The 57,671-nt window shown below is 46.9% G+C and carries 38 protein-coding genes, 3 pseudogenes and 1 riboswitch (2 of these 42 running past the window's edge); of the genes and pseudogenes, 36 read left to right on the top strand and 5 right to left on the bottom strand.

The window, feature by feature from the left end:
- The 5 genes from BJP58_RS19495 to BJP58_RS19475 all read left to right on the top strand — a co-directional run.
- Window positions 1-269: the 3' portion of a VOC family protein gene (locus BJP58_RS19495; protein ID WP_194540244.1), read on the top strand. The gene continues 136 nt to the left of window position 1, outside the view; 269 of the gene's 405 nt are visible here — the last part of the coding sequence; its start codon lies off the left edge, out of view; its stop codon occupies window positions 267-269.
- A 440-nt stretch (window positions 270-709) separates the two neighbouring features.
- A complete protein-coding gene (locus BJP58_RS19490) occupies window positions 710-1,288 on the top strand; it encodes an RNA polymerase sigma factor (protein WP_194540243.1) in 579 nt (192 codons plus the stop codon).
- The gene (locus BJP58_RS19485) at window positions 1,272-2,333 is read left to right on the top strand and encodes a hypothetical protein (protein ID WP_194540242.1); all 1,062 of its coding nucleotides are present in this window, start codon (window positions 1,272-1,274) and stop codon (window positions 2,331-2,333) included. The genes BJP58_RS19490 and BJP58_RS19485 overlap by 17 nt, the downstream gene beginning before the upstream one ends.
- A 115-nt stretch (window positions 2,334-2,448) precedes the next feature.
- On the top strand, window positions 2,449-3,522 hold the full coding sequence (locus tag BJP58_RS19480; protein WP_194540241.1) for a hypothetical protein: 1,074 nt from the start codon (window positions 2,449-2,451) through the stop codon (window positions 3,520-3,522).
- A 79-nt stretch (window positions 3,523-3,601) separates the two neighbouring features.
- A complete protein-coding gene (locus BJP58_RS19475) occupies window positions 3,602-4,672 on the top strand; it encodes a hypothetical protein (protein ID WP_194540240.1) in 1,071 nt (356 codons plus the stop codon).
- Between the two features lie 116 nt (window positions 4,673-4,788).
- On the opposite strand, the gene BJP58_RS19470 is transcribed toward BJP58_RS19475, so the two are convergent.
- Window positions 4,789-5,898: a PRK06851 family protein gene (locus BJP58_RS19470; protein WP_194540238.1), complete on the bottom strand. Its 1,110-nt coding sequence runs from the start codon at window positions 5,896-5,898 to the stop codon at window positions 4,789-4,791.
- A gap of 312 nt (window positions 5,899-6,210) precedes the next feature.
- Here BJP58_RS19470 and pnuC point away from each other — a divergent pair, with 312 nt between their 5' ends.
- The 5 genes from pnuC (at window position 6,211) to BJP58_RS19445 (ending at window position 10,477) form a co-directional block, all read left to right on the top strand.
- A complete protein-coding gene (gene pnuC, locus BJP58_RS19465) occupies window positions 6,211-6,888 on the top strand; it encodes a nicotinamide riboside transporter PnuC (protein WP_194540237.1) in 678 nt (225 codons plus the stop codon).
- The gene (locus BJP58_RS19460; RefSeq protein WP_194540236.1) at window positions 6,885-7,919 is read left to right on the top strand and encodes an AAA family ATPase; all 1,035 of its coding nucleotides are present in this window, start codon (window positions 6,885-6,887) and stop codon (window positions 7,917-7,919) included. Before pnuC ends, BJP58_RS19460 begins: the two co-directional genes overlap by 4 nt.
- A 54-nt stretch (window positions 7,920-7,973) precedes the next feature.
- Window positions 7,974-8,858 (top strand): NUDIX hydrolase, encoded by an 885-nt coding sequence (locus BJP58_RS19455; RefSeq protein WP_194540235.1) that lies wholly within the window; start codon window positions 7,974-7,976, stop codon window positions 8,856-8,858.
- 2 nt (window positions 8,859-8,860) lie between these two features.
- On the top strand, window positions 8,861-9,412 hold the full coding sequence (locus tag BJP58_RS19450) for a riboflavin biosynthesis intermediates N-glycosidase (protein ID WP_194540234.1): 552 nt from the start codon (window positions 8,861-8,863) through the stop codon (window positions 9,410-9,412).
- Between the two features lie 261 nt (window positions 9,413-9,673).
- On the top strand, window positions 9,674-10,477 hold the full coding sequence (locus tag BJP58_RS19445; RefSeq protein ID WP_194540233.1) for a hypothetical protein: 804 nt from the start codon (window positions 9,674-9,676) through the stop codon (window positions 10,475-10,477).
- 154 nt (window positions 10,478-10,631) lie between these two features.
- Here the strand turns inward: BJP58_RS19445 and BJP58_RS19440 are convergent, their stop codons facing one another.
- Entirely contained in the window at window positions 10,632-11,777 is a 1,146-nt protein-coding gene (locus BJP58_RS19440) for an ROK family transcriptional regulator (RefSeq protein ID WP_233354698.1), read from the bottom strand.
- A 359-nt stretch (window positions 11,778-12,136) separates the two neighbouring features.
- On the opposite strand from BJP58_RS19440, the gene BJP58_RS19435 reads away from it, so the two are divergent.
- The 15 genes from BJP58_RS19435 (at window position 12,137) to BJP58_RS19365 (ending at window position 45,700) form a co-directional block, all read left to right on the top strand.
- Window positions 12,137-12,721, top strand: a complete 585-nt coding sequence (locus BJP58_RS19435) for a YdcF family protein (protein WP_194540231.1) — start codon at window positions 12,137-12,139, stop codon at window positions 12,719-12,721.
- A 188-nt stretch (window positions 12,722-12,909) separates the two neighbouring features.
- Window positions 12,910-14,385 carry an ABC transporter substrate-binding protein gene (locus BJP58_RS19430; protein ID WP_194540230.1) on the top strand — a complete coding sequence of 492 codons (1,476 nt, stop codon included), beginning with the start codon at window positions 12,910-12,912 and terminating at the stop codon, window positions 14,383-14,385.
- 299 nt (window positions 14,386-14,684) lie between these two features.
- Window positions 14,685-15,635, top strand: coding sequence for a carbohydrate ABC transporter permease (locus BJP58_RS19425; protein WP_071219380.1), 951 nt, complete (start codon window positions 14,685-14,687; stop codon window positions 15,633-15,635).
- A gap of 29 nt (window positions 15,636-15,664) precedes the next feature.
- On the top strand, window positions 15,665-16,501 hold the full coding sequence (locus BJP58_RS19420; RefSeq protein WP_071219381.1) for a carbohydrate ABC transporter permease: 837 nt from the start codon (window positions 15,665-15,667) through the stop codon (window positions 16,499-16,501).
- The gene (locus BJP58_RS19415) at window positions 16,498-17,259 is read left to right on the top strand and encodes a Cof-type HAD-IIB family hydrolase (RefSeq protein WP_194540228.1); all 762 of its coding nucleotides are present in this window, start codon (window positions 16,498-16,500) and stop codon (window positions 17,257-17,259) included. Before BJP58_RS19420 ends, BJP58_RS19415 begins: the two co-directional genes overlap by 4 nt.
- Window positions 17,260-17,273: 14 nt before the next feature.
- Window positions 17,274-18,380, top strand: a complete 1,107-nt coding sequence (locus tag BJP58_RS19410) for an SGNH/GDSL hydrolase family protein (protein ID WP_194540227.1) — start codon at window positions 17,274-17,276, stop codon at window positions 18,378-18,380.
- Between the two features lie 114 nt (window positions 18,381-18,494).
- The gene (locus BJP58_RS19405) at window positions 18,495-24,569 is read left to right on the top strand and encodes a CehA/McbA family metallohydrolase (RefSeq protein WP_194540226.1); all 6,075 of its coding nucleotides are present in this window, start codon (window positions 18,495-18,497) and stop codon (window positions 24,567-24,569) included.
- Window positions 24,570-25,183: 614 nt separating this feature from the next.
- Window positions 25,184-25,271, top strand: a riboswitch (cyclic di-GMP riboswitch).
- A 242-nt stretch (window positions 25,272-25,513) separates the two neighbouring features.
- Window positions 25,514-32,284: a DUF8202 domain-containing protein gene (locus tag BJP58_RS19400; RefSeq protein WP_194540225.1), complete on the top strand. Its 6,771-nt coding sequence runs from the start codon at window positions 25,514-25,516 to the stop codon at window positions 32,282-32,284.
- 372 nt (window positions 32,285-32,656) lie between these two features.
- On the top strand, window positions 32,657-33,403 hold the full coding sequence (locus BJP58_RS19395; RefSeq protein ID WP_233354697.1) for a LytTR family transcriptional regulator DNA-binding domain-containing protein: 747 nt from the start codon (window positions 32,657-32,659) through the stop codon (window positions 33,401-33,403).
- A 137-nt stretch (window positions 33,404-33,540) separates the two neighbouring features.
- On the top strand, window positions 33,541-34,386 hold the full coding sequence (locus tag BJP58_RS19390) for an ABC transporter ATP-binding protein (RefSeq protein ID WP_194540223.1): 846 nt from the start codon (window positions 33,541-33,543) through the stop codon (window positions 34,384-34,386).
- On the top strand, window positions 34,383-35,099 hold the full coding sequence (locus BJP58_RS19385; protein ID WP_194540222.1) for an ABC transporter permease subunit: 717 nt from the start codon (window positions 34,383-34,385) through the stop codon (window positions 35,097-35,099). The genes BJP58_RS19390 and BJP58_RS19385 overlap by 4 nt, the downstream gene beginning before the upstream one ends.
- 25 nt (window positions 35,100-35,124) lie before the next feature.
- Window positions 35,125-37,419 carry a preprotein translocase subunit SecA gene (locus tag BJP58_RS19380; RefSeq protein ID WP_194540221.1) on the top strand — a complete coding sequence of 765 codons (2,295 nt, stop codon included), beginning with the start codon at window positions 35,125-35,127 and terminating at the stop codon, window positions 37,417-37,419.
- 779 nt (window positions 37,420-38,198) lie between these two features.
- Window positions 38,199-44,600: a DUF7601 domain-containing protein gene (locus BJP58_RS33950; RefSeq protein WP_442953971.1), complete on the top strand. Its 6,402-nt coding sequence runs from the start codon at window positions 38,199-38,201 to the stop codon at window positions 44,598-44,600.
- 22 nt (window positions 44,601-44,622) lie between these two features.
- Window positions 44,623-45,402 carry a class B sortase gene (gene srtB / locus BJP58_RS19370; protein ID WP_194540219.1) on the top strand — a complete coding sequence of 260 codons (780 nt, stop codon included), beginning with the start codon at window positions 44,623-44,625 and terminating at the stop codon, window positions 45,400-45,402.
- Window positions 45,403-45,535: 133 nt separating this feature from the next.
- Window positions 45,536-45,700 (top strand): hypothetical protein, encoded by a 165-nt coding sequence (locus BJP58_RS19365; RefSeq protein WP_194540218.1) that lies wholly within the window; start codon window positions 45,536-45,538, stop codon window positions 45,698-45,700.
- A 49-nt stretch (window positions 45,701-45,749) separates the two neighbouring features.
- Here BJP58_RS19365 and BJP58_RS19360 read toward each other — a convergent pair whose 3' ends face one another.
- From BJP58_RS19360 to BJP58_RS19350, 3 genes are all read right to left on the bottom strand, one after another.
- The gene (locus BJP58_RS19360; protein ID WP_194544995.1) at window positions 45,750-46,703 is read right to left on the bottom strand and encodes an aldo/keto reductase; all 954 of its coding nucleotides are present in this window, start codon (window positions 46,701-46,703) and stop codon (window positions 45,750-45,752) included.
- 101 nt (window positions 46,704-46,804) lie between these two features.
- A complete protein-coding gene (locus tag BJP58_RS19355) occupies window positions 46,805-47,623 on the bottom strand; it encodes a helix-turn-helix transcriptional regulator (RefSeq protein WP_194540217.1) in 819 nt (272 codons plus the stop codon).
- 261 nt (window positions 47,624-47,884) lie between these two features.
- The gene (locus BJP58_RS19350; protein WP_194540216.1) at window positions 47,885-48,355 is read right to left on the bottom strand and encodes a MarR family winged helix-turn-helix transcriptional regulator; all 471 of its coding nucleotides are present in this window, start codon (window positions 48,353-48,355) and stop codon (window positions 47,885-47,887) included.
- 159 nt (window positions 48,356-48,514) lie between these two features.
- Between BJP58_RS19350 and BJP58_RS19345 the strand changes: the two are divergent.
- The 11 genes and pseudogenes from BJP58_RS19345 to BJP58_RS19295 all read left to right on the top strand — a co-directional run.
- Window positions 48,515-49,434 (top strand): annotated as a pseudogene (locus BJP58_RS19345) (alpha/beta hydrolase family protein).
- A gap of 189 nt (window positions 49,435-49,623) precedes the next feature.
- Window positions 49,624-49,719: pseudogene (locus BJP58_RS19340) on the top strand (MerR family DNA-binding transcriptional regulator); the annotation flags it as partial.
- Between the two features lie 27 nt (window positions 49,720-49,746).
- A pseudogene (locus BJP58_RS19335) lies at window positions 49,747-49,836 on the top strand (polyketide cyclase); the annotation flags it as partial.
- Window positions 49,837-49,855: 19 nt separating this feature from the next.
- A complete protein-coding gene (locus BJP58_RS19330; protein WP_194540215.1) occupies window positions 49,856-50,308 on the top strand; it encodes an SRPBCC domain-containing protein in 453 nt (150 codons plus the stop codon).
- A 140-nt stretch (window positions 50,309-50,448) separates the two neighbouring features.
- Complete coding sequence (locus tag BJP58_RS19325) at window positions 50,449-51,120, top strand: response regulator transcription factor (protein WP_194540214.1); 672 nt, start codon at window positions 50,449-50,451, stop codon at window positions 51,118-51,120.
- On the top strand, window positions 51,108-52,214 hold the full coding sequence (locus BJP58_RS19320; RefSeq protein ID WP_194540213.1) for a HAMP domain-containing sensor histidine kinase: 1,107 nt from the start codon (window positions 51,108-51,110) through the stop codon (window positions 52,212-52,214). Before BJP58_RS19325 ends, BJP58_RS19320 begins: the two co-directional genes overlap by 13 nt.
- Before the next feature lie 51 nt (window positions 52,215-52,265).
- Entirely contained in the window at window positions 52,266-53,783 is a 1,518-nt protein-coding gene (locus BJP58_RS19315; RefSeq protein WP_194540212.1) for a serine hydrolase domain-containing protein, read from the top strand.
- Window positions 53,784-53,959: 176 nt separating this feature from the next.
- Window positions 53,960-54,538 carry a TMEM175 family protein gene (locus BJP58_RS19310; protein ID WP_194540211.1) on the top strand — a complete coding sequence of 193 codons (579 nt, stop codon included), beginning with the start codon at window positions 53,960-53,962 and terminating at the stop codon, window positions 54,536-54,538.
- Window positions 54,539-55,037: 499 nt separating this feature from the next.
- Window positions 55,038-55,379, top strand: a complete 342-nt coding sequence (locus tag BJP58_RS19305) for a helix-turn-helix domain-containing protein (protein WP_194540210.1) — start codon at window positions 55,038-55,040, stop codon at window positions 55,377-55,379.
- 401 nt (window positions 55,380-55,780) lie between these two features.
- Window positions 55,781-56,878, top strand: a complete 1,098-nt coding sequence (locus tag BJP58_RS19300) for a glycosyl hydrolase (RefSeq protein WP_233354696.1) — start codon at window positions 55,781-55,783, stop codon at window positions 56,876-56,878.
- Window positions 56,868-57,671, top strand: the 5' portion of a protein-coding gene (locus BJP58_RS19295; RefSeq protein ID WP_194540208.1) for a GGDEF domain-containing protein. The gene runs 72 nt beyond the window's last position; only the first 804 of its 876 coding nucleotides appear in the window; its start codon is at window positions 56,868-56,870; the stop codon falls past the right edge of the window. The genes BJP58_RS19300 and BJP58_RS19295 overlap by 11 nt, the downstream gene beginning before the upstream one ends.

Below are 57,671 nucleotides of genomic sequence, written 5' to 3'. Positions count from 1 at the left end.
CAATCGGCCACTCCCAGACGGCGCAGCTATTCGGCGTCGGTTCCGTAGTGGGGGGCTATAATCGCACGGTCATTATTGAGTTCCGCGTCGACGATGTCGAAGCCGAATATGTGCGCTTGAAGCCATTTGTCGATCATTGGGTAAAGGAACCGACCATGATGCCGTGGGGGAACCGTTCTATGCTATTCCGCGATCCCGATGGCAACCTTCTTAACCTCTTCGAGCCGGTGACCGAGGACGCGATTAAACGGTTTAGAGGTAGACATTGAATCCACTGCAAGGGCGACTTCAACAGCTTTCCTGAAACCCCCTGACGGAGGTAGATATGGAACTACACTAAGAGATACAGGATGAAATTATGGGAAGATTAGAGACAACCTTTCAAGGGTTCCCCTAATCCGCTTTGTTTGGTTCCTTCAATTTAAAACTAAGGGGGAAACCTCAGTAAATAAAATGATCAAAAAATACAAAGGGGCATGTTGCGGCATGCTCCTTTCGCATTTTTCGCCGATAAAGACGGTAAGCTGAACCGTATCGCAAGTAGTTTAAATTCACTTAAAAATAATTCCTAAGAGATACCTTATACCAGTAAATACTTTTTCTTTTATATCATTTCAAGGTCGATGATTTCCAAATTGTTTTTGATGCAACTGTCACAAAATGAGCTGCATTGGTGTTTTAAGAGTGTAGGCAGGAGGGGGTAAGATTTTTGGACAGACATTACGGAGAGTCTAAATCAAACTCGGAAGAAATCGAGATGCTGGTTGAAAGGACTAAGCTTGGTGATAAGGAAGCTTTTGCTTCCATTATAAGAAACTTTGAAAAACCAATGTATATCTATTGTTATCATATGCTCAAAAACAAGGAAGAAGCCGAGGATGCTCTACAAGAAATATTTATCAAAGTGTATGAACAGATACATAAGTATCGTCCAAATATGATTTTCTCGGCATGGCTGTACAAAATTGCCTACAATTACAGTCTGAATCAAATCAGGAGCAAAAAAAGGTGGTTTCGTTTTATAGATCGTTATAAATATGATCAGCCTGAAACCTCAACTCAGCAAATAGACAGTCAAGCTACACTGAAGGATTTTCTAAATTTACTGACTGCCGAAGAGAGACACATATTAGTTCTCCGTGCGATTCAGCGATACAACTTTAACGAGATTAGTGAAATCATGAATATGAAGCCAGCAACCGTGCGCAAAAAGTATGAACGCCTTCGCAAAAAACTGCAGACGAAGGAAGTTAATGAAGGAGGGACAGTGAATGCGTCGATCACCTAATCCATCTAAAACCGTAAATATTCACCAAGTGGAGCAAATGATTCGGGACACGGAGACGCCAGAGCACAGCATGAGTCAACAGATTGTAGAAAAGCTCGAATCCAAAAGCGTGTCAAGACAAAAGCCATTCTTTACAAGAAGAGTGGGAGTCATCGCAGCGGCATCGGTTGCTCTTTGTGTGTCTCTAACTCCTGTCATGGCTCAAGCCATAGAGCGGCTATCATTACTTGAATATATTAATCCGTTTGCCAAAGAAATGAAAGTAAATCCAAATGAGACGGCGGATACACTTTATGTACAAGGCTCGGATGGGAATAAGAAATTTCATTCGGGGATGATTCGCTTTGATGACATTGAGGACCAAGAGTTTAAAAGCCAGCTGCAAAGGGTTTGGAATGAGATTTTCCCTCAGGGAGAAGCAATTAATGAAGTAATTATGTACGAATATAAACCAAACACATTTCACATCGAGGCGCGAAACGAAAACAGATCCATCGAATTTGACGAAGGTAACTGGTATTATGCGACACAACCGATTGGAGAGAATCAGGTTCCAGATGCTGCAAAAGATGCAGCGGATCAAATTTTTAATAAAGTTGGGGATTTTAAACAAAGTAAACGGTCAGTGAGTCGAATGATCCTAAGACCCAATCAAAACCCCGTATATAAGTTCGTCTACAACACAGACAAGGGTTCTATCCTCATTGATGTACAAAAAAATACGAATCAGATCACAAGGGTTGTAGCCTTTCCGTTGTCGGATCAACTCAATAAAGTGGATGATAAAAATAAATATCGTGACTTGGTTGAGAAAACAAAAGCAATTGAGCTGCACAAGATTCGTGAGGAAGCCGTGAAACAAGCTAAAGTTTGGATGAATCTGGACTTGGCTGATTATAACGTATCCAAACTTGAATACCGGTTCGATACATTAACGTTCACCAAAGCGGGTTCTCCAGACGTGACTGCGCTGTTCACCTCTAAAGGAACGATCTATTCTATTAAAATTGAGCTAAAGCAGTTATCTGAGAAAGGAATGGACTAATCAATGCAATGAGAGGGGGTGATGGCTGCTGATTTCATAGATTTATTTCAACGTGGCTGAAGCATTCCATTACAAACTGTAGGTAAGTAAATAAAAGATAAAGGAGTTTATTCGTATGAACAAAAAAATAATTTTTCCTATCGTCGGAGCAGCCTTATTATCAGGGAGTTTGCTTGGATTTGATACACCGAATCAATTCAATGCGTATAACAACGTAAATTCAAACATTGAACAAGGTGCTAAATCAGAGCAAACCCCTATGCAAAAGGCTCAGGATAAGCTTAAAGAATTGACAGGAAATACGTATACGTTAATTCAAGGAACCACTACGAAAGATACTATCCATTTTAAAAGAGAGAAAATCAAGGACGATATTATTGCTTATAACGCGAATGGAAAGCTCGAAACGATCAGTATTAAAATCAATTATGAAGATCTAAATGGTGGCAAATATCAAACCAAACTGAAAGAAACGTGGGAAGCTTTATTCCCGGGGGAAGAACCGAAATATGTGAATATCTCAGAGTCAATCTACTATGAGGGTACAATCTCATCGAATGCTATGCAAAATAAACAAATGTATATGCAGGAGAATGGAAGTATTTATGGCGTGAATTATGCTCCTGACGAAGCCCCGGCAAGCGTACAGAAGAAGGCTGCTCAGGTATTCTCCAAGCTTACTGATGGAAAAGTCAAGCAAGGTGCTGAGTTGGATCGGATGTATGTCCGCGATGGTAAACCGAATGTGTATCAATATAAGTATAAATCAATAACGATGGATGTAATCTTTTCCATTGAAGAACAGACGCTGGAGCTGCTCCAAGCTGATGTATATCATAAGGATGGTAAAGGTGTAGATAATTATGAAGAATTCCAGAAACGAGAAAAAGAAATAAGTGCAAAGATGAAGAAGTTGACGTTAGACACTTTAATGAAGAACGCAATGAAAGACGCAAAAAATATGCTGGATCTGGATTTGAAAGGATATAAGGGAGCAAGAGGTACAAATGCATGGGATGAGGATCATATGACGTTCACCAAAGAAGGGGCGCCTTCAGTTACTGCCAGATTTAATAAAGACGGATCGTTTAGCAGCTTTACCATTGATAAGTATAATCAGACAATCGATTTTTCCGGAATGACCATCGCAGGTCCCCCAAATGAAGAACTCAAATTGTTAATTGACTGATATGTATTGAAAAGCAGCTTGGAGATGCACTTATATTTCAATATAACCATGAGGTAGCAAAAGAAAGGAATTCATTGACATGAACAAAAAGAAAATTTTCCCTATACTCGGGGTAGCTTTATTATCAGGAAGTTTGCTGGGATGCCAAACTCCTGTTCGGGCAGATTCGCCCAACAAAGTAAATATCAATGCTTCACAGAATGTTAAAGCGGATCAGAAGCTTATGCAGCAGGCTCAGGATAAACTGAAAGAGCTAACAGGAAATACGTATAAGTTAATTCAGGGAACTGCCATGAAAGACTTTGTGAATTTTAAAAGAGAGAACTTCAAATATGATACTATTTCTTATAAAAAGAATGGAAAGCTAAATGATATCGGTATCAACATCAATTATGAAGATTTAAACGGTGGGAAATATCAAAGCAAACTGAAGGAAACATGGGAAACGTTATTCCCAGGGGAAGAACCAAAATACGTGAGTATCTCCGAGTCTATCTACCGTGTGGGTACAATCTCATCGAATGCCAAACAAAATAAACAAGTTTATACGGAGGATAACGGAAGTATACATGGCGTAAATTATGCACCTGACGATGCCCCGGCAAGCGTGCAGAAGCAGGCTGCTCAGGTATTATCCAAGCTTACCAATGGTAAGGTCAAGAAAGGAGAAAAGTTGGATCGTGTGTTTGTCCTTGATGGCAAACCGAATGTGTACCAATATAAGTATAAATCAAAAACGATCGATGTGAGCTTTGCAATTGAGGATCAAACGCTGGAACTGCTCCAAGCAAGTGTCCAAAGCAATGGTAAAGGTGTAGACAATTACAAAGAATTCCAGAAGAAAGAAAAAGTAAAAGATGCAAAGCTCAAGAAGCTGACGTTGGATGCATTAACGAAGAACGCAGTGAAAGATGCGAAAGCGATGATAAATTTTGATTTGAAAGGATATAAGGGAGCAAGAGGAACAAATGCATGGGATAAGGATCAAATGACGTTCACCAAAAAAGGGGCTCCTACAGTCACTGCTACAGTGGATGCAGATGGATCGTTTAACAGCTTTATCGTAGAGAAGTATGGTCAGCATCTCAGTTTCGGCGGAAACACAATCGTAGGGCCTGCAAATGAGGAGCCAAAAATATTAATCAACTGATTCTAAATGTGGAAATCTCCTATATAACTTGCGGAAGCAGATTCAATCTCAAACGGAGCTCAGCTTGCATTAGACTGCTGGGCCCCGCCTGAAATATAACGCCTTTGGGTGTTATCTTATTTTGAAGGCTGAATGGAGCTCATCAGTGCATTCAATTCGGACTGTAATTGCAAATGGAGTTTCTCTACGATCGAAAAATCGGTGGCCGCAACATAGTAGGCCTTAATCTGAGAATCGATGGCTTCGGCTTCCGCCAGATGGGAGGTAGCCTCTTTCATTTTTGCCGAATAGCGCGCCTTGATACCGGCTATTTCGTCAGCATAGGCTTCATCGGTACCAGGGGCTATCGTCCGTGTGTACATATCTAGGATCTCATCCCCGTCCCGATCGGGGAAGTATTCATGCGGAGCGGTACTGTCGAAGATCGCTGTTTGAAGCTCCGGGAATATCAGCATATCCAGACTGTTCGGGTCAAAGCCGCAATGAAACACTTGAACGTCGATTCCTTTCTGTTCGGCAGCGGAGGCAAGCTTTTTCAGCAGCGTCGATTTGCCGGATCCCGCCCTTCCTTTGATGAAAATCCGTCTTTCCAGCTGAGCGGTCAAGCTTTGAATAAAATCGAATGCTCCCCTTGGAGTCGCAGCCCCGAAAAATAAGTGACGCGAAGCAGTTGGCGTATCGCTTTCATGACCGGCGTATAATTCTTGAACCAATTCCAGCGCAATCTGGTCGGCCTTCGCAAAATCCATGTTATCGATATAAAATTTTTCCCACTCGTCATGAATCCGTAGGGCCGTTGCGAATGTTTCATACACATTTGAATAGGCGTTCTCAAGCTTGCCGCTAAGATCTTCTATCGTGATGAAGTCTCCCGGTGAAATAAGGCTGTTATCGAACGCTTCCCCAAAATCGATAAAGACGATGTCACCGGCCCCGCTATCCGAAATCCCCTTACAGACTCGCCCGTCGACAATACCAACCTTCAATTCCGTAAAAATAATGCCATCCAGTTCGTCGGGACGGAGAGGGGAGTGGAAACATTGCACATGGAAGCCTTTATCCAGCAGGCTATCCACCAAGCTTTGCATGGCCGTCGATTTCCCCGTGCCTTGGGGCCCCGTAAGGACAAATATCTTGTTCAACCCATCAAATGCGGATTTATACAAGAAATGAGCCCCGCGCGCAGTGTTGCCGTGGGCAAAATAGTGAGATGATGTTAGTACCAACCTAAACCCTCCTTTGTGCCTATTCCGATTCGCAAAGTTTACAGAATAAGCATGATTGGGATAAGTGCCTATTCATTTGTATATTCCGCGTTGTAACAAGTGGTGTTCGTCCTCTCCTATGATTTTCGCTAATTGTTGAAGGGACTACAGAAGGTAAAAGATCAAGCCTGCGACAAATGGGGAGATTTCACTTGCCCTACGCAGGATTTTCTGTTATTTTTGATAGTAATAAATTGTTATTAACAAAACGATACTAAGTGTGTTGGGTGTTTTCCTTCTATAAATCAGTGGAGAAAGCTGAGGGGATGAATTGTGAAAAAGGTTGCGAGTGGCTGGAACCTGTTCGAAATAGCATGGTTGGTGCTGTTCACCTCGATTGCTGTGGGGTTTACGGTGATTTCTAAGGACTCTTTATTCGGTTTTACCGTTTTTATTACTGGGGTGCTATGCGTGGTGCTTGCGGCGAAGGGCAATCTGATGAGCTATGTTTTCGGCATGTACAATACCGTCGGTTACGCTTATCTGGCCTATATTAACGGGTTGTTTGGAGAGGTCATGCTGAATCTGTTATTCTTCGTTCCGATGAACGTCATTGGCTTCTACATGTGGAAAAATCACCGCCAAGACGGCAAGCTGATCATGCGCCAAATGGAACTTAAAGGTCTGCTTCTCATTGGGACAGTCTGCTTTCTAGGCTGTTTGCTGCTGGGATTTGGGCTTTCGTTCATCCCGGGACAGAACTCGCCTTACATCGACGCTACTACGACGGTGCTGTCCGTTGTGGCCACCTTTTTAATGGTCCGCAGATTCAAGGAACAATGGCTGGTCTATATTGTGTTGAATTTGTTTACGGTGCTGCTGTGGGCGATTCGATTGCTGGAGGGCAGCAGCGAAGGCATGCTGATGATCGTCATGTGGAGCGCGTATTTGGTTAATGCGGTATACGGCTATTACAATTGGAATAAAGGGGCCAAGGAGGTGGCGGCATGAAAACGCTCGGATTAACGCTGGGGAAGTTTGCCCCGCTGCATAAAGGGCATCAGTTCATGATCGAAACGGCGCTGCAGGAGGTCGATGAGTTAATCGTGGTCATTTACGAGACGACGGTCACGCCGATCCCGCTTCATATCCGGGCGAATTGGATTCGACGGCTGTACCCGGCAGTCCGGGTCATCGAAGCTTGGGACGGTCCTGACGGGTATTCGGATGACAGAGAGCACGAGATTCGGGAAGAACAGTATATCCTCCGTTTACTGAACGGCGAGCAAGTAACGCATTTTTACTCGAGTGAGTTTTACGGCAGGCATATGAGTCTTGCTTTGGGCTCGGTCGACCGGCGGGTCGATGAAGCCCGCGAGCGGGTTCCGATCTCTGCAACGATGATCCGTTCCGACCCATATAAGTACAGGGAGTTCATAAGTGATATCGTGTACCGGGACTTAATCACGAAGGTGGTATTTGTTGGGGCGATGTCGACGGGCAAGTCGACCATCACTGAAGCGCTGGCACGGCGGTATAACACGACCTACGCGAGCGAATACGGACGCGATTATTGGACCGAGCATCAGGTGGACCGCAGAATCGGCCTGGAGGCGTTTGATGAAATCGCTGTGGGTCATATCGAGCGCGAAGAGCAGGCTTTGCTCGCGGCGAACCGATTTCTCTTCGTCGATACCAATGCGATTACGACGTATATGTTCGCCATGGATTACCACGGCCGGGCGCCAGAGCGATTAACACGGATTGCCCTGGAGAATGCGCAGCGCTACGATCTGTTCTTCTTGTGCGACGACGATATTCCTTACGATGATACGTGGGATCGAAGCGGGGATCAGAAGCGGCATGTTTTTCATAAACAGATCATCGCGGATTTGAAGGAGCGGCGCATTCCCTACATTATGCTTCGGGGAAGCTTGGAAGAGCGCATGCGCAAGGTAGACGAGGTGCTGGCGAAGTTCGAGCCCTATCGAAACTATTTCGGGGAGCTAAAACGGTTAGAATTAGATGCAGACAGGGAGTAAAATGAACCCATAACCACAACCCATTTAGAATCAAAAAACAAGGAGGCGCCCCCATTGGACTTGTTGGATCGGGACGGACTTACGGAACGCGAATTTTTGGAGAAGTACCGGGCAGGAGATTATGAGCGGCCTTCGGTGGCAGCCGATATGGTGATCTTCACGGTTACGGACGAGGCGGCTGACAGCTATCGGAAGTTACCCGAAAAAGAGCTCCGCATCCTGCTTATTCGCCGGGGAGGTCACCCCTTCCTGGGTAAATGGGCGCTGCCTGGCGGCTTTGTCCAGCCGAGCGAGACGACTGAGCAGGCTGCGGCAAGGGAACTGCGCGAGGAAACCGGCGTGGACGACGTTTATTTGGAGCAGTTGTATACGTTCAGTGATATCGGGCGAGATCCCCGAACCTGGGTGATGAGCTGCAGCTACATGGCTCTGATCAACAGCGATAAATTGGAGCTTCAGGCGGGAGACGATGCGGCCGACGCCGCTTGGTTCAAGGTCTCCTATCGGCTGCTGCGGGAGCAGAAAGAGCTGATGGAGGACGGATACGTCAAGACGCTGGAGTATGAACTCAAGCTAAGTGGTGAAGAGGAGCTTTCGGCGATCGTGGCCAGGACGTTGACCGTGAAGACGACATCCACCAGCACGGAATATAAGATCGTATCGAATAACGGTTTGGCCTTCGACCACGCGAAGATTATAGCGTGCGCGATCGAGCGGCTGCGGGGAAAAGTGAACTATACCGATATTGCGCTGCACTTAATGCCAGAGCTTTTTACATTGACGGAGCTGCAGCAGGTTTATGAGGTCATTATGGATAAAGAGCTATTGAAGGCGGCCTTCCGGCGGAAGGTGGCCGATCTCGTGGCGGAGACTGATCATTACACCGAAAATGCGGGACACAGGCCATCCCGCTTGTATCGGAGAAAACTGGAGGACTAACGATGATTTACAATCTCGATGAGCTAAGAAAAGCATATAACGAAGGGAGAACGTTCAAGTTTGTATTCTTTTGGGGCCATACGCCGCCTAAGGACGGGAGCGTCGACAAAAGCTGCTTCAGCCAGTGGTGGATGTGCCCGTTCACGGTAGAAGGGACGGAGTATTCCTGTGCCGAGCAGTTTATGATGGCCGAGAAGGCAAGACTGTTCGGCGACCATGAAATGCTGGAGTCGATCCTTACAGCTAAGCATCCTAAGGAGATGAAGGCTTATGGGCGCGCGGTCCGAAATTTTGACAAGGATACTTGGGACAAGGAATGTTACGACATCGTTAAAAGAGCCAGCTTGGCCAAGTTTTCGCAGAATCCGGAGCTTGGCGAATATCTCAAGTCGACGAAGAACCGCATCCTCGTCGAGGCCAGCCCGCGGGACCGCATATGGGGGATCGGCATGGGCCAGTCCAATCCGGATGCGGAGAATCCCGTGAAATGGCGGGGCCGAAACCTGCTGGGGTTCGTGCTGACCGAAGCGCGGGACGAGTTGCTGCAGAGATAGTTTTTTGGCAGGATCACAGAATTAGGGATCGTACTACTTCAGCGTAATCGTATGCGCCGCAACAAGCTCCTTCTTATATTCCGTCGATAGACCCGTTAAGCTGAATCTTATCATAAGTGACGTCAAGTCTTTCGATTGACAGCAACAAGTATACGTGATAATTTCACGGTAGGATAATAAAGGCAATGTAACCTTCGGGTTCAACCTCGCTGAGAAGTGGGTTGGACCCTTTTTGCATTCCAAAACAAGGGAGGATTCGTAATGTTGAGAACAGAATCGCTGTTACAGCGGCTGGGCGAGATCGGCAAGTCGCTCGAACGCAAGGGGGGAGCTCTTTTATTATTGGGAGTTGGTTCCGTTGGGGTCGAGACAGACCGGTTGGATGAATATTCGGATTTAGATTTCTTTGTCATTGTAAATCCCGGGGAGAAAAACAGATATATAGACCGGTTGGATTGGCTCGAGGACGTACACCCTCTTGCCTATTCATTTAAGAATTCGGGTGTTGGTTACAAAGTCCTGTTCGAGGACGGTATTTTCGGGGAATATGCTGTATTCGAGGAATGGGAGCTGGCGAACGCCACCTATACGGAAGGTCGGGTCATTTGGAAGGACCCTATGTATGCCAATACGGCAATCGCCAAACCTTCCAACCCGATCCCCAGCCTAAAAGTGGATTCCTTGGACTTTCCTTTGAATGAAGCCTTAACCAATCTGTACGTGGGGCTTGGTCGCTATGCTAGGGGAGAGCGTCTATCCGCGACGAGGTTTGTTCAAGGATACGCAGTAGACAGGATTCTATCCGTGCTCCATCTGCTGGAGCAAGAGGTGGACTACTATCCCGACCCATTCGGCAATGAGAGGCGTTTAGAGCGGAGATACCCCCGTTTTGCGGAAATCATAGGAGAGATGATACAGGGTTACGATCATGTTCCCGAATCGGCACTTCGCATTTTAAATTTCATAGAAGAAGTGTATCCGGTCAATCGAAGGTTAAGCGATGAGATACGGCGACTGGCTAATCTAACTTGCCGAGTTGATACGCAAACGGAATCGACGCACTAGCGCACAATAGCGTCTACTAGGGGTATACCAGCGTACTGACGATATGGGCGAAGGATATGGATTACAAAGAAAGAACTCTCCGAGTATGGAGAGTTCTGTTTATTGCGTACATCGATTTATCCATTTTGGGAATGACATCCAAAAACGGGGTCAATTAAAGAGATAAAGTATCCAGCGGTATTTCAAATGCGCGTTTAATAACTAACCCGGCAGCAAGCTTGGTTTCATCCGGTTTGTTATGAAGGTAGATCAATTGTACGTTATTAACTGTCACAGGCAACTGGTGCATCACCCTGGCTCTAATCTCGTTGAACATTTCGGGGCTGATGGTATGAATGACTCGGCCCGTTATAAGCAGACTGTCTGGATTTATAAATGTAATGATATTGGTAACGGCGATCGCGATGCCATCGACAATTTTTTCGTATAAGCTAAGGAACTTAGGATCTCCTGTTCTTATGCCTTCTGCGAACTCCTCTAGTGTGCATTTGATGGAAACACTAAGTCCGCTGCTGGAAGCCAGCGTTGTTAAGCATCCGGATCTGCCGCAATGGCATGGATAGGCATCTTCTCCATAGAAGCCTTTATAATGCCCGAATTCACCTGCAACAAAGCTTGATCCCGCTATAATTTGTTTATCATGGACGATCGCGCCGCCTGTACCGTAATCAAACTTGATGGTGATATTGTTATTAGAATCCTTCAAGCAGCCGTTCATATTCTCGTTGACAGAGAGAAGATTGACATCGTTCTCAATATACACGGGGATGTTATATTGGTCTTCAAGCAGCTGCTTGAGCGGCAGGCGATGAACGCCTATGCCGGGTGTTCGCAGAACGATGCCATGCTGAGAATCTACCAGGCCCTGCATACTGATTCCGATCCCTTTTACTTTGGAGGAGTTGGGTACCTGGGTGAGCAGCTCGTCGATAACTTCATGCAACAGCTGCATCAGCACATCGATAGAACCATATTTGTTGCTCGTGCGTTCTGCGGATGCGACAGCTTCTTGACGCAGGTTGAACACTTTTCCGCGAATGTATTTGCCGGCGAGCTCAAGCCCGATGGCATAAAAATGGCCGCTGTTGATATGAAGGCCGACTCTTTTCCTTCCGCTGCCTGCCTCCAAGTCGATAAGCTCCCCTGTCACGATTATTTTTTCCTTCAACAGGCGATTCACGATATTGGTTACCGTTTGTCTGCTTAGTCCAGTCTTTTCCGCAAGCTCTACGCGAGAGATCGGCCCCTCTGAATAAATGAGAAAAAGAACCTTCTGCTGATTAATTGATTTTAATAACATATGGCTAGTTTGTTTAACCGAATCACTCACAATATGCATCCTCTTTCCAACAACGTTTTATATAATATAGATTCAAAACATTTGACAAATTAGGAACATACTTTGCTTCAAGTGTAGCATTAATACGAGGCGAATAAAAGTTGCAAGTTCGTTTAATTCAACGAGCATATCATTTAAATTTTCATAAAAACGACGATAGATGGCGGTATTATGCAGCAGAACACAATCAATGCGAGAAATTATATTCCAAAAATACTTAAAAAACGAAACAGATTGTATTGACATTGTTATAAAAAAAGATATTATATTTGTAAACTGATTTGATTAAATACAGAAAATGACGCCTAGAGGAGTAAGTAATGGTATGGATCGGATGGATAATTGCAATCGCAGCGATGACGGTGTTGGCTTACATATGCTGGCTGCATGCAGTTATATTACAACCTGGTAAAGCAGATGCGATTATTGTACTTGGCTATGTATCTAAAGACGGCCGAATACACCCTTTGCTTAAGGAAAGACTGGATGAGGCTTACAAACGATTTCAGCAGTATGGGCACAAATACATCATTGTATCGGGGGGAGCCGTTGGTTCACGTCGCTCGGAGGCAGAGCTAATGAAGAAGTATCTGGTTGAGAAAGGCGTTCCGGCGAAAAGAGTATTAAAAGAAGACAAGTCACACAACACCGTTCAGAATTTAATCTTTAGCAAGCAATTGATGGAGCAGTACCAGCTAAAATCTTTTATGATCATAACCAATTTATTTCATGTCCGCCGCACGAAGTATATTATGCATCGTCTTGGCATGAATGGCGGTTTCAGCGCTAATCGAAGCCTTAGAAGCATTGTGGGATTCCAGCTCAAATTAACATTTTTGGAAATTCGGGCGTTTCGATTAACGCTCCCCATTATCAGGCGGGAAATCAATGATCAAAACAATTGACAAAATGGTTGACAACTGGCCGACAAGTGATTAGAGCGTTTACAGAATATATGGGAGGTGAGGATTAAGTGGCTATAAGCCAAAAGTTGTTTACAAATTATTTACCCGGATTTGATTGGTAATTAACAAATCATAGTTATGCTTAAATAGTTAATCCAATTTATTTATTAATTAACGGGGGCGAAATAATGTTTAATGGAAAAATGAAACGATTCATGAGCACGGGTGTTGCAGCGGCATTATCCTTAGCTATGCTGGCTGGTTGCGGTGGAAACAGCGGGAAGAACGAGGCTAGCCCAAGTACAACTCCTGCTGGGTCGAATAAGCCAGGTGTATCTGCAGAGGTAGAGACTTACGAGAATGGATTGCCGAAGAATGAGGAAGTAACGCTAAAGGTAGGCTTCTTTGTAGGAGGATACGGCCGGGAGTGGTTCGATTATGCAGTTGAATCGTTCACAGCCAAGTATCCAAATGTCAAAATAGACATCACGGCTTCAGCCGATATGAAGACGATTCTTTCTACAAAAATCTCTGCAGGCAATGATAATGACATGTTTGATCTATTTAATACGGATCCAGCGGGAGGTATCGTGGGGCTTGCTGAAGCCGGCAAGCTTGAACCAATGGATGACATTTGGGAATACCCTCTTCCAGACGTGCCGGACAAAAAGGTCAAGGATCTTATGATGCCGGGTATGTACGAGTCAACGCAGCTGATCAATGGAAAAAGGTATGAATTCACGACGGCGAGCAGCTTTGGCGGGTTGTTTTTTAACAAAAAGCTATTCGAAGAGCATGGCTGGAACCAAAACCCGAACACATGGGATGAATTTAAAGCGCTTCTAGCAGATATTAAAGCGGACGGCATTGCTCCCATAACGTTCCCGGGTATTCATCCAAGCTACCATAACTGGGCTTTCGGAACAGCCAAAAATTTTGAGCTGGCTGATATCAATGGCCATGTCGACGAATTTATCGAAAATTATAGAACCTATGGTCTGCCGCAATACACAAATCCGGAGACGGTTGAAACTTGGACGCGCATCTACGAGCTTGGCCAACAAGGATATTTTGCAGAAGGACTTCCGGCATTGAACCATACGCAATCGCAAATGCAGGTTATTCAGGGGCAAGCGGCGATGGTATCGACAGGGACTCATGTCGAGAATGAGATGAAGGAAGCAACACCTGAGGATTTCGATTGGGGCTTCATGGCTGTTCCTTTCAGAGATGACACCAATCAAACGCTTTGGATTCGAAGCGGAACTTCAAACTTCAACTATATCTGGGCAGCAAAGCCGGAGCTTAACAAAAAGTGGGCCAAAGAATTGATCACATGGATGGTTACGCTTGAAAATCAACAATTCGCTGCTGAAAAAGCAGGCGCTTTGCCAATGCGCAAGGATTTGACGGAAGACCCTGCCAGAACAGCTAATCTTTCCAGCTCCGCCCAATCTGTTCTGAAATACATTGCGGATAATAATGCTCAAACTTATAAAGCAAGCCGGTCTATCAGTATTTCGGATCCGAATCTTGCTCAAGCGGAAAAATTATTAAATGAGAATATTGTTAAATTTGCTATGGGTATGCAGGATCCGAAACCGATTCTGGAGCAAGCTGAAGAGCTGCTGAAGAAAGCAGTAGAGGCTGAAAAGAAAAAATAAGACGTGATGGAGCGGGGAGGATTCATCTCCGCTCTTCCGTTTTAACTTCTGCGACCCATGGGCTTCACGCTGAAAATGTCTAATAGTGTAAGTTCAAAAAGTCGGATTTTCAGCACCGAGAAGGTTGGATGAAGCTAGGGACTGAGGAGCGGAGCGTACGTTTTGGGTACGTGAGCACCGGAAGGCCCGGCTGAATTCAAGATTCGATGCCGAGTTACTTCTTGACTCACTTCGTGATCAAAAGGCGATTTTTTGAACAACCTCTTATAAACGTCTAGTAAGATAGGAGTTGACCTCTCGTGTCTGATTCAACCGTTGTGACGACACCAAAAGCCCCTATGCGCAAGCGTATGGGTCTAGATAAAGCGAATACGCAGAAGTGGATATTTCTGTTCATAGCCATCGTGCCTCCCTTTGGCGGATATTTGCTTTTTACGTTGTTTCCGAACATTTTATCCGTTTATTATGCGCTGCTCAATTGGGACGGGTTTACGGATGCAACGTTTGTGGGGCTGTCCAATTTCGTCACCGCATTTCAAGATAAATACGTGTGGCGCGCGCTTACCCACAACTTGATTTTAATGATAACGGTGCCCTTCTTTGTTATTATCATCTCTTTGATACTTGCCTATTTAATTACAAATAAATCGTATAAAGAAAATAAGTTTTTGAAGATATTGTTTTTCTTTCCGAATGTGTTATCTACGGTCGTAGTCGCGCTCCTCTGGGCTTTTATTTATGACGGATCGTACGGTTTGCTGAATGGGCTTCTAAAGTTCATTGGCATTGATACCGGTAATTTCTATTGGCTGGGCAATGAAAACACGGCGCTTGCAGCGATTATCCCGGCATGGGTATGGGGCGGCGTCGGCTTGTACGTCATTATCTTTGCCAATGCGATGCTGGCGATTCCAAAGTCATTGTACGAGGCGGCGATTCTTGAAGGGGCCGGACATATGTCGCGCTTGTTTAAAATTACAATGCCGCTTGTTACGCCAATTATTCGGGTCAGCGCTTTGTTTCTGATCGTTGGCACGATGAAGGGCTTTGAAATCATCCTCATTATGACAAATGGGGGCCCATTCGGGTCGACGGATGTCATCGGCCTCTACATGTTTAACTTGGCTTTTGGCGTAGAGTATCGGAATTACGGCTACGCTTCCGCAGTCGGTATGATCCTGTTCGTCATATTAGTAACGGCAAAGCTGTTAATCGATAAATTTGTGCCGAACAAAGGCTACGAGTATTAGTTTCCATATGAAGTTCGGAGGGATAAAGTTTGAAGGAAAAACGAACGTTTATGGACGTTGTGTGGCGTGTGCTGCTTTATGCTTGGTCGTTGACCATATTATTTCCTTTAGTCTGGGTTATCTATGAATCGTTAAAAAGCAATCCTGAGTTTTTTAAAGATATATGGGCGCTGCCTTCGGAACCAAGATGGCAGAATTATTCGAAGGCTTGGAATCAATACGGTTTTGGGCAATCACTCTTAAATACCCTTTATTATGTCGGCGGAAGTCTGGTGCTTGGGCTTTTCTTTACGACAATTAACGCCTATGCGCTTACTCGAATGCAGTTCAAAGGTAGAAAATTGATTTGGGGCTTGATTATGTTGTCCCTGTTCCTGCCTGGCATCAATGCGCTTGTACCCCAGTATGTAGTGATGAGGGAACTGAATTTAACCAATAGTTTGACGGGATTAATTCTCCTGTCCAGTCTGGGGGAAAGCGTGTTCTACCTTATGCTGCTCGGAGGGTTTATGAGCTCTTTGCCGATGGAGCTTGAGGAGAGCGCAACGATGGATGGTGCTACATTATTCCAAAAGTTTTGGCGTGTTATTGTTCCTTTGTCTACACCGGGAATTGTAACCGTTGGCGTATTCAAGTTCCTAGGGTTCTATAACAATTTCTTAGCGCCGTTTATCTATTTGAGCGATCCCAAGAAGTATCCCATTGCGGTGCAAATGTATTCTGCGAATAAGCAAATGGAGTTTACTGCGGATTGGGTAACTTTGTTTGCCGGTGTAACCATTGCGATGGTACCGTCCATTATTATTTATATCTTATTCCAAAAGCTTCTGATGGAAGGCGCGACCATGGGAGCGGTGAAGGGATGAATACGGTGCAGCAAGTGAAGGCGAAATATAAGCTGATTGCCTTGGATCTGGATGGGACTCTTCTGACGGATGAAAAGTGCATTACGGAAGAGACCAAAAAGTGGCTTCAATATGCCGTAGGTCAGGGCGTTAAAGTGATGTTCTCCACCGGAAGAGGCTTGCAAACGGCACAGGTCTTCTGGGATGAGCTGGGGCTTGATTCCCCGATGGTGCTGCTCAATGGCGCGGAAATTTGGGAGGGGCCGGGCAGGCTTAAGAAGCGAGTCTTCCTCCCCCGGGATACGGTCCGCCATATGCACGCCATTGCTGCCGAACGGGCCGAATGGTACTGGGGCTACAGCGTGGAGAGCTTGACGGGCGACAAGGATTGGACGCCTGAGATGTTCGAGAGGGATTGGATGAAATTCGGGATCGGCAGCCATGATCAACAGAAGCTCGCGGAAATTAAGGAGGAGCTGCTCCGATGGGGGACGCTTGAAGTTACCCGTTCGGCCCCTACGAATATGGAGATATCAGTTAAAGGAACTACCAAGGAAAGTGGAGTGCGTGAGGTTTGCCAGATGCTGGGCTTCTCGATGTCCGATGTCATTGCGATGGGAGACAGTGATAATGACGCGAAGCTGCTGAAGGCGGCAGGTCTCGGTGTGGCGATGGCCAACGGTGAAGAGCATATCAAATCGATAGCGGACGTTATGACGGCTACCAACAACGAGGACGGCGTTGCTCAGGCGATTCGGAAATATGTATTCCAAATGTGAGGGAGTAGAAATAGATGACCGTTCAATCGAAAGAGATAAACTTAGATCAACTGGGCGGAACGATATACCCAAAGACAACCAATGGCGAGCAGTTGAGATGGCATTCTCCGCTTGAAGCGCCCTTTCACATCGCGGGCTTCCCTTGGCTTGCGCAGGATGGGATATACAGACGCCTGCCCTTGGCTTCAGGGGCTGTCTTGCCGCCTCCGGTTGATACGCTTGCTTATTGTACGGCAGGTGGGCAAATTCGCTTTCGCACCAATTCTTCAAGGCTGGTCATAAGGGTGCGTCTTGCCGGACCGGCCAATATGTATCATATGCCGCCTACAGGGCAGTGCGGGGTTGACTGCTATCTTGGAGAGCCGGGAGAGCAGAGCTTTATCACCACGGCTAGATTCAAACCAACGGAAAGTGAATATGAATCCCAGCTTTATCAGTGGGATACAAAAAAAGAGGTGGCCGTCACCTTAAACTTGCCGCTCTACCAAGGGGTAGAAGAGGTATGGATCGGTGTAGATAAGGATGCTGTCATAAGCGATGCACCTGCCTATGCAAGCAGTAAACCCGTCATTATATATGGAACTTCGATTACGCAAGGAGGATGCGCCTCCCGGCCGGGTATGGCTTATTCTAATATTCTTAGCCGTATGATTCCGGTGGAGTTCGTAAATCTAGGCTTTTCCGGGAGTGGAAAGGGCGAGCCGGAGCTCGCGCAGATCATGTCGGAAATCGATGATCCGGCGTTATTCATTCTTGATTATGAAGGGAATACGGGCGAGGCTGGAAACATCGCACGAACGCTGCCTGCCTTCATCCAAATTTTAAGAGATCGGCATCCCCAAGTTCCTATACTAGTAGTCTCAAGGATTAGCACTGCCGAGGACCAGTTCTATATGGAGAGGAGGGAGCTTAATGATCGCCGCAGGCTGATCCAAATTGAAAATGTGGAACAGAGACGGACAGAAGGAGACCGTAATATTCATTTCGTTGACGGCTTGAAGCTGCTGGGCGATGACTTCGTCAATGATTGTACGGTAGATGGAACACATCCAACGGACCTCGGATTTTTGCGCATGGCACAGTCGCTTGCACCTATCATTAAGCCATTGCTGCGACTGTGATGAACAAGATAGATGTTATGAACAGCCTTCAGACTGCATTTTTTGGTTAGGGGCTGTTTGTCTATCAGTCAGACACCTGTATTACCATTAAGCCGAAAAAGGAGAGGATTTTGATTGAAGTCCCAAAGAAGAAGTCTGCCTTTTATTGTGATGGCTTGTTTTATAGCGGGGGTTATTAGTCTTTGTTACGGCATTAATGTATCCGCGTCTTCAGATAAAGAAGAAGGTGTTTCTCAAAAAGAGAGGGCTAAGTACTCAGGAGCTTCACTCTTCAAAGGTCACATGCATTCCCATACATCTCTCAGTGATGGGATATTGTTGCCCAATGATGCTTACGATTTTGTGAAGGCTAATACAGACTTTGATTTTTTTGCAGTGACTGAACACGACGTGACTTATGACATCAGTACGGGCAGTGATTTTATTACGAATGTTCAAGACTCTTATTCAAAAGAATACAAGCTGCTGCATGAGCAATCCGATGCTCACAATCGTGATAACGAATTTATTACGCTGCCTGGTACGGAGGTGACCTGGTATGATGAATCGGGTCATATCAACCTATTTAATGCCCCATGGTTTGCAAGAACACATGGAGTAGGCGCGGATGGCACTTGGGGCTGGAGCGACATCAAATATGATTTGCCAACCTTTTACGCAAGACTTGCCCAAGATCCTCATGCGATTGCTCAGTTTAATCATCCACGCTTGTCAGGCAATTGGAGTTTCAATGAATTTAAACATTATAACCGAGACGTTGACAGAAACCTTAATATGATCGAATACAAATCCTCCAATGATTTTGCAGTCTATACCAAGGCATTAGATCAAGGCTGGCATGTTTCTCCTGTGTTTGGCGGAGACGAGCACAAAGGAAATTGGGGGATGGTTCAGCCCCATGTGACCGGTATGTGGGGAGATAACCTTACAAGAGAAGGTCTTTACGAGGCGATGCGAAACCATCGCACCTATGTATCATTTGATCGGAACCTAGAAATGGCAGTTTCCGCAAAAGGTCAGATGATGGGGGCGATCCTTCCGGCCGATACAAAAGAAATCAATCTTTTCGTACGCATGAATGACCCTGATGCTAACGATGTTTTGGATAAAGTCGTTATTTACAAAAACAGCGGAGAAGTTCTCAAGGAGTACCGCAGCATTGCCAGTAATAAATTTGAAAAGGAAGTAACCTTAGCAACTAAAGATGGGGATTATTTCATCGTTAGAGCTTTTCAAGCAGACGGTGAAGAAGCTGTAAGTGCCCCAATTTGGATTGGTGATGAAACGAGGGGCACGGTGCACGCGCCTGAAATTACGGTACATGGGCAATATCCGGACACCATTAAGCTTGGGGACCAAGTAGAAGTGCTGGGCGCTTCGGCGACGGATCATCGCGGTCAATCTTTATCGGTGGAAGCCATCGTTTTAAATGATAAAGGAGAAGTAGCCGTTCTAAATCAGCATTTCAAGGTCGATATGTATGGAGACTATTTCATTAAGTATGTAGCGACCGACGCTCAAGGAAATACGCGTGTTGAACTTATTCGATTGCTTGTTGATCAACAAAATCTGGACGCTGATAACATTTTAAATGAATTCCAACCCATTGTTAATGTTGGTGAGAATGAACGTGAAGTAGGAGTAAATCTAGTAACGGATAAGGCGTTAGAAACGTCGTATGTTCAGTATAAACCGGAGTCAGTGGCAACATGGGACGATGCTGAAGTGGTACAAGCGGAAGTCTCTTATTTTCAAGCCGCCTATGGTGATACGTATGACAAGAGTAACTATCGCGTTCTTGCAGCCCATGAAGCGAAGGTAACTGATCTCGACTTAGGGACTACGTATGACTATCGGTATGGGATGTCACCGACTGGACCTTGGAGCAGCAGTTATAGCTTCAGGACCGCGCCAGCTTCAGAGGAAGCCGTTATGTATGTGATGGGGGATCTTGGAGTTCCGGATCGAAATCCGGAAAGCTTCCAGCTCTTTAAAAATATGCTAGACGTTTTGCAGGAGAAAAATTCAAACGGACAGACGGTGATCCAAGTAGGAGACTTGGTCGAGAACGGCGGCAATATGTATGCTTGGGATGATGTGTTTAACCATATTTACAACCATGATATGGGGCTGGTTTCTGCTCACATTGTCGGGGACCGTGAACGTGCGACAGAGCGGAAGCTCGTGCCGTTCTCCGGGTTTTTCAACCTGCCGAAGAACGGTGAAGGCAGTTACCGGGAAACGAATTATTCGTTTGATTATGGCGATATGCACGTCGCTGTTCTGAATTCCGTGCTGGATTTTGACAAGCAGCTGTCATGGCTGGAAAAAGATTTGCGGGCAACGGACAAGAAGTGGAAAATCGTTATGGGGCATTATCCTTATTATGGCGGTCAATCCGGCGATGAGACCGGTATGGACATGATGAGAGTGAAATTGTCTCAAGCATTTGAACGCCTTGGCGTTAGTTTGTATATTGGTGGTCATGATCATGTGTATAAACGGACAACCATACGAGATGGTGTAAAGGATATATCGGAAGAAGCGATGAATTTAGGAACAACTTTTGTGACCGTTGGTTCATCAGGTCCAACGTTCTTTGATAACAAATCATTTGACTGGGATCATATCGTTTATGATGAAAATAAGCAGACGGGTGTTATTTTAGAATCAAACGATCAATCGCTCACCTTGAAAGCTTACAACAGCGACGGTGTTGAGATTGATTCATTTACGATTAAACAACCTGCTAATTATTTGGAATTAACGAGCGCAATTGTGGAAAATAACGTCTTGAAGGGCGTTGGGGTCTTGAATTACCCGAGCTCGCGTGAACGTGTCACCGTGATCGGGGAAAAGCGGGATCATACAGGTGAACAGCTGTTGGAAACAGTTATTCAAGAAGCAACGCTAGAACATCTCGGACGAGAACAAATCATCTTATTTGATAACCCTCTTGCATTTGGCGATGAACATACGATCGTCGTAAGATTGGTTAATAATCCAATCGATCAAGAGCCGTTAACAGACCCGTTCATAGCGAAAGAAGGAATGCTGGGCGATGGTTCGGAAGGCAATCCATATCAAATCAAAAGTGCCAGTGGACTTTATAAAATGCATGAATTCCCGGACAAACATTTTATTTTAGACCGGGACATTGATGGGAAGGGCGTGTTTTTCGAAGCGATTGGCGCAAATGGCGCTCCATTTACGGGTACGTTTGATGGGCAAGGGCATACGATTACAGACGTTATGATCTCCTCAGGCGGCGCAGGTCTCTTTGCCATTAATGAAGGAATTATTCGAAATGTAGGAATCATCCATGCAGACATTGATGTTCGCCGGAGCAATGTTGGAATCCTGGTGGATCAGAATGATGGAATCGTGGAATATGCCTACAGTACCGGAGCTATTCGAGGCAATTCTACAGTTGGCGGTCTTGTGGGCTACTCAAACGGTATCGTTAGAAACAGTTATTCAACAGCTCGAGTTAATGCACGGGGCAAGCAAGCCGGCGGCATGATCGGGATTACGAATCGGGGGAGTATAACCGAACAGGTCTATGCCATGGGAGCCGTAATAGCAGAAGAATCCAATGCTGGCGGCATCAGCGGATACGGTTATAACAATACGGTCATTCAAAATAGTATGGCATTAAATCCATCGATTGTTACAGGTACGGCATCGAATCGAATTGTCGGCAGAGTGTTAGCTGGGGATAAGGCAACTTTAGTCAATAATTACGCCGATGAAAATATGTTTGTTAGCAGTGAGAACGTTACGGTCCCTGATCCAAACAATGAAAAAGGACAGGGGGTGGGTGCAGAAGCATTCACGAAGCCAGCTTTTTTCATGGAGACCCTTGGTTGGGACTTTGATTCGATCTGGATCTGGAATGAAGATGCCAAGCGTCCATTACTGCAAAGTAATTTGGAACAAATTAACGAAAACCATATTCCAAAGCCGAAGCTTGATCGGAATGAAGATGGGTACTACATCATCCGTTCGGTTAGTGAATTAAAGACCATTTCAGAATTTCCAAATGAAAATTATATATTGGAAAACGATCTTGATTTTGAAGGGCAGCTTTTTGATCCCCTATTTAAGGGGACGCCTTTCCTTGGCATATTTGATGGAAATAATAAATCCTTAACCAATTTCAAATCAGAAAATGGCGGCTTATTTCATCTCAATGGCGGAACGATTAAAAACATAGCCATGGTTAATGCACGCGTTACTGGCGGAAGTAATATCGGTATACTCGTTAACACGAACAACGGAACGGTAGAGAATAGTTATGTAACGGGCTCAATCGAAGGCTCCAGCACCGTGGGCGGTCTGGCGGGCTATTCCAATGGCATCGTGCGAAACAGCTATTCTACAGCAGATGTAACGGCCCAGTTGAACCAGGCTGGCGGCTTGATCGGCATTACAAACTCAGGCAGTTTAACGGAAAACGTGTATGCATCTGGAGCCGTTCGGGCGCTTAGAAGTAATGCAGGCGGAGTGACTGGCTACGGCTATAATGATACGGTTGTTAAAAACGTGATTGCTCTCAATCCTTCAGTCGTAACGCCGACGATGGCGAACCGTGTGGTGGGACGAGTGCTTGCGGGGCATACCGCAACGCTTGAGAATAATTATGCGTTTGATGGCATGATGGTGGATGTAGAAGGCGAAAGTATTGCCGCTGCTGACAACAGAAAAGGTTTAGGGCTATCCCAGCAACAGGTTGAAGATTCCAATACGTATATCCATATATTGAAATGGGATTTTGAGTCGGTTTGGATGTGGAATGATGCTTTAAAGCGTCCGGTTTTGAACAGTAATCCCGAAGAGGCAAGCGAGCCTGTCGTGCCTTTAGAAAGAAATGAAGCAGGTTATTACAGAATCAAATCCATTGCTGATTTGAACGTTATGGAAAACTTCCCGGCGGAAAAGTATATGTTGGACCATGATATGGATTACGCCGGACAACCGGCTGAGTCGCTTTTTAAAGTGGTTTCGTTCACCGGTGTTTTGGATGGCGACGGGAAGAAAATAGTTAATTTTCATTCTTCGAGCGGCGGCTTATTCCATCTTAATGGCGGAGTGATTAAAAATATAGCCATGATCGATGCCAGCGTCACTGGCGGAAGCAGAATAGGCATACTCGTCAACACGAACAATGGCGAGGTAGAGAATAGCCTCTCAACAGGCTCTATTACAGGCTCCAGCACAGTCGGCGGTCTAGTAGGCTATTCTAATGGTATCGTAAGAAACAGCTATTCAACCGCGGATGTAACCGCTCAGGTAAGTCAGGCCGGCGGCCTAATCGGAATTACGAACTCGGGCAGCCTAACAGAAAACGTGTATGCGTCTGGAACCGTTCGAGCGATGACGAGCAATGCGGGCGGAGTGACTGGATACGGATACAATGATACAGTCGTCAGAAATGTCATTGCCCTGGGCCCTTCGGTTACGGCGCCAACGATGGCAAACCGGGTGATGGGACGAGTTCTTGCGGGACACACCGCTACGCTCGAAAATAATTATGCATTTGACGGCATGATAGTGAATAAAGAAGGTGTAGCTGAAGGAGCATTAACAACCCTTAAAGGATTAGGCCTATCTGAAACTGAAATAAAGACTCCATCTACCTATACAGACAGATTAGGGTGGGACTTTAACACGATTTGGAGATGGGACGGTATGGCTAAACGACCTGTATTACAATCGGTATCAGCAGGCGACAATGACGAACCGGTTACACTGACTGAGATTGAGCTCGAGGGGCCGGTTGTACTGGTCGTTGGAGAGAATGCCCAAACGGTGACTACCGCAGTGTACAGCGATGGAAGCCGTGAAAAGGTGGAGGCAAACGTCATCTATACAAGCAGTGATCCAACTATAGCGGAGATCAGCGCTAGCGGTGTAGTAACGGTGAAATCGGAAGGAACCGTACTCATCAAGGCAGAGTATGAGGGCTTGATTGCATCCTATGAGCTAACCTTGACTCAGAAGCAAATCGAGATGGAGGGGGTCACCCAAGGCGTGGATGCAGAAGCCGCGCTTCCGTTCACATCTTCGGCCTTTGTCGGAATGGGGGAGTGGTGGATTGCGAACCGGATGCCGCACCCTCCTGGACGCCCTGAAGGGGCGGTCGTTTCAAGCGATAACGAGCTTCTCGTATCCGTGTCGAAGACATAATGAAATAGAGGCTGCTCCACCTGTGAAGTGACCCTAAATGGTTAGATATCATAGGTATTGGGCAGTTTAATGAAATGAGTCCGGTAATTATGCCGGGCTCATTTTCTTTATATGTCCGCAAGTGATTTATATTGGTCGATAAACCTGGCCGGTTCCGGTTCCAACCGTATTTATGGTGTTGGATCAGAACCCTGCTATAAGTAAAGAAAAGTTTGTCGGTCGCTTACATTTAAAGAAATTTTATCGGAATAGCTGCCCCTTTTATACCACAGAAAAGGGTCAGTCTACTGGCATTACAGCTTCATTTTGTTAGTATTCATCTTTCAAGTCCCTGGCTTGTAAAGTTTTTGTATAGAAGTGAATGATACAATTCGCGAGGGTAGAGAACCCTCAGGTGAAGATACTTTTTGCATACTTAAGACTCTATCTATAACAAGCATATTCAGGATATGTTCAGAATTGCCACATATAATGTCAAAAGAAGCTACCAAAGCACTATATTAGACATAATTTGATAAAATACAACAAACATAAGACCTGAGTACCTTGTATTTTTATGAAAAAAGAATCAAAATTTAAGTAGTTTTGTTACCAAGTATTACATAATAAAGCTCGTACGATAAGAGCAAACCTGTTGAAAAGCGGGGACGCAAAGCTATAGGGGCTAATGGTTCTATTGACCTATGCCAGCCAGCTGCCGAAAACGACGGAAACCTCCGTCTATTGGCGTTCGCCTTTGGAAGGAGTTTTTTTATTTTAGTCATTCTATTGAAGGAGTCCGATGCTGTGAACGACTGGCAGTAAGCCTCTTACAGGTTTTCTGAGTCGAATACTAGCTCTTATGACCCTGACATAGCAGTTGAAAAAGTAGTGAAAAAGAGGTGGAAATGGGCCGTCACTACGGTGAAAATGGAAAACTTCACACAAGAAAGGAATGGATCTAAATGCTAAGCAACAACATTAATTTGCGGAAAATTGGAGTTATGTTTCTGATTTTTACCCTTGTCTTCACGGGACTTGGGGTAAGCTCAGGAATGCCAGTCAGCTATGCTGCTTCTTCGGAAGTTTATGTATCCAGCGGTGGTGATGACCAAAACGATGGAATAACTGAGTCGACTCCGTTCGCTTCCCTGCAGAAAGCCTATAAAGAGGTTAATGACGGGGGAACGATATACCTCCTGGACGACGTTATACTGAAGGATGGCGTTGATGTAATTGTTGCAATAAATGAAGCCAAGCATGTTACGATTGCCACTGCCCCTAATGCCAATAACACCGTGATGATTAAACGTGGCAAGCCAAGCGGCAAAGTACTCTTTCAACTAACTAATATGAGCCAGATAACATTAAGTAATATTATCATTGACGGCAACTCCGAGGAAATGGGAGGGGCGATCGATGGAAGATTATTTAATGTCTATGGTGGTTCAAAACTGATTATTGGAGAAGGTGCTGTTTTACAAAACAGTTTTTCACAACATCAAGGAAGTGCGATATACACCAGAGACGCCGGTTCTATTGTAGAAATGAATGATGGAGAAATTAAAGGCAATAAACGTTCTTTGATTGGTGCGGCAATTTTTGTCGATCCTGGAGCACAATTTATTATGACCGGTGGCCACATTACAAATAATATCGGCGGAGGCGTTGAGTCTCGCGGCGGTGAGATCGTCCTTTCGGGTGAAGCCAATATCACCGGGAATACATTTAACGGAAAAGAAGTAAACGTTAACCTGGCAAATTATAAAGCTCTAATTCTAAACGGTGCATTTACGGGGAAGGCAGGCGTTACCACCCAGAGCATGACATCGGGAACACAATTTGGACGTGTAACAGAAGAAGGTATGGGCAGTGTCGAGAATTTGATTGCCGACTCTGGCTCTCTTCTTGCAAGTTATGATGCAAATAAGAATTTGGTATGGCGAGCATTCAAGAATGACTTGAGCAAACCGAGTACCGACGGCGAGGTAATGGGGAAAAAGCCGACGCTGACCGGGGTAACAGAACCTTTTGCGAATGTAAAGATTGAAATCGTTAGTGCAGCAGACCAGTCTATCATCGTTTCTGAAGAGGTAACCGCTGATGAGAACGGGAACTGGGAGTTTCCAGTTGCTAATGCCTTGACTATAGGTGCATATACGATCAATGTTACAGCTAATAAAAATAATACACAGTCGGGGACTGTGACTAGACAATTTGAAGTTTTATCGGATGTTTACGTATCCAGTGGAGGCAGTGACACCTCAGGTGATGGAACCCGAAACCATCCTTACGCAACATTGTACAAAGCCTATCAAGAGGTGAATGACGGGGGAACGATATATGTCTTGGACAATATCGATTTGTCGGTCGATGGCAACTTAAAGTACCTTCATCTTAATGAAGAAAAGAGTGTTACGATCTCTACGGCTTCTGGCGTAAATACCGCTGTGATTCAGCGTGGCTCGACAAAGGGTGCGGCAACCGGTGAGCCGGGAGCAGATAAAGACACACTTATTTATCTTGAGAAGGGCCAGCTTACATTAAATAATATTATCATTGATGCCAAGGGTAATGTAGGTTCCTTCACTGGAAGAATAATGAATGTCTACAATAATTCAAAGCTGATTATTGAAGAAGGGACTATTTTACGTAACAGTTATTCCGAATTTGGAGGAAGCGCAATATATATCAGACATAATACCGTAGGATCGAAACCGGTTGTAGAAATGAAAGGTGGAGAAATTCGCGGTAATAAATTGACTAAAGACTCAGGTACGGTATTGATTGCTGAAGATGCGACGTTCACTATGACTGGAGGTACAATCACTGACAATAGTGGTGGTGGAGTTAGTACCAACACGAATACGTCTAAGTTCAATCTTTCTGGTACAGCACAGATAACGGGGAATAGAGGAGTGAACCAACAAACTGAGCTAAACGTTAATTTACAAGGTAGTACGTTCCTTACTCTATCCGATGATTTTACCGGAGAAGCGGGTATTACCGCGGTAGCACGTATGAATGTAGGAAATAAGTTTGGGGAAGCAGCGAGAGCTGGCTTGACAGGGTTGGAGAATCTCTATTCCGATAACGGCCAACTTTTTGCAAGTTATGGTGTAGGTAATAATAACTTGGTATGGAAAGAGAAAGCGGTAACTACAACTGCTCCTGGCGGGGTGGGAGTAAATGATGGATTGATATCATGGGTAGATGTAGGCAAGAGCGCTAAGCCTGAGAATGGCCAGGTTACCGAGTTACAAGATTTGGCCATTAATGAAATATGGGACCGAAATGAAACCGACAGAATTATTCCATATAGCGCTAATGCTGTGAACTATAATCCCGCTATTCAGGTGACTTCGGCTACTACCTATTTCAAAAAAGCTTCTGTAGGTACTACACAGGACACAGAACGGGAAGTGTTCTCAGTTCAAGCAAGTAGCAATTTTGGTGGATTTCCTTGGGACTTAGGCGGTAAATATGGCGCGTCTTCTGCATATGGGAATGGAACCGGGAATCTGATTCGCACCTATTTTGGATCCGATTCGTCTAAAGAAATTGATGTCACAGGATATGACTTGAAGAAGACACGAGTTATGAATATATGGAGTGCAGTAGACTCTGGGAATCCTAATAAAGATCAATGGTCTTTTGCTTTAGATGGAAAACAGTTATATCCAATTAACGGTACTGGAGATGAACATAAAGTTAATTTTACTCTTGCTGCTGGTGGTAAAGTATACATCGGTGCAGGTCACTATAGCCGGTTTAACGGCTCCATCTCCGAAGTAATTGTATTCAACAAAAAATTAAGTGAGACTGAGCGCCATAAGGTTAACAGCTACCTCGCCTTAAAGTATGGTCTGACTTTGAAAGATGCAAATGGCCAACTGATCGATTATGTCACGAGTAATCATGATGCAGGGCAAACATCTACGATGTGGACTGCAGCTAATAATCAAGGCTATGGTAACCGTATCACCGGAATCGGGCGTGACGATATGGGGGCATTGAATCAGAAACAATCGAAGTCTCAAGATAACGGCGCCAACGTAACGATTTCATTAGGAGATACGGTAGCAAATTCTAATGAAGAGAATGCCGGAAAAATTGCTAACGACAAATCATTTTTTGTTTTTAGCGATAATGGGGCTGGGACGGAGTTCATTAGTCCAATCGATAAAGGCAATGAAAGTCTAAAGCATACTGCGCGCATTCACAAAGTGGAGAAGACCAACTGGGCAGACAAAGAGGCAGTAACAGGGTTACCTGTTCAGATTACATTGCAAGTAGATAAAGTAGAAACAGCTGAACAATGGCCTTTATATTTAGTTGTCAGTGCAGACAATCAATTCGATTATCAAGACAAGTTCTACGAGTTAGTTGACGGTAAAGCAACGCTTAGCAGTGAAGATTTTAATAATGGATCATACTTCACGATTGCAGCGCCAGCCCCACAACTGATAAGTGCTAAACTTGATCAAGCTACAGCAGATAGTAATCAAATTGTCTTCACTTTTGATCAAGATGTAGTGCTAACCGATTCAACTGGTTTCTTAATTGAAATGGATGGTGCAGTGGTACCGATTGATCAGGTTAGTATTAAAGTTGATCCGGTTGACACCACAAAACTGATTATTACATTACCATCCGGAACAGACATTGCTGGCAAAAAGGTAACTGTATCCTATAGCGGAAACGGGAACTTGAAGGGGACTAACGGAGTTCCTGTAGATGCTTTTGACAAGGAAATAACAAAGCTAGCGAAGCCTAATGCTCAATTGAATGGGGATATGCTATCCTGGGCCCCTATAGACCATGCAGATGAGTATGAAGTAACGGTGAAGTTAAGTGACGGCACCATTATTACTACCGAAGCCGTAAATGGAACTGAGCTCGATTTGTCGACATTGGGACTGCAACCCGGCAGCTATGATGTAACGGTAACGGCGAAGTCGAATAACGATGCCTATGTGGATTCGGAAGCGTCAGATTCAGTAACATATACCGTATCGACAAAGGTTAATACAACAGAATTACAGAACAAAATTAACGAAGCCGGCACGCTCGACGAGAAAGATTACACCCCTGAAAGTTGGGCTAATCTGGAGCATGAGCTTACCGAAGCCAACAACGTTCTGAACGATCCAAATGCTACACAGGATCAAGTAGATGCAGCTGTTACAAAGTTGACCGAGGCGATAAATAATCTGGAGAAGATTAAGGTCGACAAAACTGCTCTTGAAGATAAAGTAAACGAAGCCGGCACGCTCGACGAGAAAGATTATACCCCTGAAAGCTGGGCTAATCTGGAGCGCGAGCTTACCGAAGCCAACAACGTTCTGAACGATCCAAATGCTACGCAGGATCAAGTAGATGCAGCTGTTAGAAAGTTGACCGAAGCGCTAGATAATCTGGAGAAGATTAAGGTCGACAAAACTGCTCTAGAAGCGAAGGTAACCGAATCAGGTAAGCTTGACGAGAAAGATTACACCCCTGAAAGCTGGGCTAATCTGGAGCGCGAGCTTACCGAAGCCACCAACGTTCTGAACGATCCAAGTGCAACTCAAGACCAAGTAGATGCAGCTGTTAGAAAGTTGACCGAGGCAATAGATAATCTGGAGAATATTAAGGTCGACAAAACTGCTCTTGAAGCGAAGATAACCGAAGCAGGCACGCTTGATGGGAAAGATTACACCCCTGAAAGCTGGGCTAATCTGGAGCGCGAGCTTACCGAAGCCAACAACGTTCTGAACGATCCAAATGCTACGCAGGATCAAGTAGATGCAGCTGTTAGAAAGTTGACCGAAGCGCTAGATAATCTGGAGAAGATTAAGGTCGACAAAACTGCTCTTGAAGCGAAGATAACCGAAGCAGGCACGCTTGATGGGAAAGATTACACCCCTGAAAGCTGGGCTAATCTGGAGCGCGAGCTTACCGAAGCCAACAACGTTCTGAACGATCCAAATGCTACGCAGGATCAAGTAGATCAGGCGCTGGCCGAGTTACAAAAGGCGCTAGATGATCTCGTTGTAACGAACGGAGAACTAGAGGAACTGAACCTCGTTGGTTTAACAAATGGCGGCAATCGGGATATCGAGTTAACTCCACCATTTGACCCGAACCAAAACAAAACCTATTACGGAACGGTAACGAATGACGTATACGGCATCAGCCTGAATCCAGTGGCGAAGTATCCGGACGATACTCAGGTTAAAATCATTGTGAACGATATAGAGTATCCTGCCGATCAGTGGAATAAGCTGCCGCTTAAAGAAGGTGAGAATAAGATCAAAGTCGGCGTCTATGACAAAGCTGGTAAGCTGATCAACGAGTATACCTATATCATCGATCGTGAGAAAGCTTCCGGTAACGACAACTCCGGCGGTGGCAACAATGGTGGTAGCAATAATGGTGGCGGTAACTCTGACCCAGTTAGTCCAACAACTTCACCGACTCCACCAACAACGGACAACACGGCGAAACCGGGGAACATCGTAATAACCATTAACGGTTCAAATGTATCGTTCGCTTCGGGCACGGTAAACGGTGGTCAAGCGACGGTTACGATCGATAAGGACAAACTGTCCGGTATTCTTGCAGACGGTAAAGGACATAAACTCGGCATTAGCGTACCGGGTAACGGCGATGTTGAAGTTCGAGGATTGACGGTTGAAGATCTGAAGAAGCTTTCTGATACCGGCTCCAGCTTGGATATTGAAGATGTGCTGGCGATTTATCCGGTTCCTGCAGGACAGCTCGATGTGAACGCGATTAGCAAGCAGTTCGGCAATGCTCCGATCAGCGACATTGCGGCAAACATCAAGATCAAACGTTCTAGCGATGAGTTGGCTAAGTTTGCCCGCGAGAAGGCAGCTCAAGGCGGTTATGAACTGCTTGTGCATCCGGTCGACCTCGATTTGGCCTTTGTGCATGACGGAAAAACGGATAGAACGGGATTATTGAACGGCTATGCGCCAAAATACATCGCAATTCCGGAAGGCGTAGATCCGAACCGGATTACGACAGGCGTTATCGTTAATCCGGACGGCAGCGTATTCCATGTACCGACGGTCGTAACAAAGGTCAATAACCGTTACTTCGCACTCATCAATGATCTTCGCAGCAGCGGCACTTACTCGGTCATCTGGAATCCTCAGGATTTCGAGGATGTAAAATCCCATTGGGGCAAACAGGATGTCAACAACATTGCCGCAAGACTGAGTCTGAAAGGCAACGGTAATAATACATTCTCGCCGAATCGTTATGTCACGCGCTCGGAATTTGCTGAGATTGTCGTGTTGGGCCTAGGCTTAATGCGTCAGGATGCATCGCAGGCTAAATTCTCTGATGTACCGGCCTCAATATGGTATAAGGACGCTGTATCCATTGCGAATGAATTTGATATCGTTCGTGGTTATAATGACAGCAATTTCAAAGGCGGTCTGCAAATTACGAGAGAGCAAGGTTTTGCTATGATTGCTCGTGCATATCGTTTGATTCAATCCGAAGATGTGCCAAATCAGGAGCAGATTGCTACTACGCTGGCACAATATACGGATGGGGCCAATGTAGCGCCTTGGGCAAAGGCAGATGTAACCCAATTGATCGATGCGGGAATTATTCAAGGCAACGGACCGGAAGCTCTTAGTCCGAAAGCGCAAATGACACGTGCCGAGGTAACCGCACTGATCGCAAGAATGCTGAAAGTGACCAACCTGATCGATAAATAATGGAGTAACGTATAAACAACCATTGATGACGTGGAGTCGTCGATGGTTGTTTTTTCATTTATTTTTAATTATGCATATTGGACCTCAGGTGGTTGCCTATGCATGGTTGATATCTATGACAAAAAAGTGTCCTAACATTATAATTGTTATATATCCTATTACGGTACTGACCGGGAGGGCGGCATGCAATTTCAACCAATCTATGATGATGGGAAATTACTTCTACCGAAGATCGAATTAAATATGACATCGAACCAATCGATCGGCATTATAACGGACTTGAAGCGAAAGCAACTTTTGATGAATCAATTGACGCATCATTCCCAATATTATTTGTTTGGAGCTGGGCAAAACGAGTATGCTCGTTTAACGGTGGAAGAGCTGATCGCTTTTTTAATCCGTGTAACGGAGAGGAATGACCGTGTCGTTCTGTTAATGGATTATTTTGCTTTAAAAGAAGAGCGGAAGGTAAAAATCAAGGATTTAAGCTCATCGAAAAGGATGTACGTGACATTGCTGCGTGTCTTTTTTGCGCATCAGCCTACGATTGTATTGGAGGAACCTTACTTTTACTTGGAAGAAGAAGATCGTCGTCATTTTAAACGAATTTTGGATGACCTGTCGAAAGAGAAGCAGATTTTGATTTTAACTTCGAATTTAGAGGATGCCATGATTTCCTGTGACGCCATTTATCGATTGAACGAGCTCGGATTTCATCCATTGGATATTCGGGACTCGGAAGATGATAAGCAGGAAGCACAGGAACAAGATCGGGCCAATATCACCTTGCAGAAGATTTATACGAAAAAAAATGACAAGGTGATTTTATTTGATCCTCCTGAAGTCGATTACATAGAAAGTATGGATGGTTCGATCCTTGTGCATGTAGGTGGAGAAAATTATGTCTGTGCTTTGACGCTAACCGAGCTCGAGCAGAGATTGTTAAATTTCGGATTTTTTAGATGTCATCGATCCTACATCGTTAATCTGCAAAAAGTAAGAGAGATTATCACATGGACGAAGAATAGCTACAGCTTGCGTTTAAATACGGGTCAAGATGCCGTAGTCCCGTTATCTCGTTCAAAGTTGCAAGAGTTAAAAGCGCTTCTCAACATTTAGTTTCAGGGAAAATGGCGAACCATTCAAGCATTAAGCGGTACAATTCAGGCGTTAACAGCTACATTTCGGCGGATCTTGATGGCTGGAGATATGAGATCCCTATATACTTAAGCGAACAACTTAAGGATGTGGTGTGAATGGCTGTTATCCAGGTCGAACATATTCGAAAAAGATTTGGAAATAAGGATGCGTTAGCAGACGTGTCCTTTTCTATTCCGAAAGGTGAAATTTTTGGTTTCTTAGGTCCGAGTGGTTCAGGAAAAACGACATTAATCAAGATTTTAACGGCGCAATTAAATCCGACAAGTGGACAGGCAAACGTATTTAACAAACCAGCGGAGAGGATGCATCAGCCTGCTCAGAAGATGCGCTTTGGCATTTTGACGGATAATAGTGGTTTATATGAGAGATTATCGATTGAGGAAAATCTGGAGCTGTATCGCCAATTATATGATCTCCCCGGATCTTCGATCGATAAGGTGCTGCAGTTTGTAAGCTTAAGTGGAGAGCGCAAAAAGAAAGTCAATCTCTTATCCAAAGGGATGCGTCAGCGTGTCATGTTGGCATGCGCGGTCGTCCATGAGCCAGAACTATTATTTTTAGATGAACCTACTTCGGCTTTAGACCCAGTAAACTCAGCACATATTCATAAAGGTTTGCGCTACTTAAATGAGAAAGGAACAACGATCTTCTTAACTACGCATGATATGGCCGAGGCAGAGTTGATATGTAATCGTGTAGCGATTTTGTATCGGGGGCAAATCCAAACCATCGGCTCACCAAAGGAACTAAAAAAACAGCATCGAGAAAACGTAGTTTGTGTTGAGTTAATCAACGGGCATGCCTACGAGCTCCCGATTAATGATGGAACGGCTGATCAAGTCGCCGATTGGATGAAACAAGGGTTAATTGGTCGATTGGAAACAAAAGAGCCAAGTCTGGGTGATATCTTTATTAAAATGACAGGAAGTGAGTTACTATGAGTATCTCATTGAAACGTGCGCGAGCGATATTTGTGAAGGATTATAAGGAGTTTTCACGAAATTATGCCGTCTCCCTTTTGTTGATTTTTCCAATTATTATGGCATTGGGTCTTCGAGGTGCCCCTCGGGATTTGACGACTGCAACTTTCGGTTTGATTCTAAATACTTCGTTTGTAATGCTGCCGAGTTTTGCACAAGCTTGCTTGATTGCGGAAGAAAAGGAGCGTAACACTTTACGATCATTAATGATGACTCCGGCCACGACTATGGATGTTTTAATCGGTAAAAGTAGTTTAGTCTTTGTCATGTCTGTTGTTATTCTGGCCATTGCTACGTATCTATTTGGCTATGAGCCAGTTAGTATATGGGCGTTTGTGGCTGCAATCCTTCTTTCAATTATTCTATACACAGCGGCCGGGACGATTTCTGGTTTATTCTCCAAGACGGTGCTTGCAGCGTCTTTCTCTATAATCCCAGTGCTAATCGTATTTACTGCGGTACCATATGGGGGAATGTTACTGGTGAATGATTTTCCGATTTTCAAAGCGCTGGAGTATACACCAAGCATTCAACTTTTGCATTTGCTAGGTACACGCAATACAGATTTTATAACGGGAGATTTATTAAAGCCCCTCCTCATTATTTTGGTATGGACGGTTGTATTCACGATTGCGTCAGTTGTTTTGTACCAACGACGGTTAAAGGATGAGTAGGAAACCTGGGAGGGATCAAATTCCGATGAATCTAGCCGCCAAGTTAATGCAAAAATTCAATGATCGCGTTACCCAGAATAAGCTAAAAGTCTATCGCGACCAAGCGGAGCTCATCAGGAAACGGAGTTTGGAAGCCTGGGACGATGGGCAGCTTCAAGCGGAATCTCTCCGGCTGCAAAAAGAAGCAAAATCGGGGACGCCTTTGGACGAGCTGCTTATCGATGCCTATGTGCTAGTCTGCGAGGCGGCGAAGAGAACGCTCGGATTACAGCCTTACGCTGTCCAGATCATGGCTGCCGTCGCTCTGCACGAGGGATTTTTGATCGAGCAGCATACCGGCGAAGGAAAAACGCTTTCTGCTGTTATGCCAGCTTATCTAAATGCGCTAACAGGCGAAGGCGTTCATGTGCTGACTTTTAACGATTATTTGGCACATCGAGATGCAGAGTGGATGGGCCCGATCTATCGTTTCCTGAGGTTAACGGTAAAATCGGTTCAAGCGGGCATGAGCCTGTCCGAGAAACGAGAAGCGTACGCCGCGGATATAACCTATGTAACGGCCAAAGAGGCAGGATTCGATTATTTGCGCGACACGATCGCGCTGGATAAAGCCGATACCGTGCATCGTCCTTTTCACTACGTCATCGTCGACGAAGCGGATTCACTGCTTCTCGACGAAGCTCGGGTGCCGCTGGTCATCGCCGGCGAGCCGGGTTCTTCCGGCAGCGATGGCATTCGTTTCGCAGAAGTGGCTAGGCAGCTTGAGCAAGATGAGCATTACGATTTCGACGAGTTCAAGCGGAATGTCTATTTGAATGAAGCGGGCTCAGCGAAAGCGGAATCGCTGCTGGGATGCGGCAATTTGTACGAAAGCCATAATAGCCATTTGTTATCGTCGTTAAATTGCGCGTTGCATGCGGAGTCGTTATTGAAAAAAGACGTCGATTACATCGTCCGGGACGGTAAAATCGAGTTAATTGACGAATATACCGGCCGCGTGGCGGAGAACAGACATTTGCCGGATGGGCTTCAAGCCGCTCTTGCGGCCAAAGAAGGGTTGCAGTCCTTAGCCGGCGGGAAAATTCTCGGTACGATCACTCTTCAACACTTCCTTAGCCTATATCCGAAGATTAGCGGAATGACGGCCACCGCTCACGTTTCCGCAATGGAATTCGAAAATATTTATGCACTGCAAGTCGTGCAAATTCCGCCGAACCGGACAAACATACGGACCGATCATCCGCACCGGATTTATACCCATAAAGAAGCCAAACTTAAGGCGCTTATACAAGAAATATCGTCCGTCCATAGGACGGGACGTCCGGTTCTCATTGGTACGTCAAGCGTTGGGGAGTCTGACATGCTGGCGGAGGCGCTAGCGGCTGTCGGCGTACCTTGCCAAGTTCTGAATGCGAAGAACGACGCAAGAGAAGCAGAGATCATCGCCAAAGCGGGAGAAATCGGTGCTGTGACGGTGTCTACGAATATGGCGGGACGCGGCGTCGATATCCAGCTCGGCGGCGGTAACCCCACGCAGGCAGAAGTTGTCGCCAAGCTGGGCGGGTTATACGTGATTGGTACGCATATGCACGAAAGCGTGCGGATCGACAACCAACTGCGCGGGCGTTCTGGCCGCCAAGGCGACCCAGGGACTTCCATATTTTTTGTGAGCTTGGAGGACGATTTGATCCTTCAGTTTGGTATCGATAAAGCGATCCCGCCCATCTATCGCGATATTAGGCAGGATGAAGCACTCGGAGAGTCAGTGCTCTACAGCAAAATTACGCATATTCAGCGCGTTATGATGGGACAGAACTTCCATATCCGCCAGGAACTGAACGGTTATTCGGATATGGTGGAGGAACAGCGACGTATTCTATACGCGGAACGGCTCGGAGTTTTGAAAGGCGAGACGCCGTTGAGCCCTTCGGAGCAGCGGGTACGGCTTTATTATATCGACAAGTTCTGGGCTGAGCATCTGGCTTACGTTTCTTACATTCGCGAAAGCATCCATTTGACAAAACTTGCTAACCGCAATCCGATCGACGAATTTCATGCGCAAATCATCCAGGCCTTCGAGCAAATTCCGGCTAAAATAAATAGAGCTTCGGCAAATATGCTCGTAAAGCTCGGAGGTTCGAACGATCCGGCGAAGTGGGAAGAGTTCGGACTGAAGAGCCCTACTTCGACATGGACTTATATTATTAACGATCAATACATGGAGTACTTGCAGAATCCCGGTTCATGGAACCCAGGGACGATCATCGCTTATTGGATTCGCAAGATGTTGAGGCCGGTATTCGGGTGGTCAGAATTTTGATCGGGACGAATACGGGCGAGCGCTCGATTCATCCTGTGCTGAAAATGTCTCTGGACAGCTGTTAGGTTGAGATCATAAAGCGGATTAATAAAGAGATGAGCCAGGCATTTAAGATTAAGAAAAGACGAAAAACCACCAACTGGAGACCTTGCAGACTGGAAAAAGCAATTTACTTTTTGAGGCCAGAAACACCGCCACGATACACTTAGGCGATTTTTCGCCGATAGGCCCATTAAGATGAGCCTTATCATAAGTAGCAGCAAGTTTCTCCGAATAAAAAATAAATTCTAAAGATTGGAAAAACCAAACAATATTTTATTCGTATTTATGCGCGTTGTATAGACGATCATGTCCTATGGATCAAGACCCTGCAGCTGTGCTGTCTACGAAATTTCACTTTGATGGAACTGCAGTAACTCCGTAACGGATATCGGTGCACAGTCGGCAAAATTATATATTCTGCCATCAATACCAAGTGCGGAAGCAGACATCAGGGGGATTGTATGAGAAATGAAGAAGAGAGGAACCCATTATGCGCTTACTGTGTTTAAGACTTACATCTAACATGGGCTTATAGACCAGAAATTGTATAGAAATTGTATAGATCTCTACAGTATAATGGGCGGGCACGCCATATAATTTGTCGCATTTTGTCATTTTACGTTGTATGTGGCGATGATGGCCAAAGGGAAGGGGGAAAAGTTCTGGCCGCAGCCAAAAATTTTTCAGGAGTGAAGGAGATTTCTATATTGAAACAAAAACGCAGTTTAGGTAAAACTATGCTATCTTTCTGCCTGGCAGTTTTGCTTGTCTTGCAGACAGTGGTGTTCCCTGCTGCTACATATGCGGATGGGGAATCCGGCTCGCCGAACGCGACCGAATCGCCGTCGGTATCGGAGGCGGTGTACGATGCGCCAGGCGAACCGCCGTCGGCAACTAAGGCGGTGTACGCTCCAGCGGCAATGGCGGCAGACCCGACGGACAAAACGGCAGTACTTGCAAACGCCAATCCGATGTTTAACCTCACGGTGAAGCAAGGTGATCCTGCGGCTGTGATTCCAGCGGGGGGCGAGATTAACGGCCGGGAGAACTTTACCCTTGAGCTGGATAATATCGCCGTGCCGACCAAGGGTGACGATCTCAATGCTCCGCCCGAAAGCGTAATTCAGCAAGGGGATTATGCCGTTCTGGATAAGGCGACCTACTTCCCTGATGTGAATTTGACGCCTGCGGGTCCTATACCTATCAATCAGGGCGGACTGAAAATTGCTACCGTCCAATTTTTTGCCGATTCCATCAAGATTACGTTTGATGGCGCAGGGGTATATGACGGGAGTCGACGCGACGTCAAAATCGGCTTTTCCGCTGCTGCCAAGGCAGCAGATCAGGCGCCCGGCGGAGGCAGGGATACGGCCATTTTCGGAAATGGCTATAAGTTTAAAAACTCGGAATTAGTGCCGGAGTATACCATTGCCGTAAGCTCTTTAAGCAACGGCGGCTATGACAGTGGAATTAGCAGCCCCTCTTTTCAAGAGGGCACCATTACGTGGAGAGCGGTAGTGACTGCCACCGACACGGACGATAAGACCATCCCCATGCCCCTGGATGGCCTGACCTTCTCTGATGCGCTTGCGAACGTTGGCGTATATGTGCCTGGGTCCTTCACTGTGGATGGAAATGCGGCAGATCCTGATTATGCTGCTGATCGCACGCTTTCCTACAAGTTCCCAGACGTATCCACTGCGGACAACGTCAAAAGCACGGCGACTATTACCTTCAAAACGTGGATTCCTAGGAATGCTTATTACAATGAAAAGAACGGTAATTTTGCTGATCAGTATGGATGGTACCGCATTGATAATGCCGCAAAGCTTTTGGGTGACACTGCCGATGAAAAGGCTTCATCGAACACCCATCGGATTGCCATACGCCCTAACTGGATTGCGGTGACCGGCAAGCCCGGCAAGAGCGGAAACGATACGCTTATCACATGGACAGTTGAGGTCAACAAGAGGATAAACAATAACAGCGTACTGTCCAGAACCGGTTTGCAGAACGTTAAGATTACAGACACTCTGCCCGCCGGGACGGAGTTTGTGTCCGCAACCTATAAAAATGGGGACAGCGGTACGGATACCCCTATTACCCGCAACGCCGCAGGGGAGTACGACATCGGATCCGCCATCGGCGGGAATCTGGATGGCCCCCTCTATATGACGGTTGTGACAAGGGTGACAGACAGCAGCAAGTCAACCTTCGATTACAAAGCGCGGGCAAACTGGGAATTGGATGTTATGGATGGAGGGGATGCCATCCAGAACAACGATGCGACCGGCTGGGCCGCTCCCGCTGCCGTTGTGGATATCGCACAGGTAAAAATCGGCGCACATGCTTTCACGAAAAGTGCTACCACAACTACCGCACTGCACAACATCGCAGGCACCAAGTGGACGATAAATCTGACGTTGCAGTACGATCTGGATGCTCCAGTCGTCTATGATTTGCTGGTTCACGGCGGGTCTCTGGATGTACTGAATAATCTGGACGCCAATCCTAAGGTAACGTCGGAAACTCTGGAAGCAATCAAGAGCCAGATCGACACCAAGCAGCTTTGGCAAAAATACCGCGACAATACGCTGACTGCAAGTAATGGGCTGACAGGTGAAGTGATCCCCTTGACGGTGAACGGCGAGCGTGTGGCGGACCTTATCAAAGTGACCGGCTACAAAGGAGATGTGCTGGGGAGCGTTTCCTTTGAGACCGTCACAACGAACCCGGACAACCTGTTTCGCCAGGATAACGCCGGAAACACATGGAGCAACCGGGGGCTTCTCTTCGATGACGACGATTATATGAGTCGCGCCGAGGCCAACACCTCGAACTATGTGCGAATGCTGAACAAGGAAATGCTGTATGCGAACACGGCGGGTGTAGAGGGGGTTGCAGCTGACTGGAACCGAAACTATTCAGCCCAATGGAGTGATAGCATATGGAAAAGGACACCCGTTGCCAACGATGCAAACTGGTATACGGATAACTCTCGTCCTGACAATTACATCCTGGCAGGCTATGACCGCAAGGATCGAACGGTCACCTTCCGGCTGGCAGTGAACATGCCAGGCTTCAATACGGAGGAGATGGCCAAGGATGGCGGCACCCGCGTAGCGAGCGACATCAAACTGGTGGATGTTTTGCCGGAGGGCTGGGAGTTTGTAGATTATGCTCCAGGCGAGGCATATAGGCTCTATAAAGGTGGTACGGGCTATAGGACCGATGGCAAAGGCGGGAATGGTAGATATGCCCAGGCTGTTTCTGTCATTGCACCGGGTACCCCTCAGCATGTGGTAAGCTTCACCAAGAGCGGCAATGTAGGTACCTTCTCCTTCTCCAAGCTGGAGAACCCTTACGTCATTCTGGTGAAGGCGCGTCCGACCAATGCCAAGCTGGCAACCTACCAGCTAGGCAACAATAATGCTGGTGAGAATCAGGCTGAATTCTTCATGAAATGGGGAGACAAACCGTATAGCGCCAACGAAAAGCACAGAATTATTGTGCCTGTGCAGTCTTTGAGCAAGACGGTGAAAAAGCCGGTTTCCGGTGTGCAGGAATGGACGGTGAATTACACGCCTCCGTTCGAGATGAAGCAAGGCGTCTATTTGTTGGATACCCTCGCCAAGGGGCTAAAGCTGCGCCAAAATGCAGAGGGCGGTCTATCTCTCGAACCTTCCGACCTCGCTGTTTACCCTGGCAAGTTGAAGCCGGACGGCAGTCTGGAGCGTGACGGAGGGCCGCTGAATCTTGCGGATCCGAATAGTGAGGTGAAGGTCACCGCGGGCACAGACCCGGGAACTGGGGGATCGACGCTTAGGTTTGATTTTGCCGACCCGAACAAGTTGTATCAGATCGTTTACCAGACCGAATCCCAGGGTATGCAGCCGGGAACGGCCGGGAATTCCATCAAGCTGATGGGCGATGATACCCTTCCGCCGATCGGAGCCCAGAGCAGTATTACACTGGACGCGAACGATGTAGCGGGAAGTGCGAACGAAAACGGCCTGCTCTTCCTCAAGAAGGTTGGTCCCGACGGCACAACACCGCTGAAGGATGTAAAGTTCAAGCTATATAATCCTGATGGTACTCCGGCCAAGGATATGAACAACAATGAGATGGAAGAAAAAACGACGGGCACGGACGGCAAGACGAATTTCATTATTCAGGTGCCGGGGGATTATCTGCTCAAACAGACGTATATCGATCCTCTCACTTACTTGCCTACGACTACGGTATACCGGGTACGTGTCATCGATGCGCCGGGTAAGCCTGTCCTTGTTGACGGACAGAAGGTGGAAATGAACAACCCGCTGATCGTGCCTACGCCGGCCCAAGGCAAGCTGACCATTTCCAATAAGGTGGAAGGCAACGGCAGCGATCCGAACAAAGAGTTCGAATACACCGTGACCTTCACCGGCGAAGGCAAGGACGGAGAGTACACCTATAAGAAGCCAGATAATACGTATGGCAAGATCAAGAGCGGAGACAAGATTACCCTCAAGAATGGGCAAACTGTGATGCTCCCCGCATTGCCTGCGGATCTGGTCTATACGGTAACTGAGGCCGATTATACGACCGTTGATGGTTATACGACCATACCGGAGAAGAGAGAGCTGTCTGGCTCAATCGTGAATAAAGGCGACCACAAAGCAGATTTTGTCAACAATCGAAACGTTAGCAATCTGACCGTCAGCAATACCGTAACGGGGGACGGCGCAGAACCGGACAAGCCGTTTAGATACACGGTGACCTTCGACGGTGCAGGAAAAGGTCATGCCTACGATTATGAGCATTCAGACGGCACGACAGGCAAGATCAAATCCGGCGATACTTTCACGCTCAAGGATAGAGAGACCTTTAAAATTAAGGATCTACCAGAGAATTTGAAGTATACGATCGCCCAGGACGATTATAAAAACGATGGCTACGCGACCACCCCTACACTGTCTGATGAGGGAGTTATGGCGGGTGCCGATCGCAAGGCAGATTTCGTTAATAAACGGACCATCAGCAATCTGACCGTCAGCAATACGGTCATGGGCAATGGCGGCGACAAGACGAAGGCGTTCGAGTACACCGTCATCTTTGAAGAAGCAGGCAAGGATGGAAGCTACACGTATACGAAGTCGGATGGCGTGACGAGTACACCGGGGGAGATCAAATCTGGCGAATCCTTCACACTTAAGGATGGAGAGGCGCTGGAAATTGTAGGGCTGCCTAAGAATCTGAAATACACGGTGACTCAGAAGGACTACACAACGGACGAATACGTGACCACCCCTGAGGAACGGTATTATACTGGAGTCATGGAAGGCACAGACGAAAACGCCCATTTCACGAACGTGCGAGTTATAAAGGGCGGCCTGCTAATCAGCAACACGGTTAAAGGTAAAGACGACGATAAGAAAAAGCTGTTCAAGTACACGGTCACCTTCACAGGCAAGGGAGATAACAAATCCTATTCCTATGAGAAGTCGGATGGCAGCAAGGGAACGATCACGAGCGGAGACACCTTCGAGCTTACAGATGGCCAGACGCTCGTTATTGAAGGACTTCCGACGTATCTCAAGTATGAGGTGACCCAGAATGATTATACGAAAGACGGCTATGTGACGGATCCTGAAAGTCTCGTTCGCACAGGTACCATTCCGGAGAAAAAGGTGGCTGAAGCGCACTTTGTCAATACCCGCCCGTATCTGGAAGGCGTACTGCGTGACAACAACACAGGAGAAGTCATTCCGAATGCATCCATCACGGTGACCAATCTGAAGTCAGGTGAGAAGCAGACGATTCAGACGAATGAGAAGGGTGAATATTCCGTCCCTGCCGAGGCGGATACCGACTATACGATCACGTATACGAAGGTGTACACGGTAGGCGGAAAAGATGTGCCTATCGAATTCACGCAAAAAGCAAATGTGGACGGCAGCGTGACGGACGAGACCGTTCCGGCGGACATTACGGCGGTAGGGATTGTTCTGTTCAAGCAGCTGGATGGAACAACAGCACTATTCAACAATTCGTTTACCAGCCAGATGCATATTTATTTGAAAGACAAGGACGGTAATTATATTCAGGAGAACGGTCGTCCTAAGGCGTTCCCAATGGCTTCCAATGGCACTTTCTCCGTGGAAGGGCTAAGCGAGCAGAAGTACACCATGGAAGTTCGCTATAAAGCCGAGACGGGCGAGGAACTGCTCCTCAAAGTGACGCAGCTGGACGTGAAGGCTAACGGAGAGCTGAATATCTCCGAGGAATTGGTCGACCCTTACGGTACGGTTTATGATGAAACGACAGGAGATGCCATCACTGGCAAGAAAATTGAAGGAGCCACGGTGAAATTGTATTATGCGGATACGCAGCGGAACAGAGATAAAGGCCGTACTCCGGATACGAAGGTAACGCTTCCTCCGGTTCCGAATTTTGCGCCGCACGACAACAAGAGCCCAGAGCAAGATAGCGACGCAAATGGCTTCTACGCGTACATGGTGTTTCCTGAAGCGGATTATTATCTGATCGTAACGAAGGACGGATACGAGACGCACAGAAGTGATACGATTTCTGTCGATTTTGACATTGTGAAATACGATGTGCCGATGAAGCCGATCAACACCGGCGGCGGACCAGGCCCTGTCAACCCAGCTCCAGAGCCGGAGAATCCAGGCCCTGTTAATCCAACTCCAGAACCGGAGAATCCAGGCCCTGTTAACCCTACTCCAGAGCCGGAGAACCCAGGCCCTGTCAACCCAGCTCCAGAGCCGGAGAATCCAGGCCCTGTTAACCCTACTCCAGAGCCGGAGAACCCAGCTCCTGTCAGCCCAGCTCCAGAGCCGGAGAATCCAGGTCCTGTCAACCCAGCTCCAGAGCCGGAGAACCCAGGCCCTGTTCCTGATCAACCGGGTTCCGAGCCTGGCAACGTCAACAATGAGAATAACAACATCGACAACGTGCCTGATGTCAGCGACTTAGCCGATAAGGGTGCGGGCAATGGAAATAACGAACTGGACGATGCTCCGGAAACCGGAGACAACAGCGTATCGCCAATCTTCTATATGGCTTTGGCGCTGATGTCCTTGATGACGATCGGGTTCTGTCTACTCGGTAACAAGAAGAAAAAGCACATCCAATGATCGGAAAGGCGGTAAGAAGAAAATGAGCAAAATCAAAAAAATTCTTATCGCCGTTTCCTTCCTTGTGTTGGTATTTTCTCTCGTGAATATTGCGAGAATTTCCCTGCGGGATTATGCTGAGAAACAGAAAATCGAAGAGCTGGCAACAGCTTGGGAGGAAGGATCGAACAAAGGCGGAGGGGCTGCATCCCCCTCCGTTTTGTTCAATAAGGCGAATGAGCCAGTCATGCTTCCCGAATTTCGAGAGCTTTACGAGAGGAACTCGGACATCGTCGGCTGGCTGAAGATGGACGGCACCCGAATTGAGTACCCGGTCATGCAGAATCCACAGGATGCGGAGTACTATCTCAATCATGATTTCGATAAAAAGGAAAACAAAGGCGGCCTCCCTTTTTTGGACGCGCATAGCCGGACCAACGGTTCGGACATTGTGCTGATTCATGGGCATCACATGAAAAGCGGCTGGATGTTTAAAGATTTAATGAAGTACAAGAACGAAAGCTTTTATAGAGAGCATGCAATGTTCCAGTTCAGTACGCTTTACGAAAAGGAAGAGTATGAGATTGTTGCCGTTATTCTGTCAAAAGTTTATCGCAAATCGGACGATGTTTTTAAATACTACCAGATTGAGAATGTAAGTACGCCGGCCGAGTTCGATTCGTATGTTCAGAACATCAAAAAACTCGCTCTTTATGACACAGGCGTAACAGCCCGGTATGGCGATAAACTTATTGTACTGTCCACGTGCGAGTACTCGACCGAAAACGGCCGGTTAGCGGTGGTCGCCCGAAAGCGTTCATGACGATGTTGAAATACAAAGTGAAGCTGTTTTATATCGCGTTCTCCTTTGGAGGACGCGATTTTTTTAGGCTTAATTTGATCCAGTTTAGGGCTCTTATTTTTCGCCGATGGACCCGTTAAGCTGAACCGCATCTATGGCAGGTTCTTTTCAAACGGCGGTGTTCGGACTCGCACTTCCTTGCGAAGGTGAGGAGCTCGTTGCTTGCGTGTTCTGGTGGACGTCGGTAGTTGGATCTGGCAGAGCTGCCGGCGTTTTGCTCACGGAGTCACGCAAGGTCCAAAAAGGCCATCCCGTATAGGATGGCCTTAAATCTTGCCTTAGAAGGTCGCAGAAAGGGCGGATACTTGTCAGAAGGCGCCGAATCGGCCGCCTGCGGCCACGCCCTTGGGGGATATACGTTCAATCTCCGCCAGATCGTCAGCTGACAGTGTCACTTGCAGCGCTCCAAGGTTCTCTTGCACGCGGTCCAATCGTTTCGTTCCCGGAATCGGCACGATTTGCTCGCCCTGTGCCAGGAGCCAGGCTAGACTCAATTGGGCGGGGGTGCAGCCTTTTTGAGAGGCCATTTTCTCGATCAGGGAGACGACTTCAACGTTCTTGGCGAAGTTCTCGCCTTGGAATCGCGGGTAATAGCGCCGATAGTCGTCTTCCGGCAAATCCTCAAATTTTTTGATCTGGCCGGTTAGGAAGCCGCGGCCAAGCGGGCTGTAGGGGACTAGACCGATACGCAGCTCCCTAAGAACCGGGAGAACTTCGTCCTCTACCTCCCTACTCCATAGGGAAAATTCGGTTTCGACTGCGGTTAAGGGATGTACCGCATGAGCCCGTCGAATAATATCGACTGGCGCCTCCGACAATCCGATGTATCGAATCTTCCCTTGCTTTACGAGGTCAGACATCGTGCCGACTGTTTCCTCAATAGGGGTATTGGGGTCGGGGCGATGCTGATAATAGAGATCAATGTAATCCAGTCCCAAACTGTAGAGGCTGGCATCAACGGATTTCTTGATGTAGGCGGGATCCCCTTTCGGACCTTGTCCATGCGTGATTCCGAATTTGGTGGCAATAACGGCCTCATCGCGCCGACCTTTAAGTGCACGTCCGACAAGCTTCTCATTTCCCCCAAACCGCCCGAGCGTATATTCCGTCCCATAAAGATCGGCTGTATCAAACATCGTCACGCCCATATCCAATGCTCCCTGAATCGTACGCACGGATTCGTCGTTGTCAGGCATCATCATGGTTCCAAGGCTGATGGCCGACACTTCGAGCCCTTCTTTTCCTAGTTTTCTTTGCTGCAGCATAGGTACCCTCATTTCTGGCATTAGGATTATTCGAATATGAGCCCATTCTAATCGATCCTTACCGAGGCAACCACACAACGTTTTTACTAGTAAAAATATTAACGGTCAGAACCCGGATCCTCAGTAGCCGGGGTGTAAATGCAGATGTGGATATCCGGGCGGTCAGACAAATTCACCAAGGAATGGATATCATAAGCAACAGGTTGATGGGTAACGGGGGACTGCAAAACAATCCGGTTGACCTTTTTGAGTTGAACATCGTATTGTCCCCACATTCGATCGAATTCAGGGCTGTTCTGAGTAAGCTGCTCTACTGCCGTCTCAAACCAAGGGTCATCCCGGTGTTTATCGTAATAAGTTCGGAACACGCCCACCGAATAACTCGAGAATTCTTCTATATTCACGATGCGATTGCGCATTTCCGTATCTTCGAACAACAAACGCATGAAATAACGTTCTTGGACAGGAATGGAAGCAAAGTCGGTGAACGTCTCCTGAGCTGCCTTGTTCCAAGCGAGCACTTCGCTTCTCTCATTGGTGATGTGAGAAGGGTACGTCAATTGATCTATAATCTTCTGCATATGCGGATCTACGACGGCTGGGCCCGCAAAAGGCGTCTCGAATGCATGCGGGTTCCAGAGCTGGTATAAATGACTCTTCTCGGCTGGAGATAATCGGAGTGCTTGGGCGATGCTGTCGATCACATCTTTGGACGGGGTTAAATCCCGCCCTTGCTCCAGCCACGTATAGTAGGTGACGCTCACGCCCGCTAGTAAGGAGACTTCCTCGCGCCGCAGTCCGGGCGTCTTCCGTTGCCCGTTGGCGAATTCCAGGCCCGCATCCTTCGGCGAAAGTCGTTCTCTGCGTGATTTGAGAAACGCTCCCATTGCCTTTGCTTTGCTGTTAGTAACAGTCATAGATCAATCACCACCTGAATGTTTGGTATTGAGCTTCATTTGATAACAAATAATCGCTTTAGAATTACGATATTATTTTACTATATATAGACTCCCGATGTGGTTGATGAAGGTGCGGCAAAAATAATGGGGAATAATGGATTAACTGTCGCCAAGGCGAAGTTTGTGAATAAAAAAGGAAAGAACCCCCGAGTCTGGAGAGTTCTGTTTATTGAGTACGATTGACTTATCCACTGTAAGGAATGGCATCAAAAAACGGGGTCACGGCGTAGGTGGTTTACCAGACGCGGAAGACCCCGTTTTGGTACTCTCCGCAAGCCTGGTAATCGACTCAATGTCTTGATCGGTTAAATGATCAAGGAAATATTTGCGTATTGCCTTGGAAACTATGGGACGGGCATCATCCAATGCCGCTTCTCCAATAGAAGTGATGATGACTTGAACACCGCGATCCGTGTCTAACGGCTTCCTCATCACAAGTCCGCGTTTTTCCATCCGCGTCAAATGGTGTGACAGTCGACTCTTGTCCCAGTCCATCGAGTCGGCTAATTCCTGTTGGCGAAGGTTGCCGTTCCCCAAAAGCACTAACCGATCCAACACCCCATAATCACCCTCTGACAGTCCTGTCTGCTCGGACATCTCTTTTATTACGCGACCGAAGATGCTCTGAAAGGAGCCCTTCCACATATGCCATATTCGCAGTTCCTCTTGGTTTAGCTCGTTCTTGTTCATAGGAACATCATAGCATGGTTGACGCGTCAACTACAATATGCTACAGTTGACGAAGGTTGACATGTCAACTGAAACTGCCGGTTTATTTCAGGAACCAGCTTGACCGCTTTCTCCCCGTAACGGTTTGGCTAATCACTTTTCAAGAAAGGAACATTTATTATGAAAATTAAAGTTAGTGTGCCTACTCCAGTCGTTTCGGTGAAGCCGCTAGTCCTATCAGCGCCGGACCGTGGCGAGGATCTGCAAGTGCGAGTGTCTGCGCCCGCGACTGGGAGTGAATTGCCTATTATCGTTTTCTCGCACGGCTTTGGCTGGTCGTTGGATGGCTACGGCCCGTTGGCCGACTACTGGGCTGCTCACGGCTTCGTGGTCATTCAACCTACCCATCTCGATTCGAGGACGCTGAACCTTCCTCCTGAAGATCCCCGTACGCCACGGATCTGGCGTTTCCGAGTCGAGGACATGAAGCGCATCCTCGACCAGCTTGATCAACTTGAAGCTTCCGTTCCCGGTCTCAGTGGACGCCTCGATCGAAGCCGTATTGCGGCAGCCGGACACTCCTGGGGGGCCAGACGGTGAGCATGCTGCTCGGCGCGCGAGTTCTCGATACCCACGGCGAGCCGGGAGAGGATATGTCCGACTCACGAATCAAGGCGGGCGTGCTGCTTGCCACGACTGGCAAGGGTGGTGCTGACTTGAGCCCGTTCGCGGCAGAGCACTTCCCCTTCATGAACCCAAGCTTCGCCGAGATGAGCACGCCGACCCTCGTGGTAGCGGGAGATCATGACCAGTCCCAACTGTCCACTCGGGGACCGGACTGGTTCACCGACCCGTACTTCCTGAGCCCGGGCAGCAAGAGCCTGCTCACCCTCTTCGGAGCCGAGCACTCGCTTGGCGGGATCCCCGGTTACAGCGCTGCGGAGACGACGGACGAGAGCCCCGAACGAGTCGCCTTGATCCAGCAGATCACGTTGGCCTATCTTCGAAATGAGCTCGACCTCGACGATTCCAGCTGGCCAGCCGCTCGCGCGGCTCTAGAAGAGAGCAATATACCGCTGGGGCACATCGAGTCCAAATAAGGGAATGACGATCGCACGAGCCTGGTAGTAGCACTTCATGTCGCTGCCATAAGCTTGGACCGATAGCTTGTGTTCAAAAATTAGAGCGCAAAAAAATTCTGGCAGAGCACCCCGATTTCACTTGAACCTTACGTAACGTAACGTTTTACAATAGATCTACCGGTACATAGCTAGCGCAAAAGAGTGGAGATGGTTCAGAAGCGACATTGGAAGGTCGGGCGCCTTGCCAAGCTGACGGGGCTTACCGTACGAACTTTGCGGTTTTATGATCAAATCGGGGGTTCACTCCGTCGGGACAAACGGAATCCGGCCACAGGCCAAGGTGCATTCTCTGACGAACATAATACGCCGGAAATACGAGAGCACGGTACAAACATCATGTTGGACACACTGGGCAAGTAGTAGAAGAGGAGGTAAGAACATGACAATAGGTGAAAATGAACTTATGGCTTCGCGCGAGTACGATGTCCCACAGGAGCTTGTGTTTCGGGCATGGACAACCCCAGATTTATTAGCCAAGTGGTGGGGACCGAAAGGCTTCAAGAATACGTTTCACGAGTGCGATATGAGGACGGGAGGTACGTGGAAGTTCACCATGCACGGACCGGATGGCGTGGATTATCCTAACCATAATGTCTTTGTTGAGTTCGTGCCGACGGAGCGGGTCGTGATTGATCATCTGAACGTTCACGAATTTCGGGTAACGGCTACCTTCGAGGACTTCGATGGCCGGACCAGGGTCACCTTCCGTCAACGTTTCAAGAAAAAAGAGGAGTTTGAAAAAGCGAAGCCCATCTGCATAGAAGCTAATGAACAGCAGCTTGACCGGCTTGGCATGGTGCTGGCGGAATTGATCGATAGCTTTGTAAAGTGATCTCTGCATTTACCCAAAAAGACTGCTACTTAAGTAGTGACTCTAAAATTGTAGCCGTTCACGATCCCTGCCGGGAATCGGACGGCGATTTTTGTTATGCTGGATCTAGAGAAGTTGATATGGGAGGCAGAGAGGGCAAGATGAAAAAGATACTGATCGTAGATGATGAAGCCGATCTGCGCAAACTGCTCACGGATTACTTTGAAATAAACAGTTATTTCGTGATGACTGCGAAGAACAGTAATGAAGCGCTTCGGCAAATTGAAGATCAACCGGATCTTGTGCTGCTGGATATCAATATGCCGGAGCTTGACGGTCTGGAATTATGCAGGAAAATCCGGCATTTTGTGTCCTGTCCGATCCTGTTTCTAACCGCCCGCGGCGAGGATGCGGATAAAATATCGGGATTTCAGGCCGGAGGGGACGACTATATAGCCAAACCGTTCAGTCTTCATGAGTTGGGTGCGAGGGTAGAGGCACATTTGCGCAGGGAGATGCGAAGCCAAACGAAAACGTCCGTAAGGTTTAGCGAAGATTTGGTCATAGATTATTCGGCTCGCGCGCTTTACATCCACGATGTACAAATTCCCTTGGCCAAAAAAGAGTTCGATATTATAGAGCTATTGTCCATGCATCCCGGAATGGTGTTTGACAAAGAGCGCATTTTTGAAAAAGTGTGGGGACTGGACGGCGAAGGCGACAGCGCCGTAATAGCGGAGCATATCAGGCGAATACGTATCAAATTAAAAGAGCATGGCTGCGGCGACAGGATTGAAACTGTATGGGGAGTGGGTTACAAATGGCGAAAATGATAAACTGGCTGAGCCTGAAGCGGTTAACCTTGCTGCAATCGTTCATCCTATTATGCTGCCTTACGCTCATCGCCGTTCTAGTCGTCATCACATTGGAGTTTAGATGGGCGGAAAGTATACGGTTGCGGTTTGCCGGCTATTCTTCCGTGAACGATTGGTTGCTGCCTTCCCTCGTTGCGGTTGTCCTGTTAACGGTTGCCGTTGGCATCGTCCTGATGGGCAGCTTGTTTTATCGGTGGAAACTGAAAAAACCGCTTGAAATCTTGATGCTGGCATCAGAGAAAATTTCGGCGAACGATTTGGGGTTTCATATTTCTTACGACAGCGTGGATGAGATGGGGGAATTATGCCGTGTATTTGAGAACATGCGTGGTCAGTTGGAGAAGAACCACCAAACGCTCTGGCGATCGGTCGAGGAACGGAAACAACTGAACGCTATTTTTGCCCATGATCTGAGAACGCCCCTATCCGTTCTGAAAGGGTACTCCGAGTTTCTGATCGCTTACTTGCCGGAGCGCAAAATATCCGAGGAGAAACTCTTGGACACGATACAGACGATGCAGGCGCATATCGTCCGTCTTGAAAGCTACACGGAGGCGATGAATTCTATTCAGAAGCTGGAGGATATGCCGGTGCAGAGCCGTATGATTGAAACGGATGAACTCATCTCCTTGCTGAATGACAGCGCGGGCCAAATTACCGGACGGAATGGTAAGACTTTCGGTTCATCCATTGCCGCGGAAGCGAACGAAATAACGGTCGATGTCCATTTGGCGATGCAGGTTTTTGAGAATTTGATCGTAAATGCAGCGCGTTATGCCTCAAGTCACGTAAGCGTTCATTATAACGTCGGCAAGGGCTTCTTTTCTATAACCGTCACGGATGACGGTGCAGGTTTTTCCGAAGTGGCGCTCCGCAAGGCCGTACTTCCTTTTTATCGCGGAGAGGTATGGGATGCGAATGAACATCACGGACTAGGGCTTTACATTTGCAAAGTTCTTTGCGAAAAGCATGAGGGTAGTCTGCAGGTAGCCAACGGCCTCCATGGCGGTGGGAACGTAACGGCAAGTTTTTTGTACGGAGTTGATAAATAGTTGAAAAAGATCGATTAGCATTTTCCTTAACATGAATTAAGGAGTGCTAGTATGAGAACCGAAGAGAAGAAAATGTGGCTAGTCTTGATTTGTTTCCTGCTATTGATGGGCATCCTGGCCAGACCCGCTTCCGCCGTTGAAGTCCGAAGCAAAGCCGAAGTCCAGCAGGAAATCGATCAGTACGTCAAAATAACGATGAGCGCCAATCATATTCAGGGTGCGGCCCTTGCCATCGTTCATAACGAAGAGGTGTTCTATACGCAAGGATACGGCGCTATGTCAGAGGGCCGTGATATAAACGATGGCACCCCGTTTCCTATTGCTTCGTTAAGCAAATCTTTTACGGCCCTGGCTATCCTTCAGCTGGCGGACAAGGGACTAATCGAGCTTGATGCGCTGTACGCATCTTATTTTCCCGACCTCGCACCTAAGGACGAGCGCGTTCGGGATATTACCGTTCGGGATTTGCTCAACCAGACAAGCGGTCTTAATGACAAGGTGAATCCCGACATGACCCGTTCGTCCCCATATCAATCGCTGCGACAGGTTAACGAGTCGTTGAACACGGTTCAGCTAGCCAATGATCCTGGAGCAGCCTATAGCTACCACAATCCGAATTATCAATACTTGGCTTTGTTGGTCGAAACAATGAGCGGACAGAACTTCTCCGATTACTTGGAGGATCATATCTTTGAGCCTCTGGGGATGAGAGATACCTTTAATGTGAGCAACACGCGGCAGATCAATGAGAACTCCGCCATTCCGCGGGGACATTATATATTGCTCGGCCATCCTGTAAGCCAGTCTGAACCTTCTTGGTTCGTTGACGGGCCCGCCGGTATGATTTCGACAGCCGAAGATATGGCCAAGTGGATGCTCGCCCAATATAATGGCAGGCTTCTTACGCCAGAGCTGATGGAGCAGTACCATACGGCCGGACAGAACGGCCCGTATGGAATGGGGTGGCTTGCGGAAGAGGATGAGCAAGGGGGCCGGACGATTTCCCATAGCGGAATTTTATGGACGTATAAGGCGGAAGAGACGATCTATTTGGATCAGCGGCTGGGCATTGCGATGATGTTTGACTCCGGTTTAAACGCCTTTGTCGATTATTCGGCGTTTGTCGACGGAATCGCAAAGATTATGAAGGGTGAAAAGACCGAATCGTCGATTGTCAACAGCAAAAACATGGAGGCGGTTATGATTCTGCTGGTGCTTGCGACGATTGCTTGGGGGATATATAGGCTCTATCGGATCCATCGAAGCAAAAAGGCCATGACAACCGGGAAATGGATTGTTTCATTAGCCGGAGGACTGCTGCCTATCTTGATTCTTCTGTTTCTGTCGCCGTTAGCTACATTTATTGGCGCCGGGCGAGTATTGCCTTGGTATGGACTATGGACTGCCATGTCATCGCTGATCATATGGCTGGTTGTATTATCGCTTGTGAATGTAACGGTTATGGTATGCCGTTTCAGGTTATATTACCGGGCGAGGAAAGATGAAGGGAATAACAATCTCACCTTATCCAGAAAACCCTTCAAGATAACCCTGCGCAACCATAGGTGAGGGCTAGAAGTTCACATTTTTACCCGTGCAAAGGTCATTTCCCCAAATTCAGGTGAAAAGTAGCTAGACTCAGGACAAACGATCTCTATAATGGACATTATAGATCTCATCGAACCAGGTGGGAGGCAACCCTGGGGACTGGGACAACATGAAGCGAGGGGAATAGGTGAGACGCATTGAAAGCAAACCGGATGGAAGCATTCAGCGATGGCGTGCTGGCCATTATTATTACGATCATGGTGCTGGAATTCAAAGTGCCGGAAGGCCATGACTGGCACGCGCTAATCGAGCTTGGCCCGAAAGTTGTCAGCTATATCTTCAGTTTCGTGTATATCGGCATCTACTGGAACAATCATCATCATCTGTTGCATATGGTTCGAACAATGAACGGGCGGTTGATGTGGCTTAACTTGCTGCTTCTCTTCTGGCTATCCCTTGTGCCGTTCACGACGGCTTGGATGGGGGAAAGCCATTTTGCACCTACTCCGACAGCGCTGTACGGTATTATTCTACTACTAGCGGCGTTATCATACTGGCTGCTTCAGCGTATGATTATGAACCAGCACTCCGGTGATTCCTCATTCGTCGCAGCGATGGGTAAAGATTGGAAGGGGAAACTATCTCCTTTACTCTACTTGACTGCTGCCTTGACCGCATACGTGAGTGTTTGGATATCCGGTTTCTTTTTCGTGCTCGTTGCCGTGATCTGGTTCATGCCGGATAAGCGAATCGAGCATGTCCTGAGAAGCCGCTAAAAAAAGTTCTTCGATTCTCGCATAAAAGCGGGCTTCGAAGAACTTTTTTGGTTGATAGAGCGGATTTTTTTGAAAACTCGATAATATCTCTAAGGTTTTATGAATCACGGCTTATTTCACATGGCTATGCATTAATAGCACTGAAATATAGAAAGTTTCTTTTTCAACAATAAGTTCTGTATGCGCCACACTGTAATGGGTACCTTCCATCGTTATTCCGTTTACTAATTTTGTGATACGAAGAAATTCTCCAACTTCGGATACGTAAATATCCGTCGTTGAGTTGTCAGGGAATATACATAGCACTCTAATGGGACTCATTCCTTTCTTAAAGCTCCATGTAGCCTTATTTCGGGCCATTGAGTTATATTTTTTTGGAAAAAGGGCAATCTTATTATAACAATTTAAAATCCCTATAGGGTATTTTTTTAAAAATTAAACACTATAGTATCTTGGAGTAATGATATGGCTGGTCTATGGTTTGCTTAGGGTGATCGCTGTGAGTGATTTGATGAAGATGGTAGGGGAAGGCATTCGGCACTTCCGAAAACTACGTGGACTAAGCCAGGAGGAGCTTGCAAGTAAGGCTGAGGTACACGAAACTTATATTGGTAAGCTGGAGCGTTCCGAAAAAGTTTGTTCCATTGTGGTACTGAATAAAATTGCGAATGCGCTCGATCTTTCGATGGTGGAGTTTTTTAATTATATCCAGCCTGTTAGCGAAGAGGCGAGCAAGTCTACACTTGCAGAAATTGTGAACAAGCTCCGAAGCAGAAGCGAAAATGAGCAAAAAAAGATATTGAAAGTCATCGACGCAATGTTGGACGATCAGTTGAATTAAGCGGGAAATCATTAGACCGCCGAAATTTGGCTTAGTTGAAAATAGACTGTTATGAGTAAGGAAGGAGCTGCCGAGGCATGCTCCTTCCTTATTATTTCCAATCAACACATTAAGTTAGATTTCTTGGTCGAGACGCTTCTTTTACCGGTCCTCAAATACCTGTTGCTTAACTCATCTGTTCGTATCAGTACCCAAAGACAATGTTCAATAACTGAAAATGGCTAAAAAGACCGAGCCTCCAGGCTCGGTCTTTTTAATGCTTTCCTACAAGCTCCTAACCTGTACAGTTTTTGTACAGAATGGAATGATACAATTCGCGAGGGGGTTAGAACTCTAGGTGCAGATGCTCTTTTTGGCATATGGGTTTACTCCTGAGTGAATGGAGGTTATGCGGTTTGAACATGCGAAGTGGACACAAAGTCTTATGGATAGGGCTTGCTATATTGTTAAGCGCCGCCTTGGGAATCGGGGGGTATTTGATCCAGGCCAAGGGGGATAATTCATCGAAACATTTTATTACGATGAACATGACCAACCCGAATGGCACGCTGGCCACCTATTTACAGGAAGTCCAGTCGGTCAATCCTGAATTGGCAGCAGGGAGAGAGGCGCTCTCCGAATCTCTTGGGTTTTGGATGCAGGCAGCGCTGGAAAGCCGCGATCTTGCCGAGTTTGAGAAGAGTTATGACATATTAACCCGCTATTTTATCGCGGATCGCCATTATATTGCGTGGAAACTCAATCCCGAAGGAAAGGCCCAAGTCAGCACGAACGCGCTTGGCGACGATTTGCGGATTATCGGGGCTCTGCTGGAAGGTGCCCGGATATGGAAGGGCCATTCCGAATGGACGGAGACGGCCAGGGAGCTTACGGATACCTTGCTAAACAGGTCCCAAAATAACGGATATCTGGTGGATTTCTACGATTTCTCCAGGCAGGAAATGCCCGATACGCTGAGTCTGCCCTATGTGGATCTCCCGGCACTACAAGGGCTCCTGCAAGAAGGACTACTGGAAGAGGAAACGTACATTCGATATCATTCCCTGCTTCGGAACATGCCGGATGACGGTGTGTTCTATCCCAAGTCCTTTAATGTAGTGACCAGGGAGTATACCTATGAAGCTAAGGTGAATTTAATCGATCAGCTGCTGATTGCGATGTATGCCGGGGAAACGGGAAGGGACCAAGCGCCGCTGCACCAATTTCTGAAGAAGGAGTTCGAGCAGGCGGGGAAATTGGCGGGACAGTATACACGGGCCGACCGAAAGGCTGCGGTAAATTACGAGTCTCCGTCGGTGTATGGCCTTGCGATCAACTTTGCGCTTCAAAGGGGAGACAGGCCATTTGCAGCAAAACTGTACAAACGGATGCAAACCTTCAAGGGAAAGGACGCACGTTATCCCGGAGGATATGTATTCGGAAAAAATACGCATATTTTTGATAACTTGCTTCCTTTATTAGGCGAATATGCTTTTCAACGAGGTGGACATGGAAAATAAAAAATTGATCCAGCGCATGGTCTGGGGATACGTACTGCTGATTGGTTTAGCGCTCCTGCAGGAGCTGTTGCTCTATATTAATGTCTTTAGAGACTCGTCTTTTACGCTGCTTGAACTGGGATTCAGTGTCGGATGCCTTGCGGCTCTGCTGCTCGGTTTCTTGGTTCCTCCCGGGGTCTCTGTCGTTAGTATTTTTGTTTATATCGTTGCTTATTTTGTATGGCTTACGACGTATGCCGAGGTCGATGTGCTGTCCATCTCCTGGCTATGGCTGCTGCCGGCCAACGTGGCCGCGGCCACATTTATCAAATCCGGGCTGATTCGCAATAAACGGCTGATGGAGCGGCTTGAGGAGCTGCAGCAAAGGAACCCGGAAGTGGACTTGGCAACCTCGCTGGGCAATAAGGGAGCCTTTAAAGAAACGCTGATCAAGCAGTCCAACTTGGCCAATCGTTATTCGGATACGTATAACTTCTGCCTGGCCATGTTTAAAATCGAATTTCTTCCGATGGTGCGGGAATCCCTCGGTTCTCAAGGCTACGCTCAGCTGCTCGCTTCCTTATCAGAAGGGATACGGAATCATATTCGTTACGAGGATTACAAGTTTGGCCTTGATGAGGGGCGATTTGTCGTGCTGCTCCCCATGACGAACCAGGAGTATCTAAAGGCATTGACGGACCGGATCAAGCACGCGCTGATGGACATGCCGTTCCAGGACCGGAAAGGCGGGGAGCTGAAGCTGGTAATCCGTACAGGAGCGCTGGTGTTTGCTAAGGAGCAGTTCAGTAAATAT

It is taken from the genome of Paenibacillus sp. JZ16, assembly GCF_015326965.1.
Lineage (GTDB): Bacteria > Bacillota > Bacilli > Paenibacillales > Paenibacillaceae > Paenibacillus_AQ.
The sequence above is the reverse complement of the archived record's forward strand: the minus strand, read 5'-3'. Positions and strand labels throughout refer to the sequence as shown.

Excerpts from the sequence above, each read along its gene's own strand:
- BJP58_RS19485 (WP_194540242.1), top strand. The coding sequence starts at position 1,272 with ATGCGTCGATCACCTAATCCATCTAAAACCGTAAATATTCACCAAGTG.
- BJP58_RS19480 (WP_194540241.1), top strand. The coding sequence starts at position 2,449 with ATGAACAAAAAAATAATTTTTCCTATCGTCGGAGCAGCCTTATTATCA.
- BJP58_RS19475 (WP_194540240.1), top strand. The coding sequence starts at position 3,602 with ATGAACAAAAAGAAAATTTTCCCTATACTCGGGGTAGCTTTATTATCA.
- BJP58_RS19460 (WP_194540236.1), top strand. The coding sequence starts at position 6,885 with ATGAAAACGCTCGGATTAACGCTGGGGAAGTTTGCCCCGCTGCATAAA.
- BJP58_RS19450 (WP_194540234.1), top strand. The coding sequence starts at position 8,861 with ATGATTTACAATCTCGATGAGCTAAGAAAAGCATATAACGAAGGGAGA.
- BJP58_RS19445 (WP_194540233.1), top strand. The coding sequence starts at position 9,674 with ATGTTGAGAACAGAATCGCTGTTACAGCGGCTGGGCGAGATCGGCAAG.
- BJP58_RS19440 (WP_233354698.1), bottom strand. The coding sequence starts at position 11,777 with ATGTTATTAAAATCAATTAATCAGCAGAAGGTTCTTTTTCTCATTTAT.
- BJP58_RS19435 (WP_194540231.1), top strand. The coding sequence starts at position 12,137 with ATGGTATGGATCGGATGGATAATTGCAATCGCAGCGATGACGGTGTTG.
- BJP58_RS19430 (WP_194540230.1), top strand. The coding sequence starts at position 12,910 with ATGTTTAATGGAAAAATGAAACGATTCATGAGCACGGGTGTTGCAGCG.
- BJP58_RS19415 (WP_194540228.1), top strand. The coding sequence starts at position 16,498 with ATGAATACGGTGCAGCAAGTGAAGGCGAAATATAAGCTGATTGCCTTG.
- BJP58_RS19410 (WP_194540227.1), top strand. The coding sequence starts at position 17,274 with ATGACCGTTCAATCGAAAGAGATAAACTTAGATCAACTGGGCGGAACG.
- BJP58_RS19400 (WP_194540225.1), top strand. The coding sequence starts at position 25,514 with ATGCTAAGCAACAACATTAATTTGCGGAAAATTGGAGTTATGTTTCTG.
- BJP58_RS19390 (WP_194540223.1), top strand. The coding sequence starts at position 33,541 with ATGGCTGTTATCCAGGTCGAACATATTCGAAAAAGATTTGGAAATAAG.
- BJP58_RS19385 (WP_194540222.1), top strand. The coding sequence starts at position 34,383 with ATGAGTATCTCATTGAAACGTGCGCGAGCGATATTTGTGAAGGATTAT.
- BJP58_RS19380 (WP_194540221.1), top strand. The coding sequence starts at position 35,125 with ATGAATCTAGCCGCCAAGTTAATGCAAAAATTCAATGATCGCGTTACC.
- BJP58_RS33950 (WP_442953971.1), top strand. The coding sequence starts at position 38,199 with ATGCTATCTTTCTGCCTGGCAGTTTTGCTTGTCTTGCAGACAGTGGTG.
- srtB (WP_194540219.1), top strand. The coding sequence starts at position 44,623 with ATGAGCAAAATCAAAAAAATTCTTATCGCCGTTTCCTTCCTTGTGTTG.
- BJP58_RS19365 (WP_194540218.1), top strand. The coding sequence starts at position 45,536 with ATGGCAGGTTCTTTTCAAACGGCGGTGTTCGGACTCGCACTTCCTTGC.
- BJP58_RS19355 (WP_194540217.1), bottom strand. The coding sequence starts at position 47,623 with ATGACTGTTACTAACAGCAAAGCAAAGGCAATGGGAGCGTTTCTCAAA.
- BJP58_RS19350 (WP_194540216.1), bottom strand. The coding sequence starts at position 48,355 with ATGAACAAGAACGAGCTAAACCAAGAGGAACTGCGAATATGGCATATG.
- BJP58_RS19330 (WP_194540215.1), top strand. The coding sequence starts at position 49,856 with ATGACAATAGGTGAAAATGAACTTATGGCTTCGCGCGAGTACGATGTC.
- BJP58_RS19325 (WP_194540214.1), top strand. The coding sequence starts at position 50,449 with ATGAAAAAGATACTGATCGTAGATGATGAAGCCGATCTGCGCAAACTG.
- BJP58_RS19320 (WP_194540213.1), top strand. The coding sequence starts at position 51,108 with ATGGCGAAAATGATAAACTGGCTGAGCCTGAAGCGGTTAACCTTGCTG.
- BJP58_RS19315 (WP_194540212.1), top strand. The coding sequence starts at position 52,266 with ATGAGAACCGAAGAGAAGAAAATGTGGCTAGTCTTGATTTGTTTCCTG.
- BJP58_RS19300 (WP_233354696.1), top strand. The coding sequence starts at position 55,781 with ATGCGAAGTGGACACAAAGTCTTATGGATAGGGCTTGCTATATTGTTA.